Source organism: Streptomyces sp. NPDC001194, from assembly GCF_042896985.1.
Classification (GTDB): Bacteria; Actinomycetota; Actinomycetes; order Streptomycetales; family Streptomycetaceae; genus Streptomyces.
Genome location: NZ_JBIAXU010000002.1, coordinates 1 through 57,113, shown reverse-complemented (window position 1 = coordinate 57,113; position 57,113 = coordinate 1). Strand labels below are relative to the sequence as shown.

At 72.8% G+C, this 57,113-nt stretch carries 47 protein-coding genes (1 of these 47 running past the window's edge); 27 read left to right on the top strand and 20 right to left on the bottom strand.

Features of this window, described 5'->3' with window-relative positions:
- The 3 genes from ACFY1T_RS04920 to ACFY1T_RS04910 all read right to left on the bottom strand — a co-directional run.
- Positions 1-90, bottom strand: partial view of an FtsX-like permease family protein gene (locus tag ACFY1T_RS04920; RefSeq protein ID WP_390787003.1) — the 5' portion only. It extends 2,277 nt beyond the left edge of the window; 90 of the gene's 2,367 nt are visible here — the first part of the coding sequence; its start codon is at positions 88-90; the stop codon falls past the left edge of the window.
- The gene (locus tag ACFY1T_RS04915) at positions 90-998 is read right to left on the bottom strand and encodes an ABC transporter ATP-binding protein (RefSeq protein WP_390787419.1); all 909 of its coding nucleotides are present in this window, start codon (positions 996-998) and stop codon (positions 90-92) included. Before ACFY1T_RS04915 ends, ACFY1T_RS04920 begins: the two co-directional genes overlap by 1 nt.
- A gap of 117 nt (positions 999-1,115) precedes the next feature.
- Entirely contained in the window at positions 1,116-2,258 is a 1,143-nt protein-coding gene (locus ACFY1T_RS04910; RefSeq protein ID WP_030862249.1) for a PP2C family protein-serine/threonine phosphatase, read from the bottom strand.
- A 117-nt stretch (positions 2,259-2,375) separates the two neighbouring features.
- On the opposite strand from ACFY1T_RS04910, the gene ACFY1T_RS04905 reads away from it, so the two are divergent.
- A complete protein-coding gene (locus ACFY1T_RS04905; RefSeq protein ID WP_390787002.1) occupies positions 2,376-3,611 on the top strand; it encodes a GNAT family N-acetyltransferase in 1,236 nt (411 codons plus the stop codon).
- Positions 3,612-3,820: 209 nt separating this feature from the next.
- Here the strand turns inward: ACFY1T_RS04905 and ACFY1T_RS04900 are convergent, their stop codons facing one another.
- Both ACFY1T_RS04900 and ACFY1T_RS04895 read right to left on the bottom strand, forming a co-directional pair.
- Complete coding sequence (locus tag ACFY1T_RS04900; protein ID WP_030862241.1) at positions 3,821-4,627, bottom strand: Fpg/Nei family DNA glycosylase; 807 nt, start codon at positions 4,625-4,627, stop codon at positions 3,821-3,823.
- A 124-nt stretch (positions 4,628-4,751) separates the two neighbouring features.
- On the bottom strand, positions 4,752-5,237 hold the full coding sequence (locus ACFY1T_RS04895) for a ribose-5-phosphate isomerase (protein ID WP_054226804.1): 486 nt from the start codon (positions 5,235-5,237) through the stop codon (positions 4,752-4,754).
- A gap of 221 nt (positions 5,238-5,458) precedes the next feature.
- Here ACFY1T_RS04895 and ACFY1T_RS04890 point away from each other — a divergent pair, with 221 nt between their 5' ends.
- Positions 5,459-6,892: an amino acid permease gene (locus ACFY1T_RS04890; RefSeq protein ID WP_390787001.1), complete on the top strand. Its 1,434-nt coding sequence runs from the start codon at positions 5,459-5,461 to the stop codon at positions 6,890-6,892.
- An 85-nt stretch (positions 6,893-6,977) separates the two neighbouring features.
- Here the strand turns inward: ACFY1T_RS04890 and ACFY1T_RS04885 are convergent, their stop codons facing one another.
- Positions 6,978-7,559 carry a biotin transporter BioY gene (locus ACFY1T_RS04885; RefSeq protein WP_327132074.1) on the bottom strand — a complete coding sequence of 194 codons (582 nt, stop codon included), beginning with the start codon at positions 7,557-7,559 and terminating at the stop codon, positions 6,978-6,980.
- Positions 7,560-7,845: 286 nt separating this feature from the next.
- Here ACFY1T_RS04885 and ACFY1T_RS04880 point away from each other — a divergent pair, with 286 nt between their 5' ends.
- Positions 7,846-9,270: an amino acid permease gene (locus tag ACFY1T_RS04880; protein WP_390787000.1), complete on the top strand. Its 1,425-nt coding sequence runs from the start codon at positions 7,846-7,848 to the stop codon at positions 9,268-9,270.
- 72 nt (positions 9,271-9,342) lie between these two features.
- Here ACFY1T_RS04880 and ACFY1T_RS04875 read toward each other — a convergent pair whose 3' ends face one another.
- On the bottom strand, positions 9,343-10,125 hold the full coding sequence (locus ACFY1T_RS04875; protein ID WP_390786999.1) for an SDR family NAD(P)-dependent oxidoreductase: 783 nt from the start codon (positions 10,123-10,125) through the stop codon (positions 9,343-9,345).
- Positions 10,126-10,291: 166 nt separating this feature from the next.
- Here ACFY1T_RS04875 and ACFY1T_RS04870 point away from each other — a divergent pair, with 166 nt between their 5' ends.
- Together ACFY1T_RS04870 and ACFY1T_RS04865 are read left to right on the top strand one after the other, a co-directional pair.
- The gene (locus tag ACFY1T_RS04870; RefSeq protein WP_390786998.1) at positions 10,292-11,701 is read left to right on the top strand and encodes an amino acid permease; all 1,410 of its coding nucleotides are present in this window, start codon (positions 10,292-10,294) and stop codon (positions 11,699-11,701) included.
- Between the two features lie 160 nt (positions 11,702-11,861).
- Positions 11,862-12,518: a superoxide dismutase gene (locus ACFY1T_RS04865; RefSeq protein ID WP_229339683.1), complete on the top strand. Its 657-nt coding sequence runs from the start codon at positions 11,862-11,864 to the stop codon at positions 12,516-12,518.
- A gap of 153 nt (positions 12,519-12,671) precedes the next feature.
- Here the strand turns inward: ACFY1T_RS04865 and ACFY1T_RS04860 are convergent, their stop codons facing one another.
- Positions 12,672-13,319, bottom strand: coding sequence for a DsbA family protein (locus tag ACFY1T_RS04860; RefSeq protein ID WP_030862220.1), 648 nt, complete (start codon positions 13,317-13,319; stop codon positions 12,672-12,674).
- Positions 13,320-13,444: 125 nt separating this feature from the next.
- Here ACFY1T_RS04860 and pepN (ACFY1T_RS04855) point away from each other — a divergent pair, with 125 nt between their 5' ends.
- From pepN (ACFY1T_RS04855) to ACFY1T_RS04840, 4 genes are all read left to right on the top strand, one after another.
- Complete coding sequence (gene pepN, locus ACFY1T_RS04855; RefSeq protein ID WP_390786997.1) at positions 13,445-16,063, top strand: aminopeptidase N; 2,619 nt, start codon at positions 13,445-13,447, stop codon at positions 16,061-16,063.
- A gap of 167 nt (positions 16,064-16,230) precedes the next feature.
- Positions 16,231-17,190, top strand: a complete 960-nt coding sequence (locus ACFY1T_RS04850) for a hypothetical protein (RefSeq protein WP_390786996.1) — start codon at positions 16,231-16,233, stop codon at positions 17,188-17,190.
- A 158-nt stretch (positions 17,191-17,348) separates the two neighbouring features.
- On the top strand, positions 17,349-17,912 hold the full coding sequence (locus tag ACFY1T_RS04845; RefSeq protein ID WP_390786995.1) for a CGNR zinc finger domain-containing protein: 564 nt from the start codon (positions 17,349-17,351) through the stop codon (positions 17,910-17,912).
- A 274-nt stretch (positions 17,913-18,186) separates the two neighbouring features.
- The gene (locus tag ACFY1T_RS04840) at positions 18,187-21,513 is read left to right on the top strand and encodes a S8 family serine peptidase (protein WP_390786994.1); all 3,327 of its coding nucleotides are present in this window, start codon (positions 18,187-18,189) and stop codon (positions 21,511-21,513) included.
- 91 nt (positions 21,514-21,604) lie between these two features.
- Here ACFY1T_RS04840 and ACFY1T_RS04835 read toward each other — a convergent pair whose 3' ends face one another.
- Positions 21,605-23,098 (bottom strand): M28 family metallopeptidase, encoded by a 1,494-nt coding sequence (locus ACFY1T_RS04835; RefSeq protein ID WP_390786993.1) that lies wholly within the window; start codon positions 23,096-23,098, stop codon positions 21,605-21,607.
- 253 nt (positions 23,099-23,351) lie between these two features.
- Between ACFY1T_RS04835 and ACFY1T_RS04830 the strand changes: the two genes are divergently transcribed.
- A complete protein-coding gene (locus tag ACFY1T_RS04830) occupies positions 23,352-24,380 on the top strand; it encodes an aspartate-semialdehyde dehydrogenase (protein ID WP_390786992.1) in 1,029 nt (342 codons plus the stop codon).
- Between the two features lie 63 nt (positions 24,381-24,443).
- Here ACFY1T_RS04830 and ACFY1T_RS04825 read toward each other — a convergent pair whose 3' ends face one another.
- On the bottom strand, positions 24,444-24,965 hold the full coding sequence (locus tag ACFY1T_RS04825) for a DUF1203 domain-containing protein (RefSeq protein WP_390786991.1): 522 nt from the start codon (positions 24,963-24,965) through the stop codon (positions 24,444-24,446).
- Positions 24,966-25,105: 140 nt separating this feature from the next.
- Here ACFY1T_RS04825 and pepN (ACFY1T_RS04820) point away from each other — a divergent pair, with 140 nt between their 5' ends.
- The gene (pepN, locus tag ACFY1T_RS04820) at positions 25,106-27,688 is read left to right on the top strand and encodes an aminopeptidase N (protein ID WP_390786990.1); all 2,583 of its coding nucleotides are present in this window, start codon (positions 25,106-25,108) and stop codon (positions 27,686-27,688) included.
- A gap of 90 nt (positions 27,689-27,778) precedes the next feature.
- Here the strand turns inward: pepN (ACFY1T_RS04820) and ACFY1T_RS04815 are convergent, their stop codons facing one another.
- The 3 genes from ACFY1T_RS04815 to ACFY1T_RS04805 form a co-directional block, all read right to left on the bottom strand.
- A complete protein-coding gene (locus tag ACFY1T_RS04815) occupies positions 27,779-28,684 on the bottom strand; it encodes a LysR family transcriptional regulator (protein WP_390786989.1) in 906 nt (301 codons plus the stop codon).
- 10 nt (positions 28,685-28,694) lie between these two features.
- The gene (locus tag ACFY1T_RS04810; protein WP_390786988.1) at positions 28,695-29,615 is read right to left on the bottom strand and encodes a DMT family transporter; all 921 of its coding nucleotides are present in this window, start codon (positions 29,613-29,615) and stop codon (positions 28,695-28,697) included.
- A 61-nt stretch (positions 29,616-29,676) separates the two neighbouring features.
- A complete protein-coding gene (locus ACFY1T_RS04805) occupies positions 29,677-30,612 on the bottom strand; it encodes an EamA family transporter (protein ID WP_390786987.1) in 936 nt (311 codons plus the stop codon).
- 111 nt (positions 30,613-30,723) lie between these two features.
- Here ACFY1T_RS04805 and ACFY1T_RS04800 point away from each other — a divergent pair, with 111 nt between their 5' ends.
- On the top strand, positions 30,724-31,248 hold the full coding sequence (locus tag ACFY1T_RS04800; protein ID WP_390786986.1) for a MarR family winged helix-turn-helix transcriptional regulator: 525 nt from the start codon (positions 30,724-30,726) through the stop codon (positions 31,246-31,248).
- Between the two features lie 140 nt (positions 31,249-31,388).
- Here the strand turns inward: ACFY1T_RS04800 and ACFY1T_RS04795 are convergent, their stop codons facing one another.
- The 4 genes from ACFY1T_RS04795 to ACFY1T_RS04780 all read right to left on the bottom strand — a co-directional run bounded on the left by ACFY1T_RS04795 (position 31,389) and on the right by ACFY1T_RS04780 (position 34,866).
- The gene (locus tag ACFY1T_RS04795; protein ID WP_030862181.1) at positions 31,389-31,628 is read right to left on the bottom strand and encodes a hypothetical protein; all 240 of its coding nucleotides are present in this window, start codon (positions 31,626-31,628) and stop codon (positions 31,389-31,391) included.
- Positions 31,629-31,648: 20 nt separating this feature from the next.
- A complete protein-coding gene (locus ACFY1T_RS04790) occupies positions 31,649-33,631 on the bottom strand; it encodes a 4-alpha-glucanotransferase (RefSeq protein WP_390786985.1) in 1,983 nt (660 codons plus the stop codon).
- 22 nt (positions 33,632-33,653) lie between these two features.
- Positions 33,654-33,860 (bottom strand): hypothetical protein, encoded by a 207-nt coding sequence (locus tag ACFY1T_RS04785; RefSeq protein ID WP_037836863.1) that lies wholly within the window; start codon positions 33,858-33,860, stop codon positions 33,654-33,656.
- Positions 33,861-34,329: 469 nt separating this feature from the next.
- Positions 34,330-34,866, bottom strand: coding sequence for an HNH endonuclease (locus tag ACFY1T_RS04780; RefSeq protein WP_030862175.1), 537 nt, complete (start codon positions 34,864-34,866; stop codon positions 34,330-34,332).
- A 262-nt stretch (positions 34,867-35,128) separates the two neighbouring features.
- Between ACFY1T_RS04780 and ACFY1T_RS04775 the strand changes: the two genes are divergently transcribed.
- The 14 genes from ACFY1T_RS04775 (at position 35,129) to ACFY1T_RS04710 (ending at position 54,151) form a co-directional block, all read left to right on the top strand.
- On the top strand, positions 35,129-36,214 hold the full coding sequence (locus ACFY1T_RS04775; RefSeq protein ID WP_390786984.1) for a mechanosensitive ion channel family protein: 1,086 nt from the start codon (positions 35,129-35,131) through the stop codon (positions 36,212-36,214).
- Between the two features lie 178 nt (positions 36,215-36,392).
- Positions 36,393-37,610 carry an ROK family protein gene (locus ACFY1T_RS04770; protein ID WP_390786983.1) on the top strand — a complete coding sequence of 406 codons (1,218 nt, stop codon included), beginning with the start codon at positions 36,393-36,395 and terminating at the stop codon, positions 37,608-37,610.
- Positions 37,611-37,774: 164 nt separating this feature from the next.
- On the top strand, positions 37,775-39,109 hold the full coding sequence (locus ACFY1T_RS04765; protein ID WP_390786982.1) for an ABC transporter substrate-binding protein: 1,335 nt from the start codon (positions 37,775-37,777) through the stop codon (positions 39,107-39,109).
- Between the two features lie 6 nt (positions 39,110-39,115).
- Positions 39,116-40,090: a carbohydrate ABC transporter permease gene (locus tag ACFY1T_RS04760; RefSeq protein ID WP_390786981.1), complete on the top strand. Its 975-nt coding sequence runs from the start codon at positions 39,116-39,118 to the stop codon at positions 40,088-40,090.
- Between the two features lies 1 nt (position 40,091).
- On the top strand, positions 40,092-41,012 hold the full coding sequence (locus tag ACFY1T_RS04755; protein ID WP_390786980.1) for a carbohydrate ABC transporter permease: 921 nt from the start codon (positions 40,092-40,094) through the stop codon (positions 41,010-41,012).
- Positions 41,013-41,017: 5 nt separating this feature from the next.
- Complete coding sequence (locus ACFY1T_RS04750; RefSeq protein ID WP_390786979.1) at positions 41,018-42,292, top strand: 6-phospho-beta-glucosidase; 1,275 nt, start codon at positions 41,018-41,020, stop codon at positions 42,290-42,292.
- Complete coding sequence (locus ACFY1T_RS04745; RefSeq protein ID WP_390786978.1) at positions 42,283-43,302, top strand: N-acetylglucosamine kinase; 1,020 nt, start codon at positions 42,283-42,285, stop codon at positions 43,300-43,302. Before ACFY1T_RS04750 ends, ACFY1T_RS04745 begins: the two co-directional genes overlap by 10 nt.
- A gap of 178 nt (positions 43,303-43,480) precedes the next feature.
- Positions 43,481-44,890, top strand: coding sequence for a hypothetical protein (locus ACFY1T_RS04740; RefSeq protein WP_390786977.1), 1,410 nt, complete (start codon positions 43,481-43,483; stop codon positions 44,888-44,890).
- 5 nt (positions 44,891-44,895) lie between these two features.
- Positions 44,896-45,990, top strand: a complete 1,095-nt coding sequence (locus ACFY1T_RS04735) for a glutamate ABC transporter substrate-binding protein (protein WP_390786976.1) — start codon at positions 44,896-44,898, stop codon at positions 45,988-45,990.
- Positions 45,991-46,061: 71 nt separating this feature from the next.
- Positions 46,062-47,330 (top strand): hypothetical protein, encoded by a 1,269-nt coding sequence (locus tag ACFY1T_RS04730; RefSeq protein WP_390787418.1) that lies wholly within the window; start codon positions 46,062-46,064, stop codon positions 47,328-47,330.
- Positions 47,327-50,092: a tetratricopeptide repeat protein gene (locus ACFY1T_RS04725; protein ID WP_390786975.1), complete on the top strand. Its 2,766-nt coding sequence runs from the start codon at positions 47,327-47,329 to the stop codon at positions 50,090-50,092. Before ACFY1T_RS04730 ends, ACFY1T_RS04725 begins: the two co-directional genes overlap by 4 nt.
- 3 nt (positions 50,093-50,095) lie before the next feature.
- Complete coding sequence (locus ACFY1T_RS04720) at positions 50,096-51,646, top strand: protein phosphatase 2C domain-containing protein (protein WP_390786974.1); 1,551 nt, start codon at positions 50,096-50,098, stop codon at positions 51,644-51,646.
- 42 nt (positions 51,647-51,688) lie between these two features.
- Complete coding sequence (locus ACFY1T_RS04715; RefSeq protein ID WP_390786973.1) at positions 51,689-53,011, top strand: VWA domain-containing protein; 1,323 nt, start codon at positions 51,689-51,691, stop codon at positions 53,009-53,011.
- A 63-nt stretch (positions 53,012-53,074) separates the two neighbouring features.
- Entirely contained in the window at positions 53,075-54,151 is a 1,077-nt protein-coding gene (locus ACFY1T_RS04710; RefSeq protein ID WP_390786972.1) for an FHA domain-containing protein, read from the top strand.
- A gap of 40 nt (positions 54,152-54,191) precedes the next feature.
- Here ACFY1T_RS04710 and ACFY1T_RS04705 read toward each other — a convergent pair whose 3' ends face one another.
- The gene (locus ACFY1T_RS04705) at positions 54,192-55,208 is read right to left on the bottom strand and encodes a methyltransferase domain-containing protein (protein WP_390786971.1); all 1,017 of its coding nucleotides are present in this window, start codon (positions 55,206-55,208) and stop codon (positions 54,192-54,194) included.
- A gap of 102 nt (positions 55,209-55,310) precedes the next feature.
- Between ACFY1T_RS04705 and ACFY1T_RS04700 the strand changes: the two genes are divergently transcribed.
- Positions 55,311-55,715, top strand: coding sequence for a globin (locus ACFY1T_RS04700; RefSeq protein ID WP_390786970.1), 405 nt, complete (start codon positions 55,311-55,313; stop codon positions 55,713-55,715).
- Positions 55,716-55,754: 39 nt separating this feature from the next.
- Here the strand turns inward: ACFY1T_RS04700 and ACFY1T_RS04695 are convergent, their stop codons facing one another.
- Together ACFY1T_RS04695 and ACFY1T_RS04690 are read right to left on the bottom strand one after the other, a co-directional pair.
- Positions 55,755-56,477 carry a hypothetical protein gene (locus ACFY1T_RS04695; protein WP_390786969.1) on the bottom strand — a complete coding sequence of 241 codons (723 nt, stop codon included), beginning with the start codon at positions 56,475-56,477 and terminating at the stop codon, positions 55,755-55,757.
- On the bottom strand, positions 56,474-56,947 hold the full coding sequence (locus ACFY1T_RS04690; protein WP_030862132.1) for a thioesterase family protein: 474 nt from the start codon (positions 56,945-56,947) through the stop codon (positions 56,474-56,476). Before ACFY1T_RS04690 ends, ACFY1T_RS04695 begins: the two co-directional genes overlap by 4 nt.
- Between the last annotated feature and the right edge of the window lie 166 nt (positions 56,948-57,113).

The window sequence follows — 57,113 nt, the reverse complement described above, 5'->3', positions numbered from 1 at the left end:
GGTCATGAGGAGGGCGACGAAGGTGCCGGCGAAGGCGGCGGGGCGGAAACGCACGGCCGCCCGGGCCAGGCCGTTGGGGTGGAACGGCATCAGGCGGCCGCTCCGGCGTACGCGGGGGCGGTGAGGGCGGTCATCCGGGCGGCGATGGCCGCGGCGGAGCTCCGCGGCAGCCGGTCGGCGATGAGCCCGTCGGCGAGGAAGAGCACCTGGTCGGCGGCGGCCGCGGCGGCCGGGTCGTGGGTGACCATGACGATGGTGGCGCCGAGCGAGTCCACGGCGGACCGCAGCAGTCCGAGGACCTCGGCGGCGGTGGTGGTGTCGAGGGCGCCGGTCGGTTCGTCGGCGAAGACCACGTCGGGCCGGGTGACCAGGGCCCGTGCGATGGCGACGCGCTGCTGCTGGCCGCCGGAGAGTTCGGCGGGGCGGCGCCGTCCCTTGCCTTCGAGTCCGACGCGGGCGAGCAGGTCGGCGGCCCGGTCCCGGCCCTGCCGCGAGGATCCGCCGCCGGCGAGCCGCATCGGGAGCAGCACGTTCTGCTCCACGGTGAGGGAGGGGAGCAGGTTGAAGGCCTGGAAGACGAAGCCGAGGCGGCTGCGGCGCAGTTCGGTGAGCTCGTTCTCGTTCATGCCGGTGATCTCGGTGCCGCCGAGGCGGACGGAGCCGGTGGTGGGGACGTCCAGGCCGGCCGCGCACTGGAGGAAGGTGGACTTGCCGGAGCCGGAGGGGCCCATGACGGCGGTGAAGCTCCCGCGGGGCAGGCTGAGGTCGATCCCGCGCAGCGCGTGCACGGTGGCGGCGCCGCGGCCGTACTCGCGCCGTACGCCGCGCAGCTCGACGGCGGCCGTGCCCTCGTGTGCGGTCCGGCCCGTGCCCTCGTAGGGCGTCGGCCCCGTGCCCTCGTACGCCGCCTGCGCGGTGCTTGCGTACGTCTCCCGCCCGGCGCCCTCGTACGCCGCCTGCGCGCTCTCGCGCTGCCGCCTGCTCCGCCGGAGCCCCATGGTGTGCCGCCTTCCGTACCCGTCGGTGATCGTGGTCACGACGCTACGGACGGGGGCGGGGGCGGGGACATGGCGGAGCCAGGCGGATCGGTGGTGGGGAAAACCCCCGTACGGAGGTCAGGGCGAGCGGCGGATGAGCAGCAGCGCGCGGTCGTCGTTGACGTCCTTGGCGACCTTCTCGATCAGGTGCCAGGCCGCGCCCTCCCACCCGGCGGCGACGTACCGGTCGGCCTCGCCGGTGAGGCGGTCGATGCCCTCGCTGATGTCGCGGTCGGCGGTCTCGACCAGCCCGTCCGTGAAGAGCATGAGGACGTCGCCGCGGCGGAGGTTGCCGCGGGCGGGCTCGAACTCCGCGCCGTCGTAGACGCCGAGCAGCGGGCCTTCGCCGGACTTCTCCTGCCAGCGCCCGGTGCCCGCGGAGAGCTGGAGGGCGGGCAGGTGGCCGGCGGAGAGGAGCTCGTAGTCGCCGGTCTCCAGGTCCAGGACGAGGTGGATGGAGGTGGCGAAGCCCTCGTCCCAGTCCTGGCGGAGCAGGTAGCCGTTGGCGGCGGGCAGGAAGCCGTGCGGGGGCAGGGCGCCGAGCAGGCCGCCGAACGCGCCGGACAGCAGCAGGGCGCGCGAGCCCGCCTCCATGCCCTTGCCGGAGACGTCGGTCAGGACGATCTCCAGGGTCCGGCCGCCGTTCGTACGGGCGGCGACGACGAAGTCGCCGGAGAAGGACTGGCCGCCGGCCGGGCGCAGGGCCATCTCGCGGTGCCAGCCGCGCGGCAGGGCCGGCAGCTTGCTCTGGACCCGGATGCGTTCGCGCAGGTCGAAGAGCATGGTGCCGCCGCGCCGCCAGGGCACGCCGACGCGGCTGCGGAACTGCGCGATGACCAGTCCGAAGAATCCGCAGGCGGCCACGACCAGGACCGTGCCGGGAGTGACCCGGGCCGGGCCCAGGGTGTACGGACCGAGGACCAGGGCCTCGACGATGAGGGCGGCCGCGGAGGCGGCGTACAGCGCGAGCAGGCTCGCGGGGCGCAGCAGCAGGCCGCCCGCGACGATCGGCAGGACGAGGGCGGAGGGCGAGAACCAGACGGGCAGCATGAGCGTGCCGCAGGCGATCGCGGGAACGGTCAGGAGGAGCCCGGCGAAGGCGAGCCAGTCGGAGGCGTCGCCGCGGAAGTAGTCGACGGCGGATTTGCGCAGGGCGGTGCGGGCCCGGTGCGACAGCATGCGCGTCCGGGCCATGAGCGTCTCCACGCGTGCTCCGGCCATTGCTTGGGGACCCTATCCATCCTGGCTGTGCATGCGCAGGGGGACCCCCGGACCGGGGGGCTCCGGCCGGTCGAAAACCCTTCGACTGTGACGGAATGCCCTGGTAAGGATGGGCGCATGGCTCTTGAGATGCGCGTATTGCAGGCCGATGAGTGGGATGTCTGGTACGACCACCTGGAACTGGCGTTCGGCGGAGTGCCGGAGTCTCCCCAGGAGCGGGAACTCTACAAATCCCTGACGGAGCTCGGGCGCTCACTGGGCGTCTGGGACGGCGGGACCTGCGTCGGCTCGGCCGGCGCCTTCTCCTTCCGGCTGTCGGTGCCGGGCGGGGCGCTGGTGCCGGCGGCCGGGGTCACGATGGTGGGCGTCGCGCCCACGCACCGCCGCCGCGGGCTGCTCACCTCGATGATGCGCCGTCAGCTCGACGACGTGCGGGCGGGCGGCGAGCCGATCGCCGTGCTGACGGCTTCGGAGCCGGCGATCTACGGACGTTTCGGCTACGGCACCGCGACGTACGCCCTGTCCGTGACCGTCGACACCGCGCGCGTACGGCTCGGGGTGCCGGCGGGGACGGACGAGGTGCGGCTGCGGCTCGCCGACCCGGAGAAGTCGCTGCCGGAGTGCGAGCAGGTGTACGGGGAGCTGGTCGCCCGGCGCCCCGGCATGCCGGCGCGCCAGCCGGGCTGGGAGCGGGTGTCCCTGCTGGACCCGGAGTCGATGCGCGAGGGCGCCTCGCCGCTCAAGTGCGTGCTGGCGGAGCGGGCGGACGGCGAGGTGGTCGGGTACGCCCGCTACCGGATCAAGGCCGTGTACGACGGACACGGCTGGGAGGGCACGGTCGAGGTCGCCGATCTCGACGCGCTGGACCCGGCGGCGACGGCCGCGCTGTGGCGCTACCTGTTCGAGATCGATCTGACCTCGACGGTACGGGCGCGCAAGCGGCCGGTGGACGATCCGCTGCTCCACCTGGTCAGCGACGTCCGGCGCGCGCGCCCGGCCCCGCGCGACTCGCTGCACCTGCGGCTGGTGGACCTGCCGGCGGCCCTGGAGGCCCGGGCGTACGGCGCCCCGCTGGACGTGGTGATGGAGGTCGAGGACGCGTTCTGCCCGTGGAACGAGGGGCGGTGGCGGCTGGTCCGCGATGCGGGGGGCGCCGTGTCCTGTACGCGGACCGCGGACCCGGCGGACCTGGAGCTGTCGGTGCGCGAGCTGGGCTCGGCGTACCTCGGCGGGATCACCCTGACCTCGCTGGCGGCGGCCGGCCGGGTGCGCGAGCTGCGCCCGGGCGCGCTGGCGGAGGCCTCGCGGGCCTTCACCGCCGATGTGGCGCCCTGGCTCCCGCACGGCTTCTAGGCGGCCGCGGGGCCGGGGGCCGGCAGGGCCCGGGGGCCGGCAGGGCCCGGGGGCCGGCAGGGCCCGGGGGCCGGCAGGGCCCGGGGGCCGGCAGGGCCCGGGGGCCGGCAGGGCCCTGGGGCCGGCAGGGCCCTGGGGCCGGCAGGGCCCTGGGGCCGGCAGGGCCCTGGGGCCGGCAGGGCCCTGGGGCCGGCGGCCGCCCGGCGGGCTCACCCGGTCTGGCAGGACGGGCACCAGAAGAGGTTCCGCGCCGCCAGATCGGCGGTGCGGACCTCGGCCCCGCAGATGTGGCAGGGCATGTTCGCCCGGCGGTAGACGTACACCTCGCCGCCGTGGTCGTCCACGCGCGGCGGGCGGCCCATGGCCTCGGGCAGGTGCTCGTCGCGGACGGTGTCGATCCGGTTGTTCCGGACGCCCTCGCGCATCAGCACCGCCAGATCCGCCCACATGGCGTCCCACTCGCCGCGCGTGAGGTCCTTGCCCAGCCGGTACGGGTCGATGCCGTGCCGGAAGAGGACCTCGGCGCGGTAGACGTTGCCGACGCCCGCGATCACCTTCTGGTCCATGAGCAGGGCGGCGACGGTGGTGCGGGAGCGGGAGATCCGCTTCCAGGCGCGGTCCGGATCGTCGGCCGGGCGCAGCGGGTCGGGGCCGAGCCGCTCGTGTATCGCCTTCTTCTCGGCGTCGCCGATCAATGCGCAGGCGGTGGGGCCGCGCAGATCGGCCCAGTGCTCCGCGTTGCGCAGCCGCAGCCGGACCGTGTCGGTGGCCGGGGGCGCCGGGGCGGGGCCGAAGCCGAGCTTGCCGAACAGGCCGAGGTGGATGTGGATCCAGGCGTCGCCGAGTTCCAGGAACAGGTGCTTGCCGTGCGCTTCGGCGCTCTCCAGCTCCCGCCCGTCGAGCAGGGCGGCGCTCTCGGCGAAGCGGCCCTGCGGGCTGCTCACCCGGACCGGGCGCCCGGCGAAGCGCCGGGTGTGGTCCTGGGCGAGGCGGTGGATCGTATGCCCCTCGGGCACTGCTCTTCTCCTGCCTCTGGCATCGGCTCTGCTCCGGCTCCGGCTCTGCTGTACATCCGGATCCGGTTCCGGAAACGGCCGTGCCGCCGGGCCGGGAGCCACGGCGGCACGGTGGAGCGGAAGATCAGCCCTGCGGGTGGTGGGCCGGGATCGGGGGGAGCTCGCCGGTCTGCTCGTACGCGGAGAGCATCTCGATGCGGCGGGTGTGGCGCTCCTCGCCGGAGTACGGGGTCGCCAGGAAGGCCTCGATGAAGGAGACGGCCTCGTCCTGCGTGTGCATGCGGCCGCCCACGGAGATCACGTTGGCGTTGTTGTGCTCACGGCCGAGCTTCGCGGTCTCGACGCTCCAGGCCAGGATGGCGCGGACGCCCTTGACCTTGTTCGCGGCGATCTGCTCCCCGTTGCCGGAGCCGCCGATGACGATGCCGAGGCTGTCGGCGTCGGCGGCGGTCTTCTCCGCGGCGCGCAGGCAGAACGGCGGGTAGTCGTCCACCGCGTCGTAGATGTGGGGCCCGCAGTCGACGGGCTCGTGGCCGTTGTTCTTGAGCCAGTCCACCAGGTGGTTCTTGAGCTCAAAGCCGGCATGGTCGGATCCGAGGTACACGCGCATGGGACGAGTGTGGCACGAGCGGGCTCCGCGATCTTCGCAGGGGTGTCGCGTAAGTCACTTCTAAAGCTCAAATAAAACCAAAGAACGCAGATGGGACACGGGGGGACCGAGGTCTTGGACGTTCGCCCCAACGCAACGATCCGGATTGAGGTCTTCCGTCCTGCGTTCATCTCAGGTTTGAATGCCGGGGCCTCGAAACCCGAGAACCTAAGGATCCGTCCATGAGCTCCACGACGACCCTTCAGAAGGCAGGCGACCCCACCGGTAACTCCGGTGACGGCCTGCCCTCCGACGGTCTGAAGGCCGGTCTCAAGAACCGCCACCTTTCCATGATCGCCATTGGCGGCGTCATCGGCGCCGGTCTCTTCGTCGGCTCTGGTGGCGGTATCGCCAAGGCCGGTCCCGCCATCCTGATCTCGTACCTGCTCGTCGGAGCGATGGTCGTCTTCGTGATGCGGATGCTCGGCGAGATGGCCGCCGCCAGCCCGAACTCGGGCTCCTTCTCCGCGTACGCCGACCGCGCGCTCGGCCGCTGGGCCGGCTTCTCCATCGGCTGGCTGTACTGGTTCTTCTGGGTCGTCGTGCTCGCCGTGGAGGCGACCGCCGGTGCGAAGATCCTCGAGGGCTGGGTCCCGGCCGTCCCGCAGTGGGGCTGGGCCCTGATCGTGATGGTGGTCCTGACGGTCACCAACCTCGGCTCGGTCGCCTCCTACGGCGAGTTCGAGTTCTGGTTCGCGGGCATCAAGGTCGTCGCCATCGGCGCGTTCGTGATCGTCGGCATGCTCGCCGTCTTCGGCGTGCTGCCCGGTTCGGACAACCCGGGTGCCGGCTTCGCGCACCTCACCGACGCGGGCGGCTTCATGCCGAACGGCTGGGGCTCCATCCTCACCGGCGTGCTGATGGTCGTCTTCTCCTTCATGGGCAGCGAGATCGTCACCCTGGCGGCCGGCGAGTCCGAGGACCCGCGCCGCGCGGTCACCAAGGCCACCAACTCGGTGATCTGGCGCATCGGCGTCTTCTACCTGGGCTCGATCTTCATCGTCCTCACCCTGCTGCCGTGGAACGACAAGTCGATCGTCGACAAGGGCTCGTACGTCGCCGCCCTGGACTCCATCGGCATCGCGCACGCCGGCCAGATCATGAACGTGATCGTCCTGACCGCCGTGCTGTCCTGCCTGAACTCGGGCATGTACACGGCCTCCCGCATGGCGTTCTCGCTGGGCGAGCGCGGTGACGCGCCCAAGGTCTTCGCCAAGGTCAACAAGCGCGGCGTGCCCATGGCCGCGATCCTGGGCTCCGTGATCTTCGGCTTCGCCGCCGTCTACTTCAACTACAGCTCCCCGGACACGGTCTTCAGCTTCCTGCTGAACTCCTCCGGTGCGATCGCGCTCTTCGTGTGGCTGGTGATCTGCCTGACCCAGCTGCGGATGCGCAAGATCCTGGTGCGCGAGGCGCCGGAGAAGCTGACGGTCAAGATGTGGCTCTTCCCGTACCTGACGTGGGCCACCGCCGCGATGATCACCTTCGTCCTGGGCTACATGGTCTACGACAAGGACAACCGCGAGACGGTCATGCTGTCGCTGCTGGTCGCCGCCGTCGTACTGGTCATCGGCGTGGTGCGCGACGTGCGCCGCAAGGCCGCCGAGCGCGCCTAGGCACGCATGCGGTGACACGACAGCCCCGGACCACCAGGTGTGGTCCGGGGCTGTCGTGCTGTCGTGCCTGAGCCGCGGCGGCCGGCTACTTCCCGCCGACCAGCTTCCACGTGGCGGGCAGCAGGCCCATCGCCAGCGCCGCCTTGAGCGCGTCGCCGATCAGGAACGGGGTCAGCCCCGCCGCGACGGCCGCGCCGAAGGACATCCCGGTGGACAGCGCCAGGTACGGCACGCCCACGGCGTAGATCAGGGCGGAGCCCAGCACCATCGTGCCCGCCGTACGGAGGACCGAGCGGTCGGCGCCGCGGCGGGCCAGGGCACCCGCGACGGTCGCGGCGAGGAGCATGCCGAGCACGTAGCCGAAGGAGGCGCCGCCCGCGCCGGAGGTGCCGCCCGCGAACCACGGCACGCCCGCCATGCCGACGAGCGCGTACAGGGCCAGGGACAGGAATCCGCGCCGGGCGCCGAACGCGGTGCCGACCAGCAGGGCCGCGAAGGTCTGGCCGGTGACCGGGACCGGCGAGCCGGGGACGGGCACGGCGATCTGCGCGGCGAGGCCGGTGAGCGCGGCTCCGCCGGCGACGAGCGCGATGTCGCGGACGCGGCTCGCGGGCAGCAGGTCGGCGAGGACGGCGCCGGGGCGGAAGGAGACGGAAGCAGTGCTCATCAAGGGCTCCGCGGGGTGAGGGTGACGGGACGATCACCGACGCTAGTGCGCGGCCGGGCGCCGCCCCACCTCCGGCCGGGACAAAGCCCTGCTCACCGCTTTGGTGGGGAGTGCACAAAGAGGCCGGTTCACACCCCGGGTGGAGTGATCCGCGTCACGAGCCAGATTTAGACAACACGTCCGTTTTGCGCGGATGGGCGCCGTCCGGTGAGACTGTAGGGTCCCGCCAATCCGAATGCGGAGCCCCCACCGCCGCTGCCGAGCACGAGAGTACGAGCATCCACTCATGCGCGACCGCTTGCCCACCAGCCCCCCAGCAGACCGGCCCGGATCCAACCCTCCCACCGGGCCCGAGTTCCCGGTGGAACCCCTCAGCCACAGCCTGAAGCAGCGCCACCTGACCATGCTGGGCCTCGGCGGCGTGATCGGCGCCGGGCTGTTCGTCGGTTCCGGGGCCGGCATCGGCATCGCCGGCCCCGCGATCATCTGCTCGTACCTGCTGGCGGGCGCCCTCGCCATGCTGGTGATGCGGGCGCTCGGCGAGATGTCGGCGGCGATGCCCGCCTCCGGCTCGTTCTCCGTGTACGCGGAGCGGGCGCTGGGCAGGTGGGCCGGGTTCTCCGCGGGCTGGCTCTACTGGTTCCTGCTGGTCGTGGTGCTGGCGGTGGAGGCCACCGGCGCGGCAAAGATCGCGAACGGCTGGCTGCCCTCGGTCGACCAGTGGGTCTGGGTGCTGATCTTCATGGTGGTCTTCACCGTGAGCAACCTGGCCGCCGTGAAGAACTTCGGCGAGTTCGAGTTCTGGTTCGCGGCCCTCAAGGTCGGCGCGATCGTCCTCTTCCTGATCCTCGGCACGCTGGCGATCTTCGGCCTGCTGCCCGACACGGACCCCATCGGCATGGCCAACCTGACCGGCCAGGGCGGGTTCTTCCCCGAGGGCTTCGGCGGGGTGGTCGCCGGCATGCTCGCGGTCATCTTCGCGTTCGGCGGCCTGGAGGTCGTCACCATCGCGGCCGCCGAGTCCGACGACCCGGCCAAGTCCGTGGCCCGTGCGGTGCGCAGCGCCGTGTGGCGCATCCTCTTCTTCTACGTCGGCTCGATGGTCGTCATCGTGACCCTGCTGCCGTGGGACTCGCTGGAGCCGGGGCAGAGCCCGTACGTCGCCGTCCTGGACTCCATCGGGATCCCCGGGGCCGGCCAGATCATGAACATCGTGGTGTTCGTGGCGCTGCTCTCCGCGCTCAACGCCAATCTGTACGGCTCCTCGCGCATGGTGTTCTCGCTGGCCGAGCGCGGCGAGGCGCCCAAGGCCCTGCTGAAGGTGTCGGGCGGCGGGGTCCCGCGCCGGGCCGTCTTCGCCTCGGTGGCCTTCGGCTTCGTGTCCGTGGTGCTGAACCTGCTGTGGCCGGACACGGTCTTCCTCTACATGCTCAACGCGGTCGGCGCGGTGCTGCTGTTCGTGTGGGCGCTGATCGCGGTCTCGGAGCTGAAGCTGCGCCGCATGCTGGAACGGGACATGCCGGAGCGCCTGACGCTGCGGATGTGGTGCTTCCCGTACCTGACGTGGGTGGCGCTGCTCGGCATGGCGGCGGTGCTGGTGCTGATGCTGTTCGACGACTCGGCGCGGCCGCAGCTGCTGTGGTCCACGGGCGCGGCGGCCGCCGTACTGGTGGTGGCGTGGGTGCGCGAGATCCGGGCCCGCCGCGCCTGATCCCGCGTCGGCGGTGAAGGAGCGGGCCCCCGCGCCGGAAGGCGGCGGGGGCCCGTTCGGCGTCGGGGGCCGTCAGGTCCGCAGGTACGAGGCGCCGTTGACGTCGAGGACGGTGCCCGAGCTCCAGGCCGCCGCGGGCGAGGCGAGGTGGAGGACCGCGGCGGCGACCTCCTCGGGCGTGCCGACCCGGCCGAAGGGGCTCTGGGCGCGGATGCGCGTCCCCTCCTCCCCCTCGAGCCGGCCGGCGACCCGTTCGGTGGCCACGAAGCCGGGTGCGACGGCCGCGACCGCGATGCCGTGCGGGGCCAGGGAGACGGCGAGGGACTGGCCGAGGGCGTGCAGGGCCGCCTTGGTGGCCCCGTACGCCGGGTGGTCGGGCTCACCGCGGAAGGCCCCGCGCGAGCCGATGTTGACGACGCGGCCCGCGCGGCCGCCTTCGATCATGCGGCGGGCGACGCAGTGCACGAGGTTGGCGGCGCCGAACAGGTTGACCGCGGCGGTGTGCTGCCAGGCCGCCTGCCAGTCGGCGTACGAGGTGGTGGGCAGCGGGTGCGCGACCATGACGGCGGCGTTGTTGACGAGCACGTCCACACCGTCGAGCGCCTCCTCGGCCGCGGCGGCCAGCTCCGCCACCTGCTCGGGGTCGGCGAGGTCCGCGGTGAGCAGGACGTGGCCGTCCCCGGGCAGCCCGGCGAGGGTCCGTTCGGCGTCGGCCCTGCGGGCGGTGCAGTGCACGGCGACCCGGTCGCCCTGGCGGGCGAAGGCGGTGGCGACGGCCCGCCCGATGCCGCGGGAGGCTCCGGTGACCAGTACGCCCCGTCCCGTCGCCGCCAATTCCCGTATGCCGTGGTCCATTCGGCCCCCTGCCGCGTCTTCGGTGTCCTGTCGCGAGCGTACGGGGACGATCACCGATGGTCATCCCGCTGTCCGAATAACGGACGCAGAGCGTCCGATGATCGGACAAGGGTGAGACTGGGGCACTTCCTCCCGTCCACCCGCACACCGGACAGGCAACACCTTCATGAGCCAGACATCCACGGCACCCCGCGCCCAGGAGGCACCCTCCTCGGGCGGCGCCGGATCCCCCCTCGGCAACGGCCTCAAGCAGCGCCACCTCTCGATGATCGCCCTCGGCGGGGTCATCGGCGCCGGCCTCTTCGTGGGTTCCGGCGCCGGCATCGCCGCCGCGGGTCCCTCGATCGTGATCGCGTACGCCGCATCCGGTCTGCTCGTGATGTTCGTGATGCGGATGCTCGGCGAGATGTCCGCCGCCAACCCGGCCTCCGGCTCCTTCTCCGTGCACGCGGACCGGGCGATCGGCCCCTGGGCCGGGTTCACGGCCGGCTGGATGTTCTGGACCCTGCTGTGCGTGGGCGTGGCCATCGAGGCGATCGGCGCGGCGCACATCATGACCGGCTGGTTCCCCGGCACCCCGTCCTGGGTGTGGGTGCTGGCCTTCATGGCGCTGTTCTGCGGCACGAACCTGGCCGCCGTCTCCAACTTCGGCGAGTTCGAGTTCTGGTTCGCCGCCCTCAAGATCGGCGCGATCGCGCTCTTCCTGGGCCTGGGCGTGCTGGCCGTCCTGGGGCTGCTGCCCGGCACCGCCTCCCCCGGCACCGCCAACCTGCTGCACGACGGCGGGTTCCTGCCCAACGGCATGGACGGCCTGCTGGTCGGACTGCTCGCCTCGGTGGTCGCGTACGGCGGCCTGGAGACGGTGACCATCGCGGCCGCCGAATCGGAGAACCCCGTCAAGGGCGTGGCCCGGGCCGTGAAGACCACCATGTGGCGGATCGCGATCGTCTACGTCGGCTCCATGCTCGTCATCGTCACGCTGCTGCCGTGGAACGACCCGGCGGTGACCGAGGACGGCCCGTACGCGGCGGCCCTGGACCACCTGGGCATCCCGGCCGCCGGCGAGATCATGAACGTGGTCATCCTGATCGCGCTGCTGTCGGCGATGAACGCCAACATCTACGGCTCCTCGCGCATGGCCTACTCGCTCGTCTCCCGCGGCCAGGGCCCGAAAGCGCTGGGCAAGGTCAGCGGCCGGGTTCCGCGCCGCGCGGTGCTCGCCTCCTGCGGGTTCGGCTTCGTCACCGTGCTGCTGTCGTACTGGTACCCGGACACCCTGTTCGCCTGGCTGCTGAACATGGTCGGCGGGGTCATCCTCGTCGTCTGGGGCTTCATCGCCGTCTCGCAGTTCGTGCTGCGGCGCCGGCTGGAGCGGGAGGCCCCGGAAAAGCTCGTCGTGAAGATGTGGGGCTTCCCGTACCTGACCTGGGTGGCGCTGGCCGGGGTGGCCGGGGTCCTGGTGCTCATGCTCCTCGACCGGGACACCCGGGTGCAGGTGGTCTTCACCGGCGGCCTCACCGTCGCCCTCGCGGTGACCGGCTACGTGATGCAGCGCCGGGCCGCGGCCGCCCGCTGACACACCCCCGATCCCCGGTGGGCCCCGTGCGTTCGCACGGGGCCCACCGGCGTTTTACAGAGGTAACCCTTACGTGATCACCGGAATAGATACTGCTAGCGTGCAGTTGCGCATTGATTGCAATAAGCAGTTGGCACGCTGAGGGGACCGGATAACACGCATGGCCATCTACACGCTTCCTGAGCTTCCGTACGACTACGCGGCGCTGGAGCCGGTGATCAACCCGCAGATCATCGAGCTGCACCACGACAAGCACCACGCGGCTTACGTCACCGGCGCCAACACCACGCTGGAGCAGCTGGCGGAGGCCCGCGACAAGGAGAACTGGGGCGCGCTCAACGGCCTCGAGAAGAACCTCGCGTTCCACCTCTCCGGCCACATCCTGCACAGCATCTACTGGCACAACATGGCCAGCCCGAAGACCGGCGAGGGCGGCGGCGAGCCCACCGCAGCCGACGGCCTCGGCGACCTGGCCGACGCGATCACCGAGTCCTTCGGCTCCTTCGCGAAGTTCAAGAAGCAGCTGACCTTCGCGTCCTCCGCGACGCAGGGCTCCGGCTGGGGCGTGCTCGCGTACGAGCCCGTCAGCGGCCGTCTGGTCGTCGAGCAGGTCTACGACCACCAGGGCAACGTGGGCGTCGCCAGCACCCCGATCCTGGTCTTCGACGCCTGGGAGCACGCCTTCTACCTGCAGTACAAGAACCAGAAGGTGGACTTCATCGAGGCCATGTGGAACGTCGTCAACTGGCAGGACGTGGCCAAGCGCTACACCGACGCCAAGGCGAACACCCCGCTGCTGATCCCCGCCAAGGGCTGATCGCAGCCCCCTGAGCCTCCCCCAGCTCCGGCCGGGAGGTGCCCCCTCCTCGTGATCGTCTTCTCAACCTTCGCGCAGGGGGCGTCCAACGGAAGACCCCCGCAAGGACGTGACTTGCGGGGGTCTTTCGCGTGCGTCCGCGGACCGGCAGGCCTACTCGAAGGACGGGCCCTTGGTGCGGGTGCGCTTGATCTCGTAGAAGCCGGGGGTGGAGGCGACCAGCAGGGTGCCGTCCCACAGCCGGGCCGCGGCCTCGCCGCGCGGGGTCGGGGTGACCACCGGGCCGAAGAAGGCCACCTCGTCGCCCTCGGCGCCGGGCACGGAGATCACCGGGGTGCCGACCTCCTGGCCGACGCGCTCGATGCCGTCGTTGTGGGAGTCGCGCAGCACGTGGTCGTACTCGTCGGAGTCGGCGTAGGCGAGCAGCTCGGCCGGCAGGCCGACCTCCGCCAGCGCCTCGGCGATGACCTCGCGGGTCGCGCCCTTGTCCTCGTTGTGGATCCGGGTGCCGAGCGCGGTGTACAGCTTGCCGGTGATCTCCTCACCGTGCTTCTGCTGGGCCGCGATGACGACGCGGACCGGGGCCCAGCCCTTGGGGCCGAGCAGCTCGCGGTAGCGCTCGGGCAGCTCGTCGAGCTTGTTCTCGTTCAGGACGGCGAGGCTCATGACGTGCCAGCGCACCTCGACGTCGCGGACCTTCTCGACCTCCAGCATCCAGCGGGACGTCATCCAGGCCCAGGGGCAGAGCGGGTCGAACCAGAAGTCGACCGGGGTCTTCTCGCGCACCTGGGTGTCGGCCATGTCTCTCCTCGAATCGCCGTGTACATCACTGGTCGTGTTCCCCCTCGCCAACCAGGCCGGGCCCTCGCGCATTCCCCCGTGCGAGGATTCCGTCAGGTATCGCGATCACGCACGAAGGAGTGCACGTGCCCGGAGAGAATCTGTCCCGTGACGAGGCCCGCGAGCGGGCCGAGCTGCTGTCCGTCGACGGGTACGAGGTGGTCCTCGACCTGAGGTCCGCCGTGGACGAGGCCGAGCCGGCCGGGGGTCCGCGGACCTTCCGCTCGGTGACCACGATCCGTTTCCGGGCCGCGGCCCCCGGCTCGGCCACCTTCGCGGACCTCATCGCGCCGTCGGTGAACTCCGTCACCCTCAACGGGCGGGAACTGGACCCGGCCGCCGTCTTCGACGGGGCGCGGATCGCCCTGGACGATCTGGCCGCCGAGAACGTCCTGGTGGTGGACGCGAACTGCGCGTACAGCCGGACGGGCGAGGGCATGCACCGCTTCGTCGACCCGGAGGACGGCGAGGTCTACCTCTACACGCAGTACGAGCCGGCCGACGCCCGCCGCGTGTACGCGAACTTCGAGCAGCCCGACCTGAAGGCCCCCTACCGCTTCGAGGTGACCGCGCCCGAGGGCTGGCACGTCTGGAGCAACGGCGCCGAGGAGTCCCGCCGTAAGGCCGAGAGCGAAGCGCTTCCTCAGGAGGGTGGTGGGCGACGGGAGGGACTGACCCGGCGCTTCGCCGAGACCGCGCCGATCTCCACGTACATCACCTGCGTGGTGGCGGGCCCGTACCACTACGTGACGGACACCTACACGCGCGGGGACCTGACGATCCCGCTGGGCGCGATCTGCCGCAAGGGGCTGGCGAAGCACTTCGACGCGGACGACGTCTTCCTGGTCACCAAGCAGGGCTTCGACTTCTTCCACGAGCACTTCGACTACCCGTACCCCTTCGGGAAGTACGACCAGGCCTTCGTGCCCGAGTACAACCTGGGCGCGATGGAGAACCCGGGGATGGTGACCTTCCGCGAGGAGTACATCTTCCGCGGCAAGGTGACGCGGGCCGCCTACGAGCGGCGCTGCAACACGATCCTGCACGAGATGGCCCACATGTGGTTCGGCGACCTCGTCACCATGAAGTGGTGGGACGACCTGTGGCTCAAGGAGTCCTTCGCGGACTTCATGGGCTCCTTCTCGCAGGTGGAGGCGACCCGCTTCGACCAGGCGTGGGTGACCTTCGCCAACAACCGCAAGGCGTGGGCGTACCGGGCGGACCAGCTGCCCTCCACGCACCCGATCACGGCCGACATCCGTGACCTGGAGGACGCGAAGCTCAACTTCGACGGCATCACGTACGCCAAGGGCGCCGCGGTGCTCAAGCAGCTCGTCGCGTACGTGGGACGGGACGCCTTCCTGGAGGGCGCGCGGCGCTACTTCAAGGCCAACGCGTACGGGAACACGACGCTGGACGACCTGCTGTCGGTGCTCGGCGAGGTCTCCGGTCGGGACATGGCCGAGTGGTCGCGGGCGTGGCTGCAGACGGCCGGCGTGAACGTGCTGACGCCGGTGCTGACGTACGACGCGGGCGGCCGGGTGACCGAGCTGGCCGTGGTCCAGGAGGGCGAGGAGCTGCGCCCGCACCGGGTCGCGGTCGGCCTGTACCGGCTGGAGGACGGCTCGCTGGTCCGCTACGCGCAGGCCGAGGCGGACGTCGCCGGTGCCTCGACGGTCGTGGCGAAGCTGGCCGGGCAGGAGCGTCCCGACCTGGTGCTGGTCAACGACGACGACCTGACGTACTGCAAGATGCGCTTCGACGAGGGCTCGCTGGCGACGCTGCGCGAGCGGCTCGGGAGCGTGGCGGACCCGCTGGCGCGGGCGCTGTGCTGGTCGGCGCTGTGGAACCTGACGCGCGACGGGCTGATGCCGGCGCGCGACTTCATCTCGCTGGTGCTGGCCCACGCCGGCCGCGAGAGCGACGTCGGCGTGCTGCAGATGCTGCACTCGCAGGCCCTGGCCGCGGTCACGCACTACGCGGCGGCCGGCTGGCGCGAGCAGGGCGGCCGGGTGCTGTCGGCGGTCGCGCTCCAGGAGCTGCGCATGTCGGAGCCGGGCTCCGAGCACCAGCTGACCTGGGCCCGCTTCTTCGCGGCGGGTGCGGCGACCGAGGGCGACTTCCAGCTGCTGCTGGGGCTGCTGGACGGTTCGGCGCGGATCGACGGGCTGGACGTGGACCAGGAGCTGCGCTGGGACTTCCTGCTGCCGCTGTCCGCCCACGGCGCGGTGGACGAGGCCGTGCTGGCCGCCGAACTGGCGCGCGACGACACGGCGTCGGGCAAGCGGCACCAGGTGCGCTGTCTTGCCGCGCGGCCGTCCGCGGCGGTCAAGGACCAGGCGTGGGCGGCGGTCGTCGAGTCGGACGTGCTGTCGAACGCGCTGGTGGAGGCGACGATCGCGGGCATGCAGCAGCCTTCGCAGCGGGCGCTGCTGGCGCCCTACGCGGGGCGCTACTTCGAGGTGATCGAGCGGATCTGGGCGGACCGGTCGATCCAGATCGGCATGCACGTGGTGAAGGGGATGTACCCCGCGCTGGAGGACTCGGAGCCGACGCTGGCCGCCACGGACGCGTGGCTCGCCGCGCACGCCGATGCCGCTCCGGCGCTGCGCCGCCTGGTCCTGGAGGCCCGTGACGACCTGGCCCGGGCGCTGCGCGCGCAGGCCTGCGACGCGGCCGCCGCGGCGGGTTCGGCCGCGGTCTAGCGGGCCCATCGGCGGGGCCGGCCACCCTGGGCGGCCGGCCCCGCCGATGGATGGGAACGGCGGTATCGGCTTTCGAACGGCCGTACTTTAGTGCGGGCTTGTCCCGATTTGTCGACGGGCGTGTAACAGGGGTTAGCGGGGCCCGCCCGGGCGGGAATCTCCGCCGCATGAACCACAACGCGCCCCTCCCGCTCGCCCACCTGACCGGCAGCCGCCCCCGCGTCATGAGCCTCGCCCAGCTCCGCGAGCACGGCATCAGCGCCTCCGAAGCCGCCGAGCGGCCCTGGCAGGAGGTCCTTCCCGGGGTGTTCCTCCTCCACCCCGGCACCGCGACCAGCGAGGAGCGCCTGCACGCCGCCCTGCTGTACGCGGGCCGCCGCGGCGGCGAGGCCATGATCACCGGGCTCGCGGCCCTCGCGCTGTACCGCTTCGGCTCCGCGCCCGCGCTGCTCGCGCTCACGCAGATCGACGTACTGGTGCCCCACACCCGCCGGCTCCGCTCCGTCGACGCCGTGCGGATCGTACGGACGCACACCCCGCCGTGCCCGCAGCAGGTGACCGGGGTGCCCGTCGCCCCCGTGGCCCGGGCGCTGGCCGACGCGGTCGCCCGGCTCTCCGACGCAGGCACCGTACGCCGCCTGCTCAGCGAGGCGGTCCGCGGCGGCCACTGCGAACCCTCCGCCGTCGTGAGGGAGCTGACGGTGGCGCGGCTGCTGAACCGCCCCCACGTCGTGGACGCCGTCGAGTCCCTGCTCGCGGAGGGCCGGGCCATCGCCGAGGACCGGCTGTACCAGCTCGTACGGGGCCACGAGCTCCCCGAGCCGGTCTGGAACGTGGACCTGCGCCTGCCCGGCGGCCCGCACCTGGGCGGGGTCGACGCCTACTGGCCCGACCAGGCGGTCGCCGTCGAGATCGACACCCGCGCGCCCCGGCAGGGCGAGGACGAGCAGTTCTCGGAGGCCGTCCACAAGCGCGAGACGCTGGAGCGGCTCGGCGTGACCGTCCTGCACATCACCCCGCGCAAGCTGCGCGACTGGCCCGAGCAGCAGGCCGCGGTGGTCCGCACCGCGCTGACGGCTTCCGCCGACCGCGAGCCCGCCGCCTACCTGGTCGTACTCCCCCGGTGAGACGGCGGCGCCGGATCGGCCGGCGAGCGCTCCGGCGCGCTCCAGCGCAGCCGCCCGCGGCCAGGTTCCCCAGGGTCCCGTCCAGGCGCGGCCGGCGCCGCGCCCAACCGGTCACGTACCCTTGAGGGGTTAGCCTGTATCTGCGGAGGAGCGGCGCGATGGCGACAGCGGCGGATCCCCGCCCCCTGACGGGTGAGCCGGTCTCACTGGACCTGCTGAACACGCGCTGGACGCAGGACGGCGAGGTCACCGACCTCTTCGCCGGCGCCTTCGGGCTGACCCGGGTCGAGGGGCTCGCGATCTGGCTGCGCAGCACCGGGCTGGCCGACCGCTTCCGAGCCGACGCCGCCACCCTCGTCCACCTGCTGACCGCCCGGGAGTCACTCGCCCGCGCGGTCGCGGACCCGGCCGACGAGAGCGCGCGCGCCCTGGTCGACGCCGTCCTGGAGCACGGCCGGATCCGGGCCACCCTGACCCCCGAAGGGCCGGGCGAGCGCACCGAGTTCGAGGACCCGACCTGGGGTCCGGCCTGGACGGCCGCCCGTGACTACCTGGAGCTGCTGGGCACGTCGCCCGGGCGGATCCGCACGTGCGCCTCCGAGTCGTGCGTGCTGCACTTCCACGACACCTCGCGCAACGGCACCCGGCGATGGTGCTCCATGTCCGCGTGCGGAAACCGGGCGAAGGCCTCGCGACACTACGCGCGCACGCGCGTGCGCTGACGGCCCGGAAGTTGTCACACCCGATCTGAGAACGGGCTTCGGACCATCCTCACAATGAGGTCGGGAAGTCGACAAAGCAACTTTTCAACCCCTGTGATTCGCACGAGTACGCCCCGGTACGGCCTCGATGGCGCATGATCCCACCTGGCGAGAGTCCGCCATGTCAGGTCTCGGTCAATGACAAGCCTCCCCAAAGAGCGGTCGGTTGCGCAAAGCTGACCGGTCATCCGGCACCGAAATCCGGACCGTATCTTTCACTTATCCAGGGATGCTGATGACCCTCGAATCCCCCAGCTCCATATCCGGGGCCAGACGCGTCGCGCGCGTCGCGGCCGCGGCCGGCCTGGTCGCCGCGCTGGCGACCGCCGGTGCGATGCCCGTGTTCGCGGCGACCGGCCCCGCCGGCACCCCGGGCACGAGCCCGGCCGTCAAGTCCGCCGACGAGAAGATCGGCTCGGCGGACGCGGAACTGCTCCAGCAGGCGAAGGCCAAGGGCGACGCGACCGTCACCGTCATGGTGGCCACCGCCCCCGGCCAGACCAAGCAGGTCGCCGACCAGCTCGGCGCGGTCCAGGGCGCCTCGGTCGGCCAGACGAACGACAAGCTCGGCTACGTGCGGGCCACGCTGCCGACCGCCAAGGCCGAGGCCGCGCTGAAGGCGGCCGCGAAGCTGTCCTCGGTGCACGCCCTGGACCTCAAGCACGAAATCCAGCTCTCGGACCCGCGTCCCGACGCGGGCAAGGACTCGGGGTCGGTGGGGAAGACCGCCTCCGAGACCTACCCGGGGCCGGACAAGAACACCCCCGCGAAGAACCCGTACAACCCGTCCTTCGAGACGGGCGCGGTGGACTTCGTCGCCAAGAACCCGCAGGCCGACGGCCGCGGCGTGACCATCGGCATCCTGGACTCGGGCGTCGACCTCGGCCACCCGGCGCTCCAGAAGACCACCACCGGCGAGCGCAAGATCGTCGACTGGGTCACCGCGACGGACCCGATCACGGACAACGACGCCACCTGGCGCGCGCAGATCACCCCGGTCACGGCCGCGGGCGGCACCTTCAGCGCCGGCGGCCAGAGCTGGAAGGCGCCGGAGGGCTCGTACCAGTGGAGCCGGTTCAGCGAGTCGATCACCGCCACCGGTGACGCGAAGGGCGACGTCAACCGGGACGGGGACACCACCGACCGGTTCGGCATGCTCTACGACGCCGCCGCCGGCACCGTCCGCGTCGACACCGACCAGGACGGCGACTTCACGAACAACGAGCCGATGAAGCCGTACAAGGACGGCTACCAGATCGGCTACTTCGGCACGGACAACCCGGCGACCGACGTCGCCGAGCGGATCCCGTTCGTGATCCAGATCCGCAAGGACGTCCCGATGGACCCGCTCGGCGGGGACTGGGTCGGCAAGAAGGCCGACTTCGTCAACATCGGCATCATCGAGTCCGAGCACGGCACGCACGTCGCCGGCATCACCGCCGCCAACAGCCTCTTCGGCGGCAAGATGAACGGCGAGGCGCCCGGCGCGAAGATCGTCTCCTCCCGCGCCTGCTCCTGGTCCGGCGGCTGCACCAACGTGGCGCTGACCGAGGGCATGATCGACCTCGTCGTCAACCGCGGTGTGGACATCGTCAACATGTCCATCGGCGGCCTGCCGGCGCTGAACGACGGCAACAACGCCCGCGCCGAGCTCTACAAGAACCTCATCGACACCTACGGTGTCCAGCTCGTCATCTCGGCGGGCAACGAGGGCCCCGGTGTCAACACCATCGGCGACCCCGGTCTCGCGGACAAGGTCATCTCCGTGGGTGCCGCGGTCTCCAAGGAGACCTGGGCCGCGAACTACGGCTCCGGCGTGACCAAGAAGTACGACATGTTCCCGTTCTCCTCGCGCGGTCCGCGTGAGGACGGCGGCTTCACGCCGACCATCACCGCCCCCGGCGCGGCCATCAACACCACGCAGACCTGGCTGCCCGGCTCCCCGGTGAAGGAGGCCGGCTACAACCTCCCGGCCGGCTACTCGATGCTGCAGGGCACCTCGATGTCCTCGCCGCAGGCGACGGGCGCCAGCGCCCTGCTGCTCTCGGCCGCCAAGCAGCAGCACGTCACGGTCACCCCGGCGAGCCTGCGCGTGGCGCTCACCAGCACCGCGAAGAAGATCGCCGACGTCCCGGCGCACGCCCAGGGCGCGGGCCTGATCAACATCGTCGACGCGTGGGAGTCCCTCCAGCGCGGCGCCAAGGCCAACGAGTTCACCGTCAAGGCCCCGGTCGACACCGCGATCGACCAGTTCCTGAAGACCCCGGGCTTCGGCACCGGCCTCTACGACCGCGAGGGCGGCCTCAAGGTCGGCCAGAAGAAGGTCTACGACGTCGTCGTCACCCGCACCACGGGCGTCAAGTACGGCACCCGGCACGACCTGACCTGGCGCAACAACGACGGCACCTTCAAGGTCGTCGGCGGCTACGACTACGTCACGCTGCCGCTGAACAAGCCGGTCACCATCAAGGTCGAGGCCAACCCGAAGTCGGCCGGCGTCCACAGCGGCATCCTGCAGCTGGACGACGAGACCACCGAGGGCATCGACAAGCAGATCCTGACCACGGTCGTCGCCTCCACGCCGCTGGCGAAGCCGGCGTTCACGATGTCGGACACCTCCTCGGTCCAGCGCAACAGCCACAAGTCGTACTTCGTGACCGTTCCGCAGGGCGCGAAGTCCCTCGAGGTCGCCCTCGGCGGTCTCAAGGCGGGCAGCCAGACGCGCTTCATCTCGATCCACCCGTACGGTGTGGGCGTCGAGGACAGCGCGACGACGCAGTGCTACCCGAACTACGACAACCCGGCCAACCTGTGCCGCCCCGACCTGCGCTCGTACGAGAACCCGCAGCCGGGCGTCTGGGAGATCGAGGTCGAGTCGCGCCGTACGTCGCCGCTGCTCGACAACCCGTTCAAGCTGGACGTCTCCGTCCTCGGCGCCGCCTTCGACCCGGCGGTCAAGGTCCTGCCCGAGGTGAAGCAGGGCACCCCCGCCCCGGTCCAGTGGACCATCAAGAACGAGGCCGCGGCCATCTCCGGCGGCAAGCTCCAGGGCGGCCCGCTCGGCTCCGCGAAGGTCGCCAAGCCGACCATCGCGAACGGCGAGACCCAGACCAGCACCGTCACCATCGGTGAGGGCGTCTCCCGCCTGGACGTGGCGATCGGCGGCGTCTCCGACACCGGTGCCGACCTCGACCTCACCGTCCTCAAGGACGGCGTGAAGGTCGGCTCCTCCGCCGACGGCGACTCCGAGGAGGCCGTGACCCTGCTCAACCCGGCCGCCGGCACCTACACCATCCAGGTGGACGGTTACGCCGTTCCGTCCGGCTCCACCACGTTCAACTACCGCGACGTGTACTTCTCGTCCGCCCTGGGCTCCGTCCAGGTCGACGCGGGTACCGCGGTGAACCTCGCCAACGGCGCCTCGGCGTCCGTGACGGCGAACGTCGTCGCCGCCGCTCCGGCCCCCGAGGGCCGTCAGTTCTTCGGCGAGGTCAAGCTGCTCAACGCCCGCGGCACCGCCGCCGGCACCGGCAGCGTCCAGATCGAGAAGGTCACCCCGTAACGGATGACCGGCTGATCGCATGACGGAGGGGCGGGCGCCCGGATCGGGCGCCCGCCCCTTCGCCGTTCCCCCCCCTCGGGAGCCGGCTCGGCTACTTGCCCAGCGAGCTCAGGTCCTGGGCGTACGTGCCCACCGCGTGGGCGATGACGTCCAGGTTGGTGTCGAAGGCCTTCAGGTCCAGGTTCTTCAGGGTGTCGCCCGCCCCGTGGTAGTTCGGGTCGTACGGGGCGCCGGCCGTGCCGCCGTACCGCTTGGCCTGCTCGGCCGTCTTGACGCCCTCGGCGCCGGTGAACGTACCGCCGGCCGGGATGCCGTTCGCGATGAACGGGCCGTAGTCCGAGCGGCCGTCGAAGTCACTGCCCTCGTGGGGCTTGCCCTTCTTGTCGAGGAAGCCGTTGATGAGCGCCTCGATCTGCGCCGAGCCGGCCGGGCCGGCGCCCTCGCCGACCTTGTCCGAGTCATCGCCGTCGTAGACGAACTGGACCGGGTTGGGCGAGGCGATCATGTCGAAGTTCAGGTAGAGCGCGATGTCCTTCTTCTGTCGGTCGGACAGCTGCGCCACGTAGTGCTCGGAGCCCAGCAGGCCGAGTTCCTCTGCCGACCACCAGGCGAAGCGGACCTTGTTCGCGGGTCCCTTGCCCTTCTTGTTGGCTCCCTCGTCCGCGAGCTTGAGGGCGACCTCCAGCAGGCCGGCGGAGCCGGAGCCGTTGTCGTTGATGCCCGGGCCCTCGGGGACCGAGTCCAGGTGGGCGCCGACGGTGACCACGCGGTCGGAGCGGCCGCCCTTCGTCTCCGCGACCACGTTGCGGGTGGTCTTCTTCACGTGCTCCTGGTCCAGGTCCAGGCGTACGGTCACCTCGCCCGCGGCGGCGGCCGCGGCCAGCGCCTCACCGTCGGCGAGGCCGAGCCCGGCGCTCGGGATGATCCCCTCGGCGGGCGAGGAGAACCCGCCCCGGACCGGGGTGGTGCCGCTGTGGTTGTAGACGATCACACCGAGGGCGCCGGCCGCCGCGGCGGCCTTCTGCTTCTCCACGAAGGTGCAGGCACCCCGCTTGACCAGGGCGATCTTCCCCGTGAAGGCCCCGGCCGGGTAGTCGGCGGCGTCACAGCCCGGGGTCTCGTCGACCCGGGCGAGGGCGATCGGGGCGGTCAGGCCGCCGGCCGGGGTGGACTTGGTGAAGGTGAACGCGGCGGTGGCCAGCTCCCGCGGCTGCGCGCCGAGGACGGTGGTCTTCTCCGTCTTCGTGTGCGCCTCGTAGATGTCGAAGTCCTGGTACGCGACCTGGTACCCGGCCTTCTTGAGGGTGTCGTGGACGTAGGCGGCCGAGGCGGCGTGGCCCGGCGTGCCCGCGGCCCGGTTGCCCCCGTTGGCCTCCGCGATCTGCTGGAACTTCGCCAGGTGGCGGTAGGCGCCGCGGGCGGTGACCTCCGACACCAGCTCCCTGGCCAGCCGGCCCTCGCGCGGATGGGCGGCCGCCGGGGTGGCGGCCAGCAGGACGGGTGCGGCGACGGCGGCGGCCGCGAGGGCGGCGAGCGCCGGTATGGACCGGCGGCGGTGGCTGCGACGGTGGCGGAAGGCGCGCACGATGGTTCTCCCCGAGTTCGATATCCGTGAGTGCCCGTCCGGCGAGCGGACGCGACAGACCGGACCGTAACCGGCCGCGACCTGGCAAAACGGGCTTTCGGCGGGGATGCAACACGGCCGCCACGAACGTGTCACGGGGGTTCACACCGGGGACACTGTCCGTTCCTCGGACAATGGATTGGACAAGCCTCGTGGGGTCGAACGCATGATGGCTTCACGCGCGCACGCGTCGTACGGAGCAGAAGGAGTCACCGTGAGGGTCGGAATCGTCGGAGCCACCGGTCAGGTCGGCGCAGTCATGCGCGGCATCCTCGCCGAGCGCAAGTTCCCGGTGGACGAGCTGCGGCTGTTCGCCTCGGCCCGTTCCGCGGGCTCGACCCTCGAGTGGGAGGGCCGGGAGATCACCATCGAGGACGCCTCCACGGCCGACTACACCGGCCTGGACATCGTCCTGTTCTCCGCGGGCGGCGCCACCTCCAAGGCCCTCGCCGAGAAGGTCGCCTCCCAGGGCGCGGTCGTGATCGACAACTCCTCCGCCTGGCGCCGCGACCCCGACGTGCCGCTCGTCGTCTCCGAGGTCAACCCGCACGCGGTCAAGAACCGCCCCAAGGGCATCATCGCGAACCCGAACTGCACCACCATGGCCGCGATGCCGGTGCTGCGTCCGCTGCACGACGAGGCCGGCCTGACCGCGCTGATCGCCACCACCTACCAGGCCGTCTCCGGCTCCGGCGTGGCGGGCGTCGCCGAGCTCGACGGCCAGGTCAAGGCCGTCGCCGGCGAGGCGACCGCGCTCGTGCACGACGGCGAGGCCGTCGCCTTCCCCGAGCCCGGCGTCTACAAGCGCCCGATCGCCTTCAACGTGCTCCCGCTCGCGGGCTCGATCGTCGACGACGGCTCCTTCGAGACCGACGAGGAGCAGAAGCTCCGCAACGAGTCCCGCAAGATCCTGGAGATCCCGGAGCTCAAGGTCTCCGGCACCTGCGTGCGCGTGCCGGTCTTCTCCGGTCACTCCCTCCAGGTCAACGCCCGCTTCGCGAACCCGATCAGCGTGGAGCGCGCGTACGAGCTGCTGAAGGACGCCCCGGGCGTCGAGCTCTCGGAGATCCCGACCCCGCTGCAGGCCGCGGGCAAGGACGCCTCGTACGTGGGCCGCATCCGCGTCGACGAGACGGCCGAGAACGGCCTCGCGCTGTTCCTCTCGAACGACAACCTCCGCAAGGGCGCCGCCCTGAACGCGGTCCAGATCGCCGAGCTGGTCGCCGAAGAGCTCCGCGGCTGACCCCGCTCACGACCGGGGGGCGGCACCGCGCGGGTGCCGCCCCTTTCGTCTTCCCGCCGGCGATCAGGGCCGGCGGACCTCGAAGAGGAAGCAGCCGAACTCGGTCGCGCGGACGTGCACGAGGGCGACCTCCGGGTCGGAGAAGGCCTCCGCCAGCGCCTGCTCCAGCACCGCGTCCGGGTCCTCGCCGAGGGACAGGGCGCTGCCGCCCAGGATGTGGCCCCCGGCGTCGTAGCGGCGGGCCGTGCGCAGCGCCCCGGGCTGGGCGAAGGGGTGGCCGGAGCCCGCGGCCGGGCCGCCGCAGTCGGCGGCGTGGATGAACACCGGGCCCTGTTCGTCGTACGCACCGGGGTCGACGCCCTGCTCGGCCGCCCAGCGGCGCAGCGGCGCGTAGGAGACGAGGGCGATCCGCTCCCCGGGGAGGCTGCGGCGCAGGCAGCAGCGGAGCGGGGCGCCGCCCTCGGGGTCCTCGTACGGCCGGCAGGGCCGGCCTGCGTCGTCACGGGCGCGCAGCCCGGCGAGGGTCGCGGGGGCGACGGGACGTGCGGCGTGGAGCGCCGTTCGGGGCGCGGAATGCGTGGTCATGGGATCCAGAGTGCGCGTCCGGATCCGGTGAAGCTGGCGGAAATCGGACGTCGCGTTTCGCCTGTGGATTACTCAAGGGCGCCCGGTCGGCCCACATGGAAGGATGGCGGGGCAACGTCACCATCAAAGGAGATGACCGCGTGCCTGGCACGAATCTCACCCGTGAAGAGGCTCAGCAGCGGGCGAAGCTGCTCACCGTCGACTCGTACGAGGTCGAACTCGATCTCAGCGGTGCGCAGGAGGGCGGCACGTACCCGTCCGTGACCACCGTGCGGTTCCAGTCGGCCGAGGCCGGCGCCGAGACCTTCATCGACCTGGTCGCGCCGGCCGTGCACGAGGTCGTCCTGAACGGCAAGTCGCTGGACGTGGCCGAGGTCTTCCGGGACTCCCGCATCGCGCTGAACCACCTCGCGGCCGGCGCCAACGAGCTCCGCGTCGTCGCGGACTGCGCCTACACCAACACGGGCGAGGGCCTGCACCGCTTCGTCGACCCGGTCGACGAGCAGGCCTACCTGTACACCCAGTTCGAGGTTCCGGACGCGCGCCGCGTGTTCGCCAGCTTCGAGCAGCCCGACCTGAAGGCGACGTTCCAGTTCACCGTGACGGCCCCCGAGGGCTGGACGGTCATCTCGAACTCCCCGACGCCGGAGGCCGCGGACGTCAAGGACAACGTCTGGCGCTTCGAGCCGACGCCGCGCATCTCCACGTACATCACGGCCCTGATCGCCGGCCCGTACCACTCGGTGCACAGCTCGTACGAGGGCGCGAACGGCCAGTCGGTGCCGCTCGGCATCTACTGCCGCCCGTCACTGGCCGAGTTCCTGGACGCCGAAGCGATCTTCGACGTGACGCGCCAGGGCTTCGACTGGTTCCAGGAGAAGTTCGCGTACGACTACCCGTTCGCCAAGTACGACCAGCTCTTCGTCCCCGAGTTCAACGCGGGCGCGATGGAGAACGCGGGCGCGGTCACCATCCGCGACCAGTACGTCTTCCGCTCGAAGGTCACGGACGCGGCGTACGAGGGCCGCGCCGAGACGATCCTGCACGAGCTCGCGCACATGTGGTTCGGCGACCTGGTCACCATGGAGTGGTGGAACGACCTGTGGCTGAACGAGTCGTTCGCCACCTACACCTCCGTCGCCTGCCAGGCCTCCGCCGAGGGCACGAAGTGGCCGCAGGCGTGGACGACGTTCGCCAACTCGATGAAGACCTGGGCGTACCGGCAGGACCAGCTGCCGTCCACGCACCCGATCATGGCCGACATCCGTGACCTGGACGACGTCCTGGTCAACTTCGACGGCATCACGTACGCCAAGGGCGCCTCGGTGCTCAAGCAGCTCGTCGCCTACGTGGGCACGGACGCCTTCTTCAAGGGCGTGCAGGCGTACTTCAAGGCGCACGCCTTCGGGAACACGCGCCTGTCGGACCTGCTGGGCGCCCTGGAGGAGACCTCGGGCCGCGACCTGACCGCCTGGTCGAAGGCGTGGCTGGAGACCGCGGGCATCAACGTGCTGCGTCCCCGCATCGAGACGGCCGCGGACGGCACGATCACCGCGTTCACGGTCAGCCAGGAGGCCCCGGCGCTGCCCGCGGGCGCGAAGGGCGAGCCGACGCTGCGGCCGCACCGGATCGCGATCGGCCTGTACGACCTGGACGGCGGCAAGCTCGTCCGTACGGACCGGATCGAGCTGGACATCGACGGCGGGCTGACCGAGGTGCCGGAGCTGCTCGGCCGGGCCCGTCCCGCCGTCGTGCTGCTGAACGACGACGACCTGTCGTACGCCAAGGTCCGCCTGGACGAGGTCTCGCTGGCGAACGTCACCGCGCACCTGGGCGACTTCACCGAGTCGCTGCCGCGGGCGCTGTGCTGGGCCTCGGCCTGGGACATGACCCGTGACGGCGAGCTGGCGACGCGCGACTACCTCGCCCTGGTCCTGTCGGGCATCGGCAAGGAGTCGGACATCGGCGTCGTCCAGTCGCTGCACCGGCAGGTGAAGCTGGCCGTCGACCTGTACGCCGACCCGGCGTGGCGCGAGCAGGGCCTGGCGACCTGGACCGAGGCCTCCCTGGAGCACCTGCGCGGCGCCGAGCCGGGCAGCGACCACCAGCTGGCGTGGGCCCGCGCGTTCGCGGCGACGGCCCGCACCGAGGGGCAGCTGACGTACCTGTCCGCGCTGCTGGACGGTGCGGCGGAGATCGAGGGCCTGGTCGTGGACACCGAGCTGCGGTGGGCGTTCCTGGAGCGCCTCGTCGCGACGGGTGTCCTGGGCGACGCGGCCATCGACGCGGAGCTGGAGCGCGACCGTACGGCGGCGGGCGAGCGCCACGCGGCCACGGCACGGGCCGCGCGTCCGACGGCCGAGGCCAAGGCCGAGGCCTGGGCCTCGCTGGTGGAGTCCGCGGACCTGCCCAACGCGGTGCAGGACGCGGTGATCGGCGGCTTCGTCCAGACCGACCAGCGCGAGCTGCTGGCCCCGTACACCGAGAAGTTCTTCGCGGTGGTCAAGGGGATCTGGGACAACCGCAGCCACGAGATCGCCCAGCAGATCGCGGTGGGCCTGTACCCCTCGCTCCAGGTCTCCCCGGAGACCCTGGCCGCGACGGACGCCTGGCTGGCCTCGGCGGAGCCGAACGCGGCCCTGCGCCGCCTGGTCTCGGAGTCCCGCTCGGGCGTGGAGCGCGCCCTGAAGGCCCAGTCCGCGGACGCGGCGTCGGCTTCCTGACCCGCCCCGCAGCCTGACCGTCCGGTGCCCCGGCTCCCGCTCGCGCGGGGCCGGGGCACCGGCTTTCCGGCCGGCGGGCGCGGGGCGCGCTCACGGGGTGCGCCGCGCGGCCACCGTACGCAGGGCGGCCAGTACCCGGGAGACCGCCGGGGCGGCTTCGCCGCCGCTGCGGGTGGCCGCCAGGACGTGGCGGGTGGGCCGGTCGTGGGCCAGGACCCGCACCGCGACCCCCGAGGCGCGGCTCGACACCATGCGGGGGACCAGGGCCACGCCCATCCCGGCCTCGACCATGGCCAGGATCGCGGTCCAGCCGGACGCCGAGTGTGCCTGTTCCGGGACGAAGCCGGCCGCCTCGCAGGCGTTGCGGGCGATCTCCTGCCAGGGGCCGCTGCCGCCGTAGATCCACGGATCGCCGGACAGGTCCGCCAGCCGCAGGGCGGGGGCCGCGGCGAGGGGGTGGTCCGGCGGGAGGGCCACGTCGAGGGGGTCCTCCATCAGCGTGATGCGGGTGAACCGCGGGTCCCGGGCCGTCGGGGCGTGCGCCGCCAGCGAGAGCGCGAGGTCCACGGCCCCGGCCGCCAGCAGTTCGTACGCCTGCGCCGCCTCGGTCTCCCGTACGCGCACCTCCAGCCCCGGGTGGCTGCGCCGCAGCGCCGCCACCGCCGGGACCACCAGCACCGGCACGGCGGTGGAGAACGCCCCGATGCGGACCTCTCCCGCTTCCCCGGCCAGGTACCCGGCCAGTTCGGCGTCCGCCCGCTCAAGCTGCGCGAACACCGCTTCCGCGTGCCGCAGTACGAGGTGCGCCGCGTCCGTGAGCCGGACCCGGCGCCCCTGCGCCTCCAGCAGCGGCACCCCCAGCTGCCGGGCGAGATTGGTCAGCTGCTGCGAGACGGCCGAGGGCGTCATGTGCAGCGCCTCGGCCGTCGCGGTCACGGTCCCCCGGTCGGCCAGGGTCCGCAGGATCCGCAGCTTCTTGATGTCCCACTCGGTCATGGGAGCGAACCTACCGGCGGGCGCTCCCCAGGCCGACGCCGCCGAGGATGAGCGCCATGCAGAGCAGCTCGGCCGGGCTCGTCCGCTCGCCCAGGAGCAGCAGGCCGAGGCCCGCGACGCACACCGGCTGGAGGTAGTAGACGACCCCGGCCCGGGCGGGGCCGATGAGCGAGACCGCCTTGTTCCAGGCGAAGAAGGCGACCGCGGAGGACATGACGCCGACGTACAGGAGCATGCCGCCGGTGCCCGCGGTGACCTCGAAGCCGCCCTGGACGGTGACGGACACGGCGTACGCGGGGGCCAGCATCAGCGCGCCGAGCACGAAGGTGGCGATCAGGAAGGCCGGTCCGCCGAGCTCGGCGGGCTTGCGCTTGAGCAGGGCGCTGTACGTGGCGAAGGACAGGGCCGCGGCGAGCATCCACAGGTCGCCGGCGCCGAAATCGAAGCCGAGCGAGCCGTCCCCGACGAGCAGCAGCACCCCGAACGCGGCGAGCAGCAGCCCAAAGGTCCGGCGGACGCCGAGCCGTTCGCCGCCGAGGCGGGCGTACAGGGCCATGACGACCGGCGAGGCGGCCATGATCATGCCCATGTTGGAGGCGGAGGTGGTCAGTCCGGCCTGGTGCACGAGCGTGTTGTAGAGGGCGACGCCGAACAGCGAGGCGAGGGCGACGAACCCGAGGTGGCGGCGGATCAGCTCCCGCTGCCGCCAGGCCTGGCGGGCCGCGAAGGGGGCGACGGCCAGGGCGGCGATGATCCAGCGCCAGAACACGGCCTGGACGGGCGGGACGGTGTCGGCCATCCCGCGGGTGGCCACGAAGCTGCCGGACCAGACGACCGTCGCGACCAGGGCGAGGAGGAGGCCGAGTCCGGCGGACCCCTTCTTCGTCCGGGTGTCCGGCGTGTGCTGCGCAACGGTACGGACCCTGTCCATGACGGCCACGGTGTATCTCCCCCTGGGGTGCTGGTCTGATCTGCTCTCGTCTGATGCGGCTCTACCGTCGCACCGGTCCATCCGTCAGGTCCATCGAAATGTTTCGATCATTCTTTTCAGGAGAACTGAATGGTTCGGGCTTCGTCCCGGCGGCGAACAGCTGGCCCGCGACCGTGGCCCCGAAGGCGAGCGCCATACCCAGCAGCTGCACGGGCGACAGGGCCTGACCGAGGGCCGCCCAGCCGATGACGGCCGCGGTGAGCGGCGAGAGCGGGCCGAGCAGGGTGACCGAGGTGGCGGTGAGCCGGCCGATCCCGCGGAACCAGAGCCAGTACGCGATACCGGTGTTGATCAGCATCATGTAGCCGTAGCCGAGCAGGGCCTTGCCGTCGAGCGCGGGCGGCGCCCCTTCGACCAGCGCCGCGACGGGGATGATGACCAGCCCGCCCGCGGTGAGCTGCCAGCCGGTCAGGGCCAGTGGGCCGACCCCCTCCGGGCGCCCCCAGCGCTTGGTCATGACCGTGCCCGCGGCCATGGAGGCGGAGGAGATCACACCGGCGACGATGCCGACGAGGTCCAGCCGGGCCGCGGCGGTCAGGACGACCATGCTCACGCCGAACGCCCCCGCGACGGCGGCGAGCACGGTCCGCAGCCGCGCCCGCTCCCCGAGGACCAGGGCGGCGAGTCCGACGACGAACAGCGGCCCGGCCGAGCCGAGGACGGCCGCCACCCCGCCGGGCAGCCGGTACGCGGAGAGGAACAGCAGCGGGAAGAAGGCGCCGATGTTGAGCGTGCCGAGGACGGCGGCCTTCCACCACCAGGCGCCGCTCGGAATTCTGCGGGCGAGGGCGGTGAGCAGCAGCCCGGCGGGCAGGGCCCGCATCACTCCGGTGAACAGGGGCCGGTCGGGCGGGAGCAGTTCGGTGGCGACGGCGTAGGTCGAGCCCCAGGAGATCGGGGCGAGAGCGGTCAGGGCGACGGTGGCGAAACGCTTCACGGCAGTGACTCCCCCAGTAGGCTGCTTACAAGAAAGTAGCTTACTCCTAAGCTACTTTCTGGCAAGCTACTTTCTTGCGAACGATCGGAGGAAGGCCGGATACTGCGGTGCATGACCGAGGCCAACAAGGACAACGCCGGCAGCAGGGCCGTCCCCGCCGACGCCGTCGACGCGATCATCGAGCAGTGGCACGCGGTGCGACCGGACCTGGACGTCGCGCCCATGGCCGTCTTCGGCCGCATCTACCGGATCGCCCGGGCCATGGGGGACGCCGTGGAGCGGGCCTACGCCCCGTACGGGATCTCGCGCGGCGAGTTCGACGTCGTCGCGACGCTGCGGCGCTCCGGCGCCCCGTACACGCTCTCGCCGCGCCAGCTGTCGGCCACGCTCATGCTCACGACGGGCGGTATGACGGGGCGTCTGGACAAGCTGGAGAAGGCCGGACTGCTCGGCCGCAAGCCCGATCCGCACGACCGGCGCGGACTCCAGGTGACGATCACCGACCGCGGGCTCGCCCTCATCGACGAGGCCGTCGCGGCCGGGCTGGAGGTGCAGCACGCCGCACTCAGGGGACTCGGCGAGGAGGAGGCCGCCCTCCTGACGGACCTGCTCCGCAAGCTGATGGCCGAGGTGTAGCGGGGGCCCTCGGCGGTCCGGGAAAGCACGACGGGGCGCCGGGGGTCCGCACCGGAGCCGGGGAGGCTGCGGCCTGCGGACCCCCGGCGCCCCGGAAGCCATGTGGGGACCGACCCGGTCGGGTCAGCCGTTCAGCCTGTTCAGTTGGTGGGCTGCGGCTTGTCCGACTTGTCGAGGACCATCACCAGGCCGGTGATGACCAGGAACAGCACGATCGGCGTGGCCACGTACAGGCCGAGGGTCTGGGCGATGCTCAGACCCGGGCCCGGGTCGTCGCCGTCGTCGCGGGTGACCGCGAGGGCGGGAGACGTCATCAGCAGCATCATCAGCGTCGATCCGGCCGTGACGGCGCCGGCGCGCAGAGCGTTCTTCTTGTCCACGGTGCAAACGTAGCGAACACCTAAACGCGGCGCGCGCCCGGGGGTGCCGTACGGGCACCCGCCCCCTCCCGCACCGCGCTCAGCAGGGCGTTCGCCCGGGGCGAGGCGGCCAGCGCCTCCAGGGTCAGCGGCCGTCCCGCCGAGTCGGCGAGCGGCAGCCGCCAATTGGGGTACTGGTCCCAGGTACCGGGCAGGTTCTGCGGCCGCCGGTCCCCCACCGCGTCGGGCAGCCACACGCCGACCATCCGGGCGGGGGTGCGCAGCAGGAACCCGTACAGGGCCCGTACGGCGGCCTCCTCGCCCTTGGTGTCCAGTCCGAGCCCCTCCAGTACGTCCAGCCACTCGGCGGTGTCGGCGGCGTCCTGGGCGCGCTCCTCCTCGACGGGGCGGGTCAGCAGGCCGAGCCGGTCGCGCAGTTCCACATGGGCGCCGGCCAGCTTGGCGGCGGTGGGCGGGAGGTCGTGGGTGGTGGCGGTGGCCAGGCAGTCGGCGCGCCAGGCCCCGGGGGCGAGCGGCTGCCCGTCGCCCGCCCAGTCGCGTTCGAACCACAGGACCGAGGTGCCGAGCACCCCGCGCCGGGCCAGCTCCGTGCGGACGCGCGGCTCCACCGTCCCGAGGTCCTCGCCGATGACCGGGGCCCCGGCCAGGTGGGCCTCCAGCACCAGGACCGCGAGCATCGCCTCGCCGTCGTACGAGACGTACGTGCCGTCGGCGGGCGGGGCGCCCTCCGGGATCCACCAGAGCCGGAACAGGCCCATGACGTGGTCGATGCGCAGGGCGCCGGCGTAGCGGAACACCCCGCGCAGCAGGGCCCGGAACGGCGCGTAGCCGGTGGCCGCGAGGCGGTCGGGCCGCCACGGCGGCAGGCCCCAGTCCTGGCCGCGCGCGTTGAAGGCGTCGGGCGGGGCACCGACGGAGACGTCCTTCGCGTAGAGGGGCGGGCCGAGGGTGTCCGAGCCCTGGGGGTGCACCCCGACGGCGAGGTCGTGCACGATGCCGACCGGCATCCCGGCCTCTCGGGCGCTCTGCTGGGCGGCGGCGAGCTGGGCGTCGGTCAGCCAGACCAGCCAGCGGTGGAAGTCGGCCCCCCGGCCGTCCCCGGCGCACCAGGCGGCGTGCCGGTCGAGGGCCTCGCCCTGCTCGGCGCGGAACCTGCGGTACGCGGCCTCGCGTTCGCGGGTCTGGGGGACGGCGTACAGCAGCTCGAGCGCCCGGAGCTTCAGCTCCCACACCGCGTCGCGGTCGATCAGCGCCCCCTTGTCGAGGACCTCGCGCCGCAGTTCGGCCCCCTGCTCCGCGAGCGCGGCGAGGGCGTCGCGGTCCGGACAGCCGGCGAACTCGGGGACGTCCTCGATCCGCAGGTGCACGGGGTCGGGGAAGCGGCGCGAGGAGGGCCGGTACGGGGAGGGGTCGGTCGGCGCCCCGGGCACGGCGGCGTGCAACGGGTTGACCTGGATGAACCCGACCCCGTGGGTCCGCCCGGCCCAGCGCGCGAGCGCGGCGAGATCACCGAGGTCCCCCATGCCCCAGGACTGCTCGGAGAGCAGGGAGTACAGCTGCACGAGCACCCCGTGCACCCGTCCGCCCCCGCCGGGTGCCCGCTCCGGGGCCACGATCAGCGTGGCGTCCCCGGTGCGCCCGTCGGGGGTCTCGGCGCACACCCGGTGCACCCCGAGGGGCGGCTCCCCCCGCCCGCCGGGCTCCCAGCCCCCGGCCTCGTCGCCCTCCAGGCGGATCCGCGTTCCGGGAGGGAGCTCGGCCAGCTCCCGGGGCGGCTCCGCCCCGGTCCACCACACCAGCGCCGGCGGCAGCAGCCGGTGCGCGGCCTCGCGCTCGGCCGCGGCCAGGTGCCCCCGTACGGCTTCCGGGGTGTCGCAGTCGACGCCCAGCTGCCTCAGCACGGCGACGACGGTGGCCTCCGGGACCCGGACGGTGACGTCCTCGGCGGGCTGGTAGGTGGTGGCGACGCCGTGCAGGGCCGCGAGCCGGGCGAGGTCGTCCATGTGAGTACCTGTGTCCCTGGGTCTAGTCGCCTGCGGCAGCGGCCGCGGCGGGCGTGGTCGGTTCGCTCGTCAGCGGGGCCTCGTCGGCGAGCGGGGGCTCGCTGGTCAGCGGCGCGTGCGCGGAACCGGCGAGCGGGGGCTCGCTGGTGAGGGGCCCCTCGGCGGGCCCGGCCTGCGCGGGCAGGTGGGCGAGCAGGGGGGTGTGACGGGTGCCGGGTGCGGTGTTCACGGGCGTTGCTCCTTTGTCCGTACCGGGTGTGAGGGTGGGTCAGGGGCCATGGAACACCGCCGGGGAACATGGCAGCCATACCCCGTGGGCTGCGCCGCATTCCTGGCGTATCCAGGTCAGAACCCCCACGGACGCCCAGGACGAACGGCGCGCGCGGCGTCCGGGGCGCGGGGGCCGGGGCGCAGGGTCCGGGGGAAGGGGCGCAGGGTCCGGGAGAACGGGCGCAGGGTCCGGGAGAACGGGCGCAGGGCAGGGCACGCCGGGGAGACGACGGCCCACGACGCCGGGGCTGCCGCTCGGCCGTGCGGCCGCCCGCCAAGGGGCTCGACCCGCCAAGGGGCTCGGCCCGCCGCGGGGCTCGGCCCGCCGCGGGGCACCGGGGCGTCAAAGAGCCGCCCGGGGCGTCAGAGCGCAGCCCCGGGGCCCCCGGGTCGGACGGGGCGGGGACCCGGAGCCGGGTCCCCGCCTGCTACGACGCCGCCGCGCCGATGCGGTTCAGGGCGGCCTCCGCGCCGTACGGCTCCAGGTACGGCATCCAGCGGGGGTCGCGGTGGCCCGTGCCGATGATGCGCCAGGCCAGACCCGACGGCGGAGCCGGCTGGTGGCGCAGGCGCCAGCCCAGCTCCAGCAGGTGCCGGTCCGCCTTGACGTGGTTGCACCGCCGGCACGCGGCGACCACGTTGTCCCACACGTGCTGCCCGCCCCGGCTGCGCGGGATCACGTGGTCGACGCTGGTCGCGACCCCGCCGCAGTACATGCAGCGCCCTCCGTCACGGGCGAACAGTGCGCGGCGGGTGAGTGGAACGGGCCCCCGGTAGGGGACCCGCACGAAGCGCTTGAGCCGGACCACGCTGGGCGCGGGGACGGCTTTCGTCGCGCTGTGCAGAAAGGCGCCGGATTCTTCCAGGGAGACGGCTTTGTTCTCCAGGACGAGGACGAGCGCGCGGCGGAGCGGTACGACGCCGAGCGGCTCGTACGACGCATTGAGGACCAGGACGTGCGGCACGGACTGCCTCCTTGTACGTCGGCGGCGCGTGGCTCGCGCCGGGACGATCTGCTCTCCAGTCTCCCCTTACGGCTGGTCGAAGCGCCACCACGCGCCCGTAACGGGTCCGAGGTGTTTTCAACCACACCGGGTTCATCCCCAGGTGAGCCCGGTCTCTCCCTCGAACACGGCAACGGGGTCACGCGAATGCCCCGTTAGTGTGGATGGCCTGTCCCGCACACCCCTTTCCGCGGGCGGACCGCTATACCTGGAGGTTCCCGTCGTGCCCTGGCATGCCGCCCTGCTGCCCCTTGCAGCCGACACCCCGGACCCGGCCGCTTCGGTCAAGGAGGCCCACGAGAGCGTCACGAACGCCGCCAGTTTCATCGAGGAGAACTGGGCCGGATGGCTGTACCTCGGCCTGAAGATCCTGCTGATCCTGGTGATCGCCGCCGCGCTGCGCTCGCTGGTCCGCAAGTCCCTGACCAAGCTCATAGTGCGGATGAACCGGGGTGCCGAGGCAGTCGAGGGCATGGCGCTCGGCGGGCTGCTCGTCAACGCCGAGCGCCGGCGCCAGCGCTCCGAGGCCATCGGCTCGGTCCTGCGTTCGGTGGCCTCGTTCCTGATCCTCGGCACGGCCGGACTGATGGTCCTCGGCGCGCTGGGCATCAACCTGGGCCCGCTCCTCGCGAGCGCCGGTGTGGCCGGTGTGGCGATCGGTTTCGGCGCGCGGAACCTGGTGACGGACTTCCTGTCCGGCGTTTTCATGATCCTCGAGGACCAGTACGGCGTCGGCGACAAGATCGACGCGGGTGTGGCCTCCGGCGAGGTCGTCGAGGTCGGCCTGCGCGTCACCAAGCTGCGCGGTGACGGCGGCGAGATCTGGTACGTCCGCAACGGCGAGATCAAGCGGATCGGCAACCTCAGCCAGGGCTGGGCGACGGCGGGCGTGGACGTCCACGTCAAGCCCTCCGAGAACCTCGGCCGCATCCGCGAAGTGGTCAAGAACGTCGCCGACGGCCTGGCCAAGGAGTCCCCGTGGGACGAGCGCCTGTGGGGCCCGGTGGAGGTGCTGGGCCTGGACGAGGTGCTGCTGGCCTCGATGACGGTGAAGGTCTCGGCGAAGACGATGCCCGGCCAGCAGTTCGCCGTGGAGCGCGAGCTGCGCTGGCGGATCAAGGAGGCCTTCGACGAGGCCGGCATCCGGATCATCGGCGGCCTGCCGGCCGCCGAGGACGAGGAGGAGGCGGCCGACCCCTCGGCCGCCGTGGCCGCGCCGTCGGCGCTCGCGAACCCGGCCTCCCCCCAGTCGCTGGCCACCGCCCCGATCCCGCCGCCGGCCGCCGGCGCCCCCCGGATCACCAAGTAGCCGCCCCTCCTTCCCCCCGGACGCTCCCGCACCACCCCGCTGCCCCCGCAGGTTCATTTCTGCGGGGGCAGCGGCATTGACACGGCTCAAACACCGATAGGAAACTTACCTAACAGTTCCTGACGGTCACGTGCTCCGATGACGGGGCCGTCGGCTGAGCCGATGACGGAGAGCGCCCATGACCGGCACCACCCCGGGTACCCCCAGCCTGCTGCGCGTCATGAACGACCGCGCCGCGCTGGACCTGCTGCTGGAGCACGGGCCCCTGTCCCGGACCCGGATCGGCCGGCTCACCGGGCTCTCCAAGCCCACCGCCTCCCAGCTGCTGGCCCGCCTCGAAGCCGCCGGGCTGGTCGTGGCCTCCGGCACCGCGGGCGGCCGCCCCGGCCCCAACGCCCAGCTGTACGGGGTCAACCCGCACGCCGCCCACGTCGCCGGACTGGACGTCACCCCGGGCGGGATCGTCGCGGCCGTCGCCGACCTCACCGGCGAGGTGATCGGGAGCCACGAGCTCCCGTACGCCGAGGGCACCGGGGCCGTCGACCGGGTCGCCCGGGCCCTCGGCGGGGCCGTCGAGGCGGCCGGGCTGCGGCGCTCCGACATCCACCGCGTCGTCATCGCCACCCCGGGGTCCTTCGACCCCCGCACCGGGGCCCTGCGCTACGCCGACCACCTGCCCGGCTGGCACTCCCCCACCCTCCTGGAGGAGCTGGCGGCGGCCCTGCCGATGCCGGTCGGGTACGAGAACGACGTGAACCTGGCCGCCGTCGCCGAGCAGCGGCTCGGCGCGGCCCGCGGTCACGGGGACTTCGTCCTGCTGTGGAACGAGGAGGGGCTCGGCGCGGCCCTGGTGCTCGGCGGGCGGCTGCACCGCGGATGGACCGGCGGCGCGGGGGAGGTCGGTTTCCTGCCCGTACCCGGCCACCCCCTGGTCCGGCAGGTCACCCGGGTCAACTCGGGCGGCTACCAGGAGCTGGCCGGCGTCCAGGTGGTGCCCCGGATGGCGGCCGCGCTGGGCATCGCGGCACCGCCCGGTCCCGCCTCCGGGCCGCCGGCCACGCCCGTCGCCGCGGCGGTCGCGCTGCTGGCGCGGGCGGCCGGGCACCCCGAGGGGGCGGACCTGCTGCTCCTCCAGCGGTACGCCACCGCCCTGGCCACCGGGCTCGCCTCGCTGGTCGCCGTACTGGACCCGGAGATCGTGGTCCTGTCCGGCGCGGTGACCGCCGCCGGCGGGGACGTGCTGCGCGAGCTCGTCGAGGCCGAGCTCGCCGACCTCGCCCCCTCCCGGCCGCGCCTGGTGTCCGGCACCGTGCGAGACCGGCCCGTACTGCGCGGCGCACTGGAGAGCGCCCTCGCCGCCACCCGCGACGAGGTCTTCGACACCTCGCGCCGCTGACCGCCCCACCCCCGCAGAACCAGCACCACCTGCACCACCTGCACCACCTGCACCCCGGTACCACCTGCACCCCGGCACCACCCCCTCACCACCCCCGCCGCACTGCTCGTCGCATCCCCTGGCACCCGTCCCGGAAGTTCCTCCCGCAGAGAGCGAGCCCCGCCATGCCCAGAACCCGCCGTCTGACCGTCGCGGCCACCGCCGTCGCCGCGCTGTCCGTCCTCGCCACCGCGTGTACGGGCCAGAGCGGCACCGCTGCCTCCGACGATCCGAACAAGGAGGTCACGCTCAACTTCTGGCACGGCTGGTCCGCGCCGAGCGAGGCCAAGGCGATCGAGGAGAACATCGCCCGCTTCGAGAAGGCCCACCCGAACATCAAGGTCAAGGTCACCGGCAACATGACCGACGACAAGATCAACCAGGCGCTCCGCGCCGGCGGGGACAAGGCCCCCGACGTGGTCTCCTCGTTCACCACCGACAGCGTCGGCAAGTTCTGCAACTCCGGCGCCTTCACCGACCTGAACCCCTTCCTCCGGAAGGCCGGCATAGACAAGGCGAAGGTCTTCCCCAAGACCCTGCTGGACTACACCCAGTTCAACGGCAACCAGTGCACGCTGCCGCTGCTGAACGACGCGTACGGCCTCGTCTACAACAAGGACGCCTTCAAGGCCGCGGGCATCACCGAGCCGCCGAAGACGTGGAGCCGGTTCGTCGAGGTCGCACAGAAGCTGACCAAGCCCGACGGGGACTCGTACAGCCAGGTCGGCATCATGCCGACCTACCACGGCTACGAGACCACCCCCGCGCGCCTGGCCGCACAGTGGAGCCCGAAGTACTTCGACGCCGACGGCAAGTCGAACCTGGCCAAGGACCCGGCCTTCGCGAGCATGCTGACGGCGCAGAAGGACCTGGTGGCCAAGCTCGGCGGCTACGAGAAGCTGGAGAAGTTCCGCAACACCTTCGGCGACGAGTGGAGCGCCGAACACCCCTTCCACAAGGGCCAGGTCGCCATGCAGATCGACGGCGAGTGGCGGGCCGCGATGGCCAAGGAGGCCGGGGTCACCTTCGAGATCGGCACCGCGCCGCTGCCGGTGCCGGACGACCAGGCCGCCGACTACGGCAAGGGCTACCTCTCCGGCACGATCATGGGCATCGCCTCGGGCGGCAAGAAGCAGAACGCCGCCTGGGAGCTGGTGAAGTACATGACCACCGACACGCAGGCGGTCGTGGCCTTCGCCAACGCCATCCACAACGTGCCCTCCACCCTGGCGGCCCTGGAGTCGCCCGACCTCCAGGTCACCCCGGAGTTCAAGACCTTCCTCGACATCGCCCGGCACCCGAAGTCGAGCACCACCCCGGCCCAGGCCGACGGCGGCACCTACCAGCTGACCTTCCAGGACCTCGCGTACGCGGTCGAGAAGGGCGACGTCGCCGACATCCCGGCCGGCCTCGCCAAGACCGGCCGGCAGATCGACACGGACATCGCGAAGGCGAAGTAGCCCGCGATGACCAGCACCGGCACCAGCACCGGCCCCGGCCCCGTCGCGCCCGCGCTGCGGGCGAAGCGCCGGCGGGCCTCCCTGCGCACCGCGGCCTTCATGTCGCCCTGGCTGATCGGGTTCGCCGTCTTCTTCGCGTACCCGCTCGTCTCCACCGTGTACTTCTCCTTCACGAAGTACGACGGCTTCCGCCCGCCCGTCTTCAACGGCCTCGACAACTGGACGTACGTCTTCACGGACTATCCGCTGTTCTGGCCGGCCATGCGCAACACCCTGTGGCTGGTCGTGGTGATGGTCGCCTGCCGGGTCGTCTTCGGCCTCGGCGTCGGCCTGCTCATCACCAAGATCAAAACGGCGGCGGGGGTCTTCCGGACCCTGTTCTACCTGCCCTACCTCGCCCCGCCGGTCGCCGCGACCCTGGCCTTCGTCTTCCTGCTCAACCCCGGCACCGGCCCGGTCAACACCCTGCTGGAGGCGGTCGGCCTGCCCGCCCCGGGCTGGTTCACCGACGCCGACTGGTCCAAGCCCGCCCTCACCGTCCTCGCGGTGTGGGGGGTCGGCGACCTGATGGTCATCTTCATGGCCGCGCTGCTCGACGTACCGAAGGAGCAGTACGAGGCCGCCGAGCTGGACGGAGCCGGCGCCTGGGCGCGGTTCCGGCACATCACCCTGCCGAACATCTCGCCGATCATCCTGTTCGCGGTGGTCACCGGGGTCATCCAGGCCATGCAGTACTACACCCAGCCCCTGGTGGCGGGGAAGGTCGCCGCGGGCGTCATCGGCGGCTCGGGCCAGCAGTTCGAGCCCGGCTACCCCGACAAGTCCACCCTGACCCTCCCCCAGGTCGTCTACAACGTCGGCTTCCAGCGCTTCGACTACGGCACCGCCTGTGTCGTCGCGCTGGTCCTCTTCGCCCTCTCCATGGCCTGCACCGCACTGCTGATGCGCCGCCGTGGCGGGCTGATCGGAGCAGGTGACTGAGATGGCTCAACTGACCGGCACGAAGGCGCCCGCGGCCACCGGGGACACCCGGGCGGCGGCGGGAACGGCCGGACCGGGCCGCGGCGGCCGCGCCGACCGCAGGGCCCTCCTGCACTGGATCGGCGTGCACGCCCTCGGCGTCGCCGCCGCCCTGTTCTTCGTCCTCCCGTTCGTCTTCCTCTTCCTGACCTCCCTGATGAGCGACCAGCAGGCGCTGACCCGCGACCTGGTGCCCGACACCTGGGAGTGGGGCAACTACGCCAAGGTGTGGAACACCCCCGGATTCCTGACCTGGTGGCGCAACACCCTGCTGTACGCGGGACTGGGCACACTGCTGACCGTGGTCTCCTCGGTGCCCGTGGCGTACGCCCTCGCCAAGTTCCGCTTCCGCGGGCGGCGGCTGTCGCTGCTGCTGGTGATCGCCATGATGATGCTGCCGCCGCAGGTGGTGGTCATCCCGATGTACCTGTTCTGGGCCAAGCAGCTGGACCTGTCCGGCACCCTGTGGCCGCTGATCATCCCGATGGCGTTCGGCGACGCGTTCTCGATCTTCCTGCTCCGCCAGTTCCTGCTGACCATCCCCGACGAGTACCTGGACGCGGCCAGGGTCGACGGCTGTGGGGAGGTCCGCACCCTGCTGCGCGTCGTCCTGCCGATGGCCAAGCCGGGGATCGCCGCCGTCGCGCTGTTCCAGTTCTTCTGCGCCTGGAACGACTACTTCGGCCCGCAGATCTACGCCTCGGACAACCCCGCCGCCTGGACCCTCAGTTACGGACTGGAGTCCTTCAAGGGGGCGCACCACACCAACTGGAACCTCACCATGGCCGCGACCGTGCTGGTCATGGCGCCGGTGATCGTCCTGTTCTTCTTCGCCCAGAAGGCGTTCGTCGAGGGCGTCACCCTGACGGGAGTGAAAGGCTAGTGACCATGAAACTCGCAGTGGTGGGCGGCGGTTCCACCTACACGCCCGAGTTGATCGACGGCTTCGCGCGGCTGCGCGACGCCCTGCCGATCGGCGAGCTGGTGCTGATCGACCCCGCCACCGATCGGCTGGAGCTGATCGGCGCGCTGGCCCGGCGGATCTTCGCCAAGCAGGGGCACACGGGGCGGGTCACCACCACCACCGATCTCGACGCGGGCGTCGAGGGGGCCGACGCGGTCCTGCTCCAGCTGCGCATCGGCGGGCAGGCGGCCCGGCTCCAGGACGAGACCTGGCCGCTGGAGTGCGGCTGCGTGGGGCAGGAGACCACGGGCGCCGGCGGTCTCGCCAAGGCGCTGCGGACGGTTCCGGTGGTGCTGGACATCGCCGAGCGGGTCCGGCGGGCCAACCCGGACGCCTGGATCATCGACTTCACCAACCCGGTCGGAATCGTCACCCGCGCCCTGCTGCGGGCCGGGCACAAGGCGGTCGGGCTGTGCAACGTGGCCATCGGCTTCCAGCGGAAGTTCGCCGCGCTGCTGGACCTGGCCCCGGCCGACATCCACCTGGACCACGTGGGCCTCAACCACCTCACCTGGGAGCTGGGGGTGCGCAAGGGCGGCCCCGGGGGCGAGGACCTGCTGCCCGGGCTGCTCGCCGAGCACGGCGCGGCCGTCGCCGAGGACCTGCGGCTGCCGCGGGCGGTGCTGGACCGCCTGGGCGTCGTGCCCTCGTACTACCTGCGGTACTTCTACGCGCACGACGCGGTGGTGCGCGAGCTGGGCGGCAAGCCCTCCAGGGCCGCCGAGGTCGCCGCCATGGAGCGGGAGCTGCTCGCCCTGTACGCCGATCCGGCGCTGGACGAGAAGCCGGAGCTGCTGTCCAAGCGGGGCGGGGCGTTCTACTCGGAGGCGGCCGTGGACCTGGCGGCGGCGCTGCTGGGCGACGGCGGTCCGGGCCCGGCCGCCGTGCAGGTGGTCAACACGCTCAACCAGGGCGCCCTGCCCTTCCTCCCCGACGACGCGGTGATCGAGGTCCAGGCCCGGGTGGACCGGTCCGGTCCGGTGCCGCTGGCCGTGCCCCGGCTGGACCCGCTGTACGCCGGACTGGTCGCGCACGTCACGGCGTACGAGGACCTCGCGCTGGACGCGGCCCTCCGGGGCGGTCGCGAGCGGGTCTTCAAGGCACTCCTGGCGCACCCGCTGGTCGGCCAGTTCGACCTCGCGGAGGGGCTGACCGACCGTCTCCTCGCGCACAACAAGGAGCACCTGGCATGGGCGTGACCCCTCCCGCCCTTCCCGCCCGGCCGGCCGTCCTGGCCATCGACGCGGGCAACAGCAAGACGGACGCGGCACTGATCGCCGCGGACGGCACGGTCCTCGGCACCGGGCGCTCCGGCGGCTTCCAGCCGCCGCGCACCGGCGTCGAGGAGGCGGTCGACGTCCTGGGGCAGGCGGTCGCGGAGGCCGTGGGGGCGGCCGCGCTGCCCCCGTCCGCGCCGGGGGCGCCGTACGCCGACCAGGTCTCGGCGTGCCTGGCCAACGCCGACCTCCCGGTGGAGGAGCGGCAGCTCGCGGAGGCGATCGGCGCGCGCGGCTGGGGCCCGGCGACCCGGGTGTTCAACGACACCTTCGCGATCCTGCGCGCCGGGCTGGCCGCGGGCGAGCCGCCGCGGGGGGTCGCGGTGGTGTGCGGGGCCGGCATCAACTGCGTGGGGATGCTGCCCGACGGGCGCACGGCCCGCTTCCCGGCCCTCGGGCAGATCTCCGGGGACTGGGGCGGCGGGAGCGGCCTGGCCTCGGAGGCCCTGTGGTGGGCGGCGCGGGCGGAGGACGGCCGCGGCGGCCCGACGGAGCTGGCGGCGGCGCTGCCGGGGCATTTCGGGCTCGCCTCGATGGCCGAGCTCATCGAGGCACTGCACCTGGGGAGCCTGGCGCACGGGCGGACCCACGAGCTGGTGCCGGTGCTGTTCTCGGTGGCCGCGGCGGGCGACGCGGTGGCCTCGGCGCTCGTGGAGCGGCAGGCGGACGAGGTCGTGGCGCTGGCTTCGGTGGCGCTGGCCCGGCTGGACCTGCTGGAGGAGGAGGCCCCGGTGCTGCTGGGCGGCGGCGTCCTCACGGCCGGTCACGCGCAGCTGGACGGGCGGATCGCGGCGGGGCTGGCCCGGCGGGCGCCGCGGGCCAGGGTGTCGGTGGTCTCGGCCCCGCCCGTACTGGGTGCGGGACTGCTGGGGCTGGACGCGCTCGGCGCGCTGCCCGAGGCTCACGGAAAACTCCGTGCCCATTTCGGGTGAACCCGCCCCGCGAGGCCCCGTGTCTGGAACCGTGGCGGGCGTGGAGACGTATTCACGGTGAAGGGGTGGGGCAGGCACGCGCAGGGGGGTGGATCGCCGAGATCCGGCACCGGGTGCTGTGGTCGGCCGTGACTACGGCCATACTGCTGCGGAACAGAGGACCAAGGGGGAGGTCACGGTGGCCATCACATCACGCGCGCCCGCGCCGGGGGGCGCCGTCGCCGTGCCGCCCCCGGGTCCGCCCGGGGGGCCGCCGCAGGGTCCCGCCCGGCCGGGTACGGCCTGGGCCGAGGGCGTGGAGCGGCTGCGCGCCGCCGCCACGACCGAGCCCGGCCGGCTGCGGATCATCGGGGCCGTCCTGGCGGCGCTGGTGCTGCTGTTCGGCCTGGTGACCGTCTGGGAGATCTCCGCCCGGGTGGGCGCCGCGGACGACGTGGTGGGCCGCAGCCAGCCGCTGAGCGCTGACGCGGCGAGCATCTACCGCTCCCTCGCGGATGCCGACACGGCCTCCTCCAGCGGGTTCCTGGCCGGCGGCGACGAGCCGCGCGAGGTCCGCGAGCGGTACGAGAAGGACATCGCCAACGCCTCCAGGCTGCTGGTGAACGCGGCCGCGAACACCGGGGCGGACGAGGACTCGCGCAAGCAGATCGCGCTGCTGAGCGAGCAGCTGCCGCGCTACACGGGACTGATCGAGCAGGCCCGGGCCACGAACAAGCAGGGCCTGCCGCTGGGCGGCGCCTATCTGCGGTACGCCAACGAGCAGATGAGCACCCAGCTGCTGCCCGCCGCGCAGCGGCTGTACGAGGCGGAGACGGGCCGGCTCTACACGGACTACGACGACGCCCGCGCACTGCCGCTGGCCTCGCTCGGCACGGGCCTGCTCGCACTGGCCGCCCTGGCCTGGGCGCAGCGCCGCAACTACCGCCGCACGAACCGGGTCTTCAACCACGGGCTCGTGGCGGCGACGGCCGCCTCGCTGGTGGTGCTGCTGTGGCTGGCCGTGGGGCACACGGTCGCGCGGTCGGGGCTGGCGGAGGCGCGCGCGGACGGCCAGGAGTCCCTGAAGGTGCTCAACGACGCGCGGATCGCCTCGCTCCAGGCGCGCGCCAGCGAGAACCTGACGCTGATCGCGCGGGGCGCCGTACTGGCCGCGGACAACAAGTCCGACAAGTACGACGTGGACTTCACGGCCGAGATGAAGGAGCTGGACGCGGGGCTGGCGACGGCGCGGAAGCTGGCCGACGACAGCAGCGGGCGGGATCCGGTGGTCCGCGCCGCGGACGGCGTCAAGGAGTGGAAGCTGCGGCACGCGGCGGCCCGGGAGACCGACTTGCGCGGGGACTACCAGGCCGCTCTGCCCCAGGTCATCGGGGACAAGGACCACAAGGACAGCAGCGGGGCCTCGTTCGACACGGTGGACGCCTCCCTGGAGCAGGCCGTGGCCCATGAGCAGAAGGAGTTCACCCGGGCGGCCCGGGACGGGCTCGGCGCGCTGGGCGGTTTGGTGACGGGTTCGGCGGCCCTGGCGGTCCTCGGCGCGGCGGCGGCACTGCTCGGCATCGGGCGCCGGCTTTCGGAGTACAGGTGACAGCGATGCGGATAGGTGTGAAGTCCGACGACGAGGGCTCCGAGGGCCCCGGCGGCGGAGCGTCCGGTGCGGCCGGGGTGCCCGGCCCGGTGCCGCGTGCCTCCGGGCCGCGGCGCGCGGCGGCGCGGCTGCGCGGCTGGGGCGGGGTGAGCGCGATGGCCACCGCCTGCGCGGTGACGGCCGCGGCCGTCCTGCTGCCGCTGGCCCAGGCGGCCCCGGAGAGCGGCCATCCGGCCGTGGTCCGCGAACCCGCCTCCATGGCGGCCGCCCCGGCCCCCTGGTCGCTCACCGACACCTGCCAGGATCCGGAGGCCAGCCTGCGCCCGAACGGCGTGGACGGGCCGACGATCGAGCGGATCCGCAAGGCGGGCAAGCTCGTCGCGGGCGTGGACCAGAACAGCTTCAAGTGGGGTTACCGCAACCCGGTCGACGGCCGCCTCGACGGGTTCGACATCGCCCTGGTCAAGGCCATCGCGAAGGACATCCTGGGCGATGAGAACGCGGTGATCTACCGGGCCATCCCCACCAGCCAGCGCGTCCCCGCACTCCAGGACGGCCGCGTCGACGTCGTCGTACGGACCATGACGATCAACTGCAAGCGGCTGGAGGACGTCGCCTTCTCGACGGCGTACTTCGAGGCCGGGCAGCAGGTCCTGGCCCCCAAGGGCTCGCCGATCACCGGGTACGACGCCTCCCTGAAGGACCGCCGGATCTGCACCGCGGCCGGCTCCACGGCCGAGGCGGCGCTCAAGGCCCAGCCGTACGGCTCGGTGCCGGTCAGCGTGCCCAACCAGCTGGACTGCCTGGTCCGGCTCCAGCTGGGCGAGGTGGACGGCATCATCACGGACAACGCGCTCGCGGCCGGCCAGGCCGCGCAGGACCCGTCGGTGCGCCTCGTCGGCTCCCCGTTCACCAGGGAGTTCTACGGGGTGGCCATGAACAAGGACGCCTCCGACCTGGTGCGCCGCGTCAACAAGGTGCTGGAGAGCTACCGCGCCGGCGGTGACAACAGCCCCTGGATGCAGGCGTACGTGGCGCACCTCAAGCCCGTTCTGCCCGGCGTGGCCGGACCGCCCGCGCCGAAGTACCGGGACGGCTGAGACAGGTGGCAGAGTCGGAGCCCGATGTCGGGGAAGCGGAGGCGGGGCTTGTGGAGGCGCAGTCGGCAGTGATGGACCGGGACGACGTCGACCGTGCCCTGGCCCGGCTCGGCGCGGAGCACGAAGCCGTCGAGACCTCCCTGCTCGCCCTCCAGGACCACGCCGGGCGCCGGCTGCTGGAAGGGGCCGGGCTGACCGGTCTCACCAAGGAGCGGTGGGCGGCGGCCGACGCCGCCATCACCCGGCTCTGGACCTACTTCGACGCCTACAGCGGCGCGCTGGGCGCCGCCCGGGAGATCCGCGAGCGGCGCCGCTGGCCCGGCCGCGACGAGCTGATCGAGCTGACCGAGCGGCTGCGCGGGCCCGGGGTGCTGATCGCCGGCGCCGGGGCGGAGGGCGTGGCGCTCGCGGAGCGGCTCTCGCTCGCCGAGCTGGTGTCGCGGATGAACGAGCTGTACGCGAGCTCGCTGGACGTGGTGGTGGCCGCCGACTCGGTGTGGTCGGCGCTGCCCGCCCGCATCGACCTGCTCGCGGCCGAGCTGCACCGCACGCGCTCGCTGGCCCACTCGGTCGGGGTCCGCCCGGGCGAGCACCCCTCGGGCGACGACCTCGAGGCGATCACCGCCGAGCTGACCGGGCTGCGGGAGCAGGTGATCGCCGACCCGCTGGCCTTCTGGCAGCCGGTGGCGGGCAGTTCCGCGCCCGGCGGCGGCCGTCCGGACACCACCCGGTACGACCGGGCCGCGGTCGCGCTGGAGGACGTACGGCGGGAGATCGAGGCGGTCCTGGCCGTACGGCAGGACGCGGAGCAGCGGCTGATCAGCCTGCGGGACGTGCTCTCGCGGGCCGACCGGACCCTGGCGGAGGCACGGACGGCGCGCGGCGAGGTGCTGGCGAAGATCGCGGCTTCGGAGGTGCCGGTGGTGAGCGGGCCGCCGACGGCCCTCCAGGAGCAGCTGGCCGCGGCGGCCGAGTACCGCCGCCAGGCCCGGTGGCACCGGCTCTCGCCGCTGCTGGAATCGCTGGAGGAGCGGGCCGAGGAGGAACTGCGCCGGGCCCGCGAGTCGTTGACGGCGGTGACGGCGCCCTTGGCCGTACGGGCGGAGCTGCGCGGGCGGCTCGACGCGTACAAGGCGAAGGTGGCCCGGCACGGCATGGCGGAGGATCCTCTGTTGATCGAGCGGTACGACACGGCCCGGCGGATGCTGTGGAGCGCGCCCTGCGATCTGCGGGCCGCCGAGCAGGCCGTGCTGCGCTACCAACAGGCGGCGGCCGAGTCACTGGCACCGCCGCAGCCGCAGTACCGGCCGGACGGGCCGGGGAAGGAGGAGGACGCATGAGTCTGGTCGGAACCGCGTGCGTTCGCCCCGGCTGCCCGGGGTCGTACGAGGACATGGGCGGTGGCGAGCTGTACTGCGACACCTGCGGTCTGGCGCCGATCGGCTCCGTCGCGGCGGGCGCGGAGGAGCTGGTCTCGCCGCCGACGGGGATGACGAGCGCGGCCCGGTACCCCGACTCGCAGGGATCACACGGGTCACAGGGTTCGCACGGGTCGGCCCGGTCCGGCCGTTCGGGCTCGACGTCGGCCTCGGCCCGCTCCTCGCGGTCCTCGCGCTCCTCGTCCTCGCGCCGCTCGGTGTCGGGCCGGCTCTCGCGCTCCCTGTCGGGGGCCGCGTCCAGCCGCTCGGTGTCGGTGCGCAGTTCGGGTTCGGCGGCCGGGCCCTCGGGGCGCAGCCGACTGGGCGCCGGGCTGGTCAACATTCCGGAGGTGCCGCGTCCGGACCCTTCGGCGGCGGTGTTGGAGAACCCGGAGGTGCCCGAGCGCAAGCGGTTCTGCTCGCGCTCGGACTGCGGGGCTCCGGTGGGCCGTTCGCGCGGGGACCGGCCGGGCCGGACCGAGGGGTTCTGCACCAAGTGCGGGCACCCGTACTCGTTCGTGCCCAAGCTGCGCGCGGGTGAGGTCGTCCACGGCCAGTACGAGGTGGCGGGCTGCCTGGCGCACGGCGGGCTCGGCTGGGTGTACCTGGCGGTGGACCGGGCCGTGTCGGACCGGTGGGTGGTGCTCAAGGGCCTGCTGGACACCGGGGACCAGGACGCGATGGCCGCGGCGATCTCGGAGCGGCGCTTCCTCGCGGAGATCGAGCACTCCAACATCGTGCGGATCTACAACTTCGTGGAACACCTGGACCAGCGGACGGGTTCGCTGGACGGGTACATCGTCATGGAGTACGTGGGCGGCAAATCGCTGAAGGAGATAGCGAACGAGCGGCGGCGGCCGGACGGCCGGCGCGATCCGCTGCCGGTGGAGCAGGCCTGCGCGTACGGGATCGAGGCGCTGGAGGCGCTCGGACACCTGCACAGCAGGAACCTCCTGTACTGCGACTTCAAGGTCGACAACGCGATCCAGCAGCAGGACCAGCTGAAGCTGATCGACATGGGCGCGGTGCGCCGGATGGACGACGAGGAGTCGGCCATCTACGGCACGGTGGGCTACCAGGCGCCGGAGGTGGCCGAGCTCGGCCCCTCGGTCGCTTCCGACCTGTACACGGTGGCGCGGACGCTGGCCGTCCTGACCTTCGACTTCCAGGGCTACACGAACGTGTTCGTGGATTCGCTGCCGGACCCGGAGCACATCGAGGTGTTCGGGCGGTACGAGTCCTTCTACCGGCTGCTGGTCCGGGCGACCGACCCGGATCCGGACCGGCGGTTCTCGTCCGCGCAGGAGATGGCGGACCAGCTGACGGGCGTGCTGCGGGAGGTCGTCGCGCTGCAGACGGGCCGGCCGCGGCCCCAGCTCTCGACGCTCTTCGGGCCGGAGCTGCGGGTTCCGGACACCCGGCTGTTCGCCGACGTGGCCGGGGCCGAGGTGTCCCGGCTGGGGGCGCGGGCGGTGCCGGGTCGCGCGGCGGGCGGGCGCGGGCGCCGCCCCGGGCTGTCGGCGATCCTGCCGGCGCCGGCCGCGGCAGCTGCTTCCGCGGCGGTTCCGGGTGGGGCGGGCGCCCCTTCCGGGACTCCGGGGGCGGCGGCCCTCCCGGCACCGCTCGGGACCACGGCGACGCACCGGGTCGGCGCGGCCGCACGGCAGGTCCCGGTGCCGGCTCCCCGGCAGGCGCCGGCGGAGGGCGCCGCGGGGCCGGTGGCGGCTCCACCGCCCGGGCCGGGCGTACGCGCCACCGAACTGGCCGCGTTGGAGGCCCGGGACATGGCGCTGGCGCTGCCGGTGCCGCTGGTGGACTCGGCCGACCCCAACGCCGGCTTCCTGGCCGGTCTGCTGGCCTCCGCCCCGGGAGACCTGCTGGGCGCCCTGCGCTCGGCGCCCGCCGACTCGGCCGAGCTGCGGCTGCGCGAGCTGCGGGCCCGCCTGGAGCTCGGCGAACTCGCCGCGGCCGGAGCCGCCCTGGCCGATCTGGAGGGCCGGTACCCGGACGACTGGCGGGTGGTGTGGGCCCGCGGGATCGCCTCGCTGGCCACCGGTGACGACGAGATAGCGGCCCTGTCGTTCGACGCCATCTACGACGCCTTCCCGGGCGAGCCGGCACCGAAGCTGGCGCTCGGCCTGTGCGCTGAGATCCTGGGGCAGTTGGACAACGCGGCCGAGTACTACCGGCTGGTGTGGATGACCGACCCGGGGTTCGTGAGCGCGGCGTTCGGGCTCGCGCGCGTCCAACTGGCCGCGGGCGACCGGTCCGGGGCGGTGGACACGCTGGAGTCCGTGCCGGAGGCATCGATCCACTACACCGCCGCACGGGTGGCGGCGGTACGGGCACGCCTGCGCGACCGGTCTCCCGAGGAGGCCCTGCTTCCGGATCTGGCGGCGGCTGCCGCGCAGGTGGAGGCCCTGGAGCGGTTCGGGCTGGACGCGGTACGGCACGAACGGTTGTCGACCGAGGTTCTGGGCTCGGCCCTGGACTGGGTACTGTCGGGTAGCCGGGGTTCCGACCCCGGGCGGACCTCGCTGCTCGGCAGTCAACTGGACGAGCGGGGCCTGCGCTTCGGCCTGGAGCGCTCGTACCGCGTGCTCGCGCGGCTGGCGCAGCGGGGCGAGGACAGGATCGAACTGGTGGAACGGGCAAACCGTTTCCGTCCCCGGACGTGGGTGTGAGTGATGTCGATGCATCGGCCGTCTGGCTGCCCCAGCTGCGCGGAGCCCCTCGAGGAGGGTGACCGTTTCTGCGGCGTCTGCGGCTCTCCCGTGTCCGCAGCGCCCCCTCCCGCGTTCCGGGACGATCCGACCCTCCCGATCCCGACGCTCCCGGCCCCGCCGGCCGGCCCCACGGGGGGCTACGCCCTGGCGGAGCCCGCACCCGGCTGGGGCAGCGTCGCGGCCGGGGCGGCGCCGACGCTGGTCGGGGACACCGCCGGGTGGACGGCGCAGGCGGAGCCGGCCTCCGCCGAGTCCGCGGCCCGGCCCGGGCCCGTCCCGGACCCGGCGCCCGCCCCCGCCCCGGCTCCCGTGCAGGCCCCCGTACCGCCGCAGGGCTCCCCGTACGGAGCCTCCGATCCGGCGTACGGCGGCGAGATCCGCCACGACCGGCCCGGCGGCCCCGGCAGCGCCCCCACCCCGCCCGAGGGGACGCCCTGGGGCGCGCCCGAGGCCCCGTACGGCGGCACCGGGCCCGGCCACGAGGACCCGTACGCCTCCGGCACCCCCCAGGCGAGCGGTCCCCCGGCCGGCGACGGCGGGAAGACCTGCGTGGCCTGCCGGGCCGGGCGGGTCGACACCGACGGGTACTGCGAGCACTGCGGGCACGCCCAGCCCCGCGAGCGGGACCACCTGGAGGAGGAGCTCGGCAGCGTCGCCGCCGTCAGCGACCGCGGGCTGCGCCACCACCGCAACGAGGACTCGTTCGCGGTCGCGGCCACGGCCCTGCCCGACGGATCGGCCGCCACCGTGGCCATCGTCTGCGACGGCGTCTCCTCCGCCAGCCGCCCCGACGAGGCATCGGCCGCCGCGGCCGGCGCCGCCAACGAGGCCCTGCTCGAAGCCCTCCCCCGCGGCGCCCACCCCCAGGAGGCCATGCACGACGCCATCCTGGCCGCGGCCGCCGCCGTGAACGCCCTGGCCCCGGAGGTCCCGGGCGCGCAGAACGCCCCCGCCTGCACCCTGGTCGGCGCCGTCGTCAGCGGCGACCTGCTGACCGTCGGCTGGGTCGGCGACAGCCGCGCGTACTGGGTCCCGGACGACCGGGACGCGCTGCCGCGCCGCCTCACCGAGGACGACTCCTGGGCGGCCCAGATGGTCGCGGCCGGGCTGATGGGCGAGGCCGAGGCCTACGCCGACGTCCGCGCCCACGCCATCACCGGCTGGCTCGGGGCCGACGCCTACGACCTGGAGCCGCACACCGCCAGCTTCAGGCCGGACCACGCGGGCGTGGTGGTCGTCTGCACCGACGGCCTGTGGAACTACGCCGAGTCCGCGCAGGACATGGCCCAGGTCCTGCCCGCCGACGCCGCCGCCCGCCCCCTGCACAGCGCGCAGGTCCTGGTGGGGCACGCCCTCGACGGCGGCGGCCACGACAACGTCACGGTGGCCGTCGTCCCGTTCGCCGCCCCGGCCGGTCCGGGAGCGACGACCACGGCCGCGGCAGCCGCGGTCGCGCGGGCGGGATCACAACCGGAAGGGCAAGTGGAACCGGAAGCACGCCCTCAGGCCTGATCCATCCGCCCGCACCACCGTCCTCTCCTAGGAGTCCAGTCGATGGCGAACTTCGCCAAGCCGAGCGCCCCGCGCTTCAGCGTGGAGGTGTACCAGAACGAGTTCCTCCCCGAGGGCGGGCGGGACGTCCACGCCATCGTCACGGTCACGTCCACGGGCGGCGCCGCCACCCGCGCGGCCGCCGCCCGGGGCTCGGCCGCCGTCGTGATCATGGTGGACTGCTCGGGGTCCATGGAGTACCCGCCGGACAAGATGCGCGGAGCCCGCGAGGCCACCGCCGCCGCGATCGACACCCTGCGCGACGGCACGGCGTTCGCCGTCATCGCCGGTACGCACGTGGCCAAGGAGGTCTACCCGGGCCAGGGCCGGCTCGCCGTCGCCGACCCGGCCACCCGCGCCCAGGCCAAGGAGGCCCTGCGCGGCCTGGGCGCCGGCGGCGGCACCGCCATCGGCACCTGGCTGCGCCTCGCCGACGGCCTGCTGCGCCAGTCCTCCGCCGCCATCCGGCACGGCATCCTGCTCACCGACGGCCGCAACGAGCACGAGGACCCGGCCGTCCTGCGCGCCACCCTGGAGGCCTGCTCGGGCCGCTTCACCTGCGACGCCCGCGGGGTGGGGACCGACTGGGAGGTCAAGGAGGTCACCGGCATCGCGAGCGCGCTCCTCGGCTCGGCCGACATCGTGGCCGATCCGGCGCACCTGACCGAGGACTTCACGCTCATGATGGAGAACGTCATGGGCAAGGAGGTCGCGGACGTCGCGCTGCGCCTGTGGACCCCGGTCGGCGTGGAGATCCAGTACGTCAAGCAGGTCGCACCCACCGTCCAGGACCTCAGCGACCGCCGCACCGGGGCGGGCCCGCGCGCCGGCGACTACCCGACCGGGTCCTGGGGCGACGAGTCCCGGGAGTACCACGTGTGCGTCCGGGTCCCGGCCGCGTCCGTCGGCCAGGAGATGCTGGCCGCCCGGGCCACGCTCCTGCTGCCCGGCGCGCCGGGCGAGCCGCCGGCCACGCTCGGGCAGGGCCTCGTACGGGCGGTGTGGACGGACGATCTGGCCGCGTCCACCGCCATCAACCCGCAGGTGGCCCACTACACGGGGCAGGCAGAACTCGCGAAGGCTATCCAACAGGGGCTGGAAGCGCGCAAACTGGGCGATGTCGACGGCGCCACGGCCAAGCTCGGCCGTGCCGTTCAACTGGCCAGCGCCTCCGGGAACGCGGACACGGCCAAACTGCTCGCGAAGGTGGTGGATGTCGTCGATGCGGCGGCGGGTACTGTGCGGCTGAAGGCGAAGGTCGCGGATGCCGACGAGATGACCCTCGAAACGCGTTCGATCCAGACCGTCCGTGTGAAGAAGTCCTGAGACCATCCGAGAGACCTGAGAAGACCTGACGCGATGACGCAGGCTGAAGGGGGAAGAGCCGCCATGCCGACCTGCCCGAACGGGCACCAGTCCGCCTCCGACGACTGGTGCGAGGTCTGCGGCCACCGCATGGCTGCCGCCGCGCCCGCGGCGCCCTCCTACGGCTACGGCTACCCTCCCAGCGCCGGTGAGCCGACGGCCCAGGCCGAGCTCTGCCCGCAGTGCCGGACCCCGCGCGAGGCGATGGCCCCGTTCTGCGAGGAGTGCCGGTACAACTTCCTGACGCGCTCGGCGACCTCGTACACGCCGCTCTCGGCACCGGGCACGGATGCGGGAGCCGCGGGCGGGAACGGCGCCGGGACCGTCCCGCCGCCGCCTCCGCCGCCGCCCGCACCGCAGGTGCCCGCCTCGGCTCCGTTCTCCCAGGACCACTTCGAGTACCAGGGCTCGCGGCCGTCCCGGGTCAACCGGCCGGCCGAACCGCTTCAGCGCGAGGACGACTGGCTGCTGCCGCCGCCGGCGCACGAGCAGCACCAGCAGCAGGCCCCGCAGCAGCCGCAGGCCCCGCAGTACCCGCAGCAGCCCCCGCCGCCGCTGCGCGAGTACCAGCAGCCGGAGTACCGGCAGCAGGCGGAGTACCAGCAGCAGCCGCAGGCGCACGAGTACCAGCAGCAGCCGCCGCAGGCCCCGCAGCAGCAGCGCCAGCCCCAGCAGCCGTTCCCGCCCCAGAGCACCGGCGCCTGGAGCGCGACGATCGGCCCCGACCGCTCGTACTTCATGGCGATGATGCAGCGCAGCGGCCCCGAGGCCGCGGCGCTCAACCTGCCCGCGTACTCCCCGGAGCAGCATCTCCCGCTCTCTGGCGGCCAGATCACCATCGGCCGCCGCCGCGCCTCCACGGGCGAGTCCCCGGACATCGACCTGTCGGTGCCCCCGGAGGACCCGGGCGTCTCGCACCAGCACGCGGTGCTCGTCCAGCAGCCGGACCTCAGCTGGGCGGTCGTGGACCAGAACTCCACCAACGGCACCACCATCAACGGCGGTGAGGAACCGATCCAGCCCTACGTCCCGGTGCCCCTCACCGACGGCGACCGGGTCCACGTGGGCGCCTGGACGACGATCACGATCCGCCGCGGATGACGCACCGCGGCTAGACGGCACACCGCGGGAAAGCGACTCCTCACTCCCCCAGGGGCCACACGTACGGGCCCTGGGGGTCGTCGAGCCAGGACCACTGCCCCTCCGCGCTGACCGTCACCCCGAACCGCTCCCGGCCCGGCCGGCCCTCGCCGCGCCACAGGTCCAGGGCCTCGCGCGGATGCAGCACGCCCGCCGTCAGCACGAGCATGAACTGGAACCGCTCGTTCTCCACCAGCTCGTACGGGAGCCCGTACGGCAGCCCGGGCGCGGCCGGCGAGGCCTTGGCCCCGCGCAGCGGGACGAAGTACGCCGAGGTGTGCAGGAAGCGGCCCTCCGCGAAATCGGCGTCCCGGACCGTCAGCGCGATCAGTCCGGTCGACAGCGGGGCCAGGATGCGCGCTCCGGGGCGGCACTGGCCGAGCCAGGCGTGCGGGATCAGCGGCAGCGTGCAGGTCACCAGGATCCGGTCGAAGGGGGCCCGTGAGGGGCAGCCGCGCGCCCCGTCGCCGGTGACCACGGTCGGCCGGTGGCCGAGCAGGGCCAGGTGGGCCCGCGCGGACTCGGTGATCTCCTCGTCCAGGTCGACCGTGGTGACGTGCTCCTCGCCGAGCCGGTGGCTGAGCAGCGCGGCGTTGTAGCCGGTGCCCGTGCCGATCTCCAGTACGTCGTCCCCGTCGCGGACGTCCAGCGCCTCCAGCATCTTCGCCATCAGGGACGGCTGGCTGCTGGAGGAGAGCAGCTCGCCGTCGCGCAGGCGGGTGGCGAGCGGGGTGTCCGTGTAGACCCCGCGCAGCCATCGGGCGCGGTGGGCCGGGTCCGGGTCCTCGCCCCACAGCCGCTCGTGGCCGGCCCCGCGGCCGGTGAAGAAGTACGGGACGAAGACGTGCCGGGGCACCGCCGCGAAGGCGGCACGCCAGGCGGGATCCTCCAGGACCCCGGCGGCGGTCAGCTCCCGCACCTGTGCGGCGTGGGCGGTGTCCCGCAGGTCGCGCGCCTCGGCGTGCGCGGCGTGCGGGGAGCGTGCGGGACGTGCGGAGTGAGCGGCGTGTGCACCCATGGCTCCACTGTCCTGCGACCGGGCCCGGGAGGCGAACGGTGGTCGGCGAACGGTGGTCCTAAGACCTCCGTCCTCCGTCCGGGCGTCTGAGACGATGGTCGGGTGAATGAGATTCCGCGGGGCACGGTTCAGGAGCAGACGTTCTACGAGCAGGTGGGCGGCGAGGAGACCTTCCGCCGTCTGGTGCGGCGCTTCTACGAAGGGGTCGCGGAGGACCCGCTGCTGCGCCCGATGTACCCGGAGGGGGACCTCGGCCCGGCCGAGGAGCGCTTCGCCCTGTTCCTGATGCAGTACTGGGGCGGCCCGAACACGTACAGCGAGAACCGCGGCCACCCGCGCCTGCGGATGCGGCACGCCCCGTTCCAGGTGGACGCGGCGGCGCACGACGCGTGGCTGGGGCACATGCGCGTGGCGGTGGACGAGCTGGCTCTGGCTCCGGAGCTCGAGGCGCAGCTGTGGCGGTACCTGACGTACGCCGCCGCCTCGATGGTCAACACCGCCGGATAGCCCGTACGGGGAACCGCAAGCGGAGGGCCGGGGGACCGACTAGAGCGGCCGCACCTGGAGGGCGCCGAGGCCCCCGGTGCCGCCGGGACGGCGCATCGCGATCGAGCCGTACGGGGTGCGCAGCCGGAGCCAGCCTCCGGAGCCGAGCAGGGCCACCGGGTCGGGTGCGGCGCCGGGGGCTCCGGCCCCGCTCGTCACGGCCGACCGGACCGGCCTCAGGAAGCCCAGGGACTGCGCGGCGTGCACGGCGCGCAGCGGGAGCTCGGTGTCGCCCAGCGTCCGGGACCAGATCTCGCGGCCGATGCGGTCCCGCTCGGACCGGGTCCGGTGCTGCGGGGGCAGGGCCGCGTCACGGGCCCGGAACTCGGCGACGGACGCGCTCAGGGCGCCTCGTATCGCCTCGGGGCCGGGCAGTCCGGGCAGCCGGCGCCAGTTGCCTCGGGGCGGGAGCACCCCGGTCCACGGCGGGCCGGTGACCGGCGCGGGGACGGCGGCGCTCGCGGCGGCCTCGTCCACGGACTCCAGCAGCTCGCCCGCGGAGACGGTCACGTCGAGCGGGCGGGTGACGGGCACGGCGAGGCGCACCGTGCGGATGGCCAGCACCTCGAAGGAGGCCGGCCGCCCGAAAACGGCGAGCGCGCCGCCGCCCGCCTGCGCCTGCAGGCGGACCGCGGCGGCGCGGTCGTAGTGCACCAGCCGGCCCAGGAAGGCGGCGAGGTCCGCCGCCTCCCCGGAATCGGCGAAGCACAACTGTCCGGTCATGCCGCCAGGCGCCCTTCGGCGGCCTTGGCCTTCGGCTTGCCGGCCGGCTCGTCGAGGTACTCCTCGAGGAAGTGCCTCTCCTCGGCCGTGATGCGGCGGGGCCGCCCCTCGGCGAGGTTGTACGGCACGACCACCGTCTCGGCGCGCACGTACACCGTCTCGGGTGCGTCCTCGGTGGCCTCGTCCTTGACCTCGTAGCGGATGGTCAGGGACGCCGCGCCTATCCGGGTCACCCAGGACTCGATGAGGACGGGCTCGTGACGGTGGACGAGGGGCAGCTTGTAGTCGATCTCGTGGCGGGCCACGACGGATCCGCCCGTGAAGGACTCGCTGCCCTCACCCGGCGCGAGGCGGAACATGAAGTCGATCCGCGCCTCCTCCAGATAGCGGAGGAAGACGACGTTGTTGACGTGCCCGAAGGCATCCATGTCCGCCCAGCGCAGGGGGCACCGGTAGTGGTGTCTGGCCATGGTTCCGGCCTCAGCCTCGCGTGAGCTTCTTGTAGGTGGCACGGTGCGGACGGGCCGCGTCCGGGCCGAGACGCTCGATCTTGTTCTTCTCGTAGGACTCGAAGTTGCCTTCGAACCAGTACCACTTGGACTCGCCTTCGTAGGCGAGGATGTGGGTGGCGACCCG

Excerpts from the sequence above, each read along its gene's own strand:
- ACFY1T_RS04915 (WP_390787419.1), bottom strand. The coding sequence starts at position 998 with ATGGGGCTCCGGCGGAGCAGGCGGCAGCGCGAGAGCGCGCAGGCGGCG.
- ACFY1T_RS04910 (WP_030862249.1), bottom strand. The coding sequence starts at position 2,258 with ATGGCCGGAGCACGCGTGGAGACGCTCATGGCCCGGACGCGCATGCTG.
- ACFY1T_RS04905 (WP_390787002.1), top strand. The coding sequence starts at position 2,376 with ATGGCTCTTGAGATGCGCGTATTGCAGGCCGATGAGTGGGATGTCTGG.
- ACFY1T_RS04895 (WP_054226804.1), bottom strand. The coding sequence starts at position 5,237 with ATGCGCGTGTACCTCGGATCCGACCATGCCGGCTTTGAGCTCAAGAAC.
- ACFY1T_RS04890 (WP_390787001.1), top strand. The coding sequence starts at position 5,459 with ATGAGCTCCACGACGACCCTTCAGAAGGCAGGCGACCCCACCGGTAAC.
- ACFY1T_RS04885 (WP_327132074.1), bottom strand. The coding sequence starts at position 7,559 with ATGAGCACTGCTTCCGTCTCCTTCCGCCCCGGCGCCGTCCTCGCCGAC.
- ACFY1T_RS04880 (WP_390787000.1), top strand. The coding sequence starts at position 7,846 with ATGCGCGACCGCTTGCCCACCAGCCCCCCAGCAGACCGGCCCGGATCC.
- ACFY1T_RS04875 (WP_390786999.1), bottom strand. The coding sequence starts at position 10,125 with ATGGACCACGGCATACGGGAATTGGCGGCGACGGGACGGGGCGTACTG.
- ACFY1T_RS04870 (WP_390786998.1), top strand. The coding sequence starts at position 10,292 with ATGAGCCAGACATCCACGGCACCCCGCGCCCAGGAGGCACCCTCCTCG.
- ACFY1T_RS04865 (WP_229339683.1), top strand. The coding sequence starts at position 11,862 with ATGGCCATCTACACGCTTCCTGAGCTTCCGTACGACTACGCGGCGCTG.
- ACFY1T_RS04860 (WP_030862220.1), bottom strand. The coding sequence starts at position 13,319 with ATGGCCGACACCCAGGTGCGCGAGAAGACCCCGGTCGACTTCTGGTTC.
- ACFY1T_RS04850 (WP_390786996.1), top strand. The coding sequence starts at position 16,231 with ATGAACCACAACGCGCCCCTCCCGCTCGCCCACCTGACCGGCAGCCGC.
- ACFY1T_RS04845 (WP_390786995.1), top strand. The coding sequence starts at position 17,349 with ATGGCGACAGCGGCGGATCCCCGCCCCCTGACGGGTGAGCCGGTCTCA.
- ACFY1T_RS04840 (WP_390786994.1), top strand. The coding sequence starts at position 18,187 with ATGACCCTCGAATCCCCCAGCTCCATATCCGGGGCCAGACGCGTCGCG.
- ACFY1T_RS04825 (WP_390786991.1), bottom strand. The coding sequence starts at position 24,965 with ATGACCACGCATTCCGCGCCCCGAACGGCGCTCCACGCCGCACGTCCC.
- ACFY1T_RS04815 (WP_390786989.1), bottom strand. The coding sequence starts at position 28,684 with ATGACCGAGTGGGACATCAAGAAGCTGCGGATCCTGCGGACCCTGGCC.
- ACFY1T_RS04810 (WP_390786988.1), bottom strand. The coding sequence starts at position 29,615 with ATGGACAGGGTCCGTACCGTTGCGCAGCACACGCCGGACACCCGGACG.
- ACFY1T_RS04800 (WP_390786986.1), top strand. The coding sequence starts at position 30,724 with ATGACCGAGGCCAACAAGGACAACGCCGGCAGCAGGGCCGTCCCCGCC.
- ACFY1T_RS04790 (WP_390786985.1), bottom strand. The coding sequence starts at position 33,631 with ATGGACGACCTCGCCCGGCTCGCGGCCCTGCACGGCGTCGCCACCACC.
- ACFY1T_RS04770 (WP_390786983.1), top strand. The coding sequence starts at position 36,393 with ATGACCGGCACCACCCCGGGTACCCCCAGCCTGCTGCGCGTCATGAAC.
- ACFY1T_RS04765 (WP_390786982.1), top strand. The coding sequence starts at position 37,775 with ATGCCCAGAACCCGCCGTCTGACCGTCGCGGCCACCGCCGTCGCCGCG.
- ACFY1T_RS04760 (WP_390786981.1), top strand. The coding sequence starts at position 39,116 with ATGACCAGCACCGGCACCAGCACCGGCCCCGGCCCCGTCGCGCCCGCG.
- ACFY1T_RS04755 (WP_390786980.1), top strand. The coding sequence starts at position 40,092 with ATGGCTCAACTGACCGGCACGAAGGCGCCCGCGGCCACCGGGGACACC.
- ACFY1T_RS04750 (WP_390786979.1), top strand. The coding sequence starts at position 41,018 with ATGAAACTCGCAGTGGTGGGCGGCGGTTCCACCTACACGCCCGAGTTG.
- ACFY1T_RS04745 (WP_390786978.1), top strand. The coding sequence starts at position 42,283 with ATGGGCGTGACCCCTCCCGCCCTTCCCGCCCGGCCGGCCGTCCTGGCC.
- ACFY1T_RS04735 (WP_390786976.1), top strand. The coding sequence starts at position 44,896 with ATGCGGATAGGTGTGAAGTCCGACGACGAGGGCTCCGAGGGCCCCGGC.
- ACFY1T_RS04730 (WP_390787418.1), top strand. The coding sequence starts at position 46,062 with ATGGACCGGGACGACGTCGACCGTGCCCTGGCCCGGCTCGGCGCGGAG.
- ACFY1T_RS04725 (WP_390786975.1), top strand. The coding sequence starts at position 47,327 with ATGAGTCTGGTCGGAACCGCGTGCGTTCGCCCCGGCTGCCCGGGGTCG.
- ACFY1T_RS04720 (WP_390786974.1), top strand. The coding sequence starts at position 50,096 with ATGTCGATGCATCGGCCGTCTGGCTGCCCCAGCTGCGCGGAGCCCCTC.
- ACFY1T_RS04715 (WP_390786973.1), top strand. The coding sequence starts at position 51,689 with ATGGCGAACTTCGCCAAGCCGAGCGCCCCGCGCTTCAGCGTGGAGGTG.
- ACFY1T_RS04710 (WP_390786972.1), top strand. The coding sequence starts at position 53,075 with ATGCCGACCTGCCCGAACGGGCACCAGTCCGCCTCCGACGACTGGTGC.
- ACFY1T_RS04705 (WP_390786971.1), bottom strand. The coding sequence starts at position 55,208 with ATGGGTGCACACGCCGCTCACTCCGCACGTCCCGCACGCTCCCCGCAC.
- ACFY1T_RS04695 (WP_390786969.1), bottom strand. The coding sequence starts at position 56,477 with ATGACCGGACAGTTGTGCTTCGCCGATTCCGGGGAGGCGGCGGACCTC.
- ACFY1T_RS04690 (WP_030862132.1), bottom strand. The coding sequence starts at position 56,947 with ATGGCCAGACACCACTACCGGTGCCCCCTGCGCTGGGCGGACATGGAT.